Origin of the sequence: Marinovum sp. (genome assembly GCF_034669705.1) — a bacterium.
GTDB lineage: Bacteria > Pseudomonadota > Alphaproteobacteria > Rhodobacterales > Rhodobacteraceae > Marinovum.
On sequence record NZ_JAXMOR010000027.1, the window covers coordinates 1 to 53552 of the forward strand.

The window sequence follows — 53552 nt, forward strand, 5'->3', positions numbered from 1 at the left end:
GGATTGCTTCAAGCGCAACCTTGGCCTTGAACTCGGCCGAATAGCGTTTCCGCTTCGTCATCTTGGGTCGTTCCTTCGTCAGTCGCTACAGCTTAGCAACTGGTCCGAAATCCTGCGACCACCTCTCTCGCCAAGGCCTTCCGCTACGGACTCAGCCGTTGGCAATCCTTTGAGCTGTTCCTCCAAGACGGCCGCGTCGGCATCGACAACAACCCGGCCGAGCGCGCCATGCGCCCGATCGGCATCGGTCGGAAGAACTGGCTCTTCGCGGGATCCGATAGCGGTGGCGAGACGCTGGCCAGAGCGATGACCCTCATCGAAACGGCCAAGATGAATGGCCTCGATCCACAAGCCTGGCTGGCCGATATCCTCGACCGTATCCATGATCACAAGATCAACCGGATCAACGAGCTGCTTCCGTGGCAACGGACGCCGTCGCACTGATCCGCGGTGACAATCGGGCGGTTACGGTGCATACGAGGCAAGCGACACGCAGCTGAGCGAGGAATACGCCAAGCGAGAGACCCGCCAGATCGGTGTGACGCTGCGCACCGCCAAACTCCTGCGAAGTCTGTCCCTCGTAATCCGGATGACGGCGCGCTTTCCGTCGGGTGCACTGCCCCTCAAACAGCAAAAGGCCCGGAAGGTTCCGGGCCTTTTGTCGTCCGACAGGGGCTGAGACGGGTCTCAGAGTTCGGCGTAAATCGGGAACCGCTTGCACAGCGCCTCGACCTCGGCGCGCACCTTGTTCTCGACCGCGGCATTGCCGTCCTCACCGTTGTCGGCCAGCCCGTCGACCACCTCGATGATCCAGTCGGCGATCTGGCGGAACTCGTCCTCGCCAAAGCCGCGGGTGGTGCCGGCGGGCGAACCGAGGCGGATGCCGGAGGTCACGGTGGGCTTTTCCGGATCGAACGGCACGCCGTTCTTGTTGCAGGTGATATGCGCCCGGCCCAGAGCGTTTTCGGTGGCGTTGCCCTTGACGTTCTTGGGCCGCAGGTCGACCAGAACCACATGGGTGTCGGTGCCATGGGTCACGGTGTCCAGACCGCCCTTGATCAGCTGGTCAGACAGCGCCTGCGCATTGCGGATCACCTGTTGCGCATAGGTCTTGAACGAAGGATCCAGCGCCTCGCCGAAGGCCACGGCCTTGGCGGCGATCACATGCATCAGCGGGCCGCCCTGGATGCCGGGGAAGATCGCCGAGTTGACCTTCTTGGCGATCGCCTCGTCGTTGGTCAGGATCATGCCGCCGCGGGGGCCACGCAGGGTCTTGTGGGTGGTGGTGGTGGCCACATGCGCGTGCGGGAAGGGCGAGGGGTGCTCGCCCGCCGCCACCAGACCGGCGAAATGCGCCATGTCGACATGCAGCAGCGCGCCCACCATGTCGGCGATCTCGCGCATCCGCTTGAAGTCGATCTGGCGCGGGATGGCCGAGCCGCCGGCAATGATCAGCTTGGGCTGGTGTTCCTTGGCCAGGGCTTCGACCTGGTCGTAATCGAGCTGGTTGTCCTGCTTGCGGACACCGTATTGCACCGCGTTGAACCACTTTCCCGACTGATTGGGCCGCGCACCGTGCGTCAGGTGGCCGCCGGCGTCGAGGCTCATGCCGAGAATGGTGTCGCCGGGCTGGATCAGCGCCTGAAACACGCCCTGGTTGGCCTGGCTACCGGAGTTCGGCTGGACGTTGGCAAACTCGCAGCCAAAGAGCTGTTTCGCGCGGTCAATGGCGAGGTTCTCGGCCACATCGACCCAGTCGCAGCCGCCGTAATAGCGCCGGCCCGGGTAGCCTTCGGCGTATTTGTTGGTCAGGACCGAGCCCTGCGCCTCCATCACCGCGCGCGAGACGATGTTCTCGCTGGCAATCAGCTCGATCTCGTCACGCTGGCGGCCCAGCTCGCCGGTGATCGCGCCGAACAGCTCGGGGTCGCGGTCGGCGAGGGGTTGGGTGAAGAATCCTTGGTCTTTGACGGTGGCGTCCATGGGCTGGCTCCTTGGGCAAGCTAACACTTGGCGCGCTTCCTACTGCAAAGCGATGGCGACGAAAAGCCGCGAAAGCGACGCAGAGGCGCGGCCGCGCGCCACCGCTGGCCTTGTCGGGGAACTTGTGGTTGTTTCGGAAACGGTGAGGCCGGCAAGGAAACCCGTCATGACGCTCAGAATCGCCTTTTGCGCCTCGAACGCGCCGATCGCGCAATCGGCCTTGGCCTCGCTCAGCGCGCGCTACGGCGATCATGCCGAACAGGGCGCCGACGTGATCGTGGCGCTCGGCGGCGACGGCTTCATGCTGCAGACCCTGCACCGCACCGAGGCCAACCCGGCGCCGGTCTATGGCATGAACCGCGGCACCGTCGGCTTTCTGATGAATGCCTACAGCGAGCAGGGGCTGATCGAGCGCCTGCGCGCCGCGGCCCAAGAGGTGATCAACCCGCTGTCAATGCACGCCACCTGTCTCGACGGCACGCTGCACACGGCGTTGGCGATCAACGAGGTCTCTTTGTTGCGCGCCGGGCCACAGGCGGCGCGGCTGCGGATCTCGGTCGATGGCCGGGTAAGGATGCCGGAACTGGTCTGCGACGGGGCGCTGCTGGCAACGCCGGCGGGCTCGACGGCCTATAATTTCTCGGCCCATGGGCCGATCCTGCCGATCGGCGCCGATGTGCTGGCGCTGACCGCGATGGCGGCCTTTCGGCCCCGGCGCTGGCGCGGCGCACTGCTGCCCAAGACGGCCGAGGTCAGCTTCGAGGTGCTCGACCCGGCGAAACGCCCGGTGATGGCCGAGGCCGATGCCCGCGCGGTGCAGGATGTGGTCAAGGTCGAGATCCGCTCGCAGCCCGCCGTTGCCCACCGCATCCTGTTTGACCCGGGTCACGGCTTGGAAGAGCGGCTGATCCGCGAGCAATTCGTCTGACCCTTTCCGGGGGCGTTAGGTCTGGTGGGGAGGGAGAGGCCCCGGATCAAGTCCGGGGCGCGGGCGCGCGGTCGTTGTGCTCGGGTGGCCAAGCGGTCGGTCGCGATTGGGTTAAGCGCGCAAGCCATCCGCCTGACCCCGTCCCGGGCCTGCCCCGGACCTCTGGGTTCGCAGCGAGAGGCGCAACTCCAGCGCGGCCGCGCGCCTATTGTGCCCGCTCGGCCAACATGTCGGGCTCGATCAGGATCAGCTCGCGGCCCTCGCGGCGCAGCATGCCTTCGGTCTGCCAGGCGCGGATCTGCCGGTTGACGGTTTCCCGCGTCAGCCCCGCCATGTCGCCAAGATCGGATTGCGACACCGGCGGCGTCAGCCGGTAACCGTCGGGCTCTTCCACCCCCCAGCGGTCGAACAGCCCGATCAGCACCTTGGCCAGACGGGTGCCACCATCGGCGGTCGACAGGTCGGCCAGCGCCTCGGTGGTGGATTGCAACTTGCGGCAAAGATCGGCGATCAGCCCCAGCGTGGTGCGCGGATGCTGGGTGAGGAACGACATCAGCACCGTGCGATGCAACATCCGCCCGGTGACGTCATTGGTGGCCACCGCATCCGCCGTCCGGTCGCCGCCCAGCAGCACCGCCATCTCGCCCACCGAATCGCCGGGGCCGAGATGCGCCACGATCGAGCGGTTGCCGGCCGCCGAGGTCAGGCTGATCTCAACCCGGCCGGTCTCGATCAACATCATCGTCTCGCCGGGGCTGTCCTTGGAAAAGATCACCTTGCCGCTGTGAAAATGGCAGGGTTTGGACATGCCCAGCAAGGTGGCCCGCTCCCGGGAGGAGAGTGCGCCGAGAATCAGGCTTTCCCTGCTGGCAATATCGCGAAATTTCAATGTCATTTGAACAAGCCAATACCTGGCCGGATCAGGCTGACCCGGGCCCCACTGCATTTTATGCCGGGAGATTGCGTCAACAAACCGCGGCAGGGAATGACTATCCCGCAAAAACTGTGATCTGGGTCACAGATTTTGCAGCGCAGAAAGTCGATCTTCTCACTGTGTTCGTCAGGGTCGGTGTCTCACTATAGATCGCAAACCCTTTTCTGCCTGAGTCTGGCGGATACGCACCCCTATCCGCCGTGGCATTTTCGCGGTCGGAGTGATCGTGTGGAGGGCGGGCGAGTGAGTGACGTCCGTCCATCCACCGGTCTACCTGCGTGACCGAGGTGCGGTACCCATACGGTGCCTGTCCTGTTGCCTGAGGTCGCGCCGATACGGTCCTGAAGTGGTCCAAGCCGTCCGGTGTTCCCCCGGGCGGCTTACTTTTTGTCTGCCCTACCTGGCGTAGCCCAAGCCCTGCAATGCCGTGCGCACCTCGTCGAGGATCGCCGGATCGTCGATGGTGGCCGGCATCTTGTAGTCCTGTCCGTCGGCGATCTTGACCATGATGGCGCGCAGGATCTTGCCCGAGCGGGTCTTGGGCAGACGGTCGACCACCAGCGCCAGCTTGAAGGCCGCCACCGGGCCGATCCTTTCGCGCACCAGTTTCACCACCTCGGCGGTGATCTCGTCATGGCCTCGGTTGCAGCCCTTGTTGAGGCAGAGGAACCCCACCGGCAGCTGGCCCTTGAGCGAGTCGCTGACGCCGATCACCGCGCATTCGGCCACGTCCGGGTGGCCGGCCAGCACCTCCTCCATGCCGCCGGTCGAGAGCCGGTGGCCGGCGACGTTGATCACGTCGTCGGTGCGGGCCATGATGTAGAGATAGCCGTTTTCGTCGATCATCCCGGCATCGCCGGTCTCGTAGAAGCCCGGAAAGGTGGTCAGGTAGCTCTTGCGATAGCGGTCTTCGGCGTTCCACAGCGTCGGCAGGGTGCCCGGCGGCAGCGGCAGCTTGACGGCGATGGCGCCCAGTTCGCCGCGCGGCATCTCGCGGCCGCCCTCATCGAGGATCTGCACATCATAGCCCGGCATCGCGACCGAGGGCGAGCCGATCTTGACCGGCAGCGGCTCGATCCCCATCGGGTTGGCGGCGATGGCAAAGCCGGTCTCGGTCTGCCACCAGTGGTCGATCACCGGCACTCCGAGCTTGTCCTGCGCCCACAGGATGGTGTCGGGATCGGCGCGCTCGCCGGCGAGGTAGACGATCTTGAGCGAGGACAGGTCGTAGTCCTTGATCAGCGCGCCCTGCGGATCCTCGCGTTTCACCGCGCGAAAGGCGGTGGGGGCGGTGAAGAAGCTCTTGACCCCGTGATCCTGGATCACCCGCCAGAAGGTGCCGGCATCGGGTGTGCCGACCGGCTTGCCCTCGAAGACCACGGTGGTGTTGCCGTGAATCAGCGGCCCGTAGCAGATGTAACTGTGCCCCACGACCCAGCCGACATCAGAAGCCGCCCAGAAGACATCGCCGGGGTCGACGTCATAGATGTTCTTCATCGTCCAGTTCAGCGCCACCAGATGGCCGCCGGTGTGGCGCACCACGCCCTTAGGCGCGCCGGTGGTGCCGGAGGTATAGAGGATATAGGCCGGGTGGTTGCCTTCGACCGGGACGCAATCGGCCGGCGTCACGCCCTCCTGGACCGCGTGCCAGTCGTGATCAAAGCCCTCGGTGAGCGGCGCGACCTGCTGCTCGCGTTGCAGGATCACCGTGAACTCCGGCTTGTGGCTGGCCTGTTCGATGGCACCGTCGAGCAGCGGCTTGTAGCTCACAACACGGCCCGGTTCGAGCCCGCAGGAGGCGGCGATGATCGCCTTGGGGGTGGCGTCGTCGATCCTGACGGCCAGCTCGTTGGCGGCAAAGCCGCCGAAGACCACCGAATGCACCGCGCCGAGCCGGGCGCAGGCCAGCATCGCCTCAAGCGCCTCCGGCACCATCGGCATGTAGATGATCACCCGGTCGCCCTTTTCGATGCCCTTGGCGCGCAGCGCGCCAGCGAGCCGCGCGACCCGGTCCTGCAACTCGGCAAAGGTGATCTTCTGCTGGCTGTCGGTGATCGGGCTGTCATGGATGATCGCCACCTGCGCGCCGCGGCCGTTCTTCACGTGGCGGTCGACCGCGTTCCAGCAGGCGTTGACCCGGCCATCGGCATACCATTCGTAAAGGTCGTCGCCGCGATCAAACAGCGCCTTCGAGGGCATCTCTTCCCAGTCGATGGCCTGCGCCGCCTCCATCCAGAACCCCTCGGGGTCGGCCTGCCAGCGCGCGTAAACATCGGTGTATGTCATGGTATCCTCCTCCGGCGACCGTTTCGGGATACGAGAGCCACCACCCCTCGGGCAAGCCGGTTGGCGCAAACAGCGTCAGATTGGCGCGATTTCTTTGCAGACTCTGGCGCGCGTGCCTGCAAACTTTTGCAAACCCTCCCGGCTTTGCGATGCTTTCTGCTGATTTCCGCCGGTTTGCAAATTCTGGTCGAAATTCGACATCACCGATGTCGAATCCAGTCGCGCAAACCGGGTGAGTCGCTGGAATAAAGGGGCCATGGCACGGCACGGTGCCGCGCCACTTCGCAAAAAAGGTCCTGTTGCCATGGGCGACAAAAAGCAAAAGCCGGCGAAACCCGGCGACAAGACAGTCAAGAAATAGATTTCAACCCAATCAAGACCGTGCCGCCCCCATGGGCGGCACGGCATTTTTGTCAGCCGTATTGCGCCACCGGGGTGCCGGCGATCGCCGCCATGTTGAGCAGGCCGCGCGCGGTGATCCCCGGCGTCACCACATGCGCCCGGTTGCCCATGCCCATCAGGATCGGCCCGACTTCCAGCCCGCCGGCCTTCATCTTGAGGATATTGCGCACGCCCGAGGCGGCATCGGCATGGCCGAAGATCAGCACGTTCGCCGCGCCGTCCAGACGGCCGCCTGGCAGCAGGCGCTCGCGCAGCTCTGGGTCGAGCGCGGCATCGACGTTCATCTCGCCCTCGTACTGGAAATCGGTGTCCATCGCGTCGAGCAGCGCAATCGCCTCGCGCAGCCGCTTGCCCGAGCCCTCGGCCTGATTGCCGAACTGCGACTGCGAGCAGAAGGCGATGCGCGGCTCGACCCCGAAGCGCCGGGCATGGCGCGCCGCCCCGACAGCCACCTCGGCCAGTTCCGCCGGCGAGGGCAGGGACCAGACATGGGTGTCGGCGAGGAACAGCGGCCCGTCCTCGAGGATCATCATGCTGAGCGCGCCATGCGGGCGATACGCCGGGCTGCCCAGCACCTGGGTCACGTAGTTCAGGTGCCAGCGAAATTCGCCGATGGTGCCGCAGATCAGGCTGTCGGCCTCGCCGCGATGCACCATGACGGCGCCGATCACGGTGGAATTGGTCCGCATCACCGCGCGGGCCACATCCGGCGTCACCCCGCGCCGCGCCATGATCTGGTGATAGGTGCCCCAGTAGTCGCGGTAGCGCGGGTCGTTCTCGGGGTTCACGATATCGAACTCGCGGCCGGGCCGGATGTTGAGCCCGTGGCGCTCGCAGCGCTGATCGATCACCTCCGGCCGGCCGATCAGGATCGGCTTTTCGGTGGTCTCTTCGAGGATCGCCTGCGCCGCGCGCAGCACCCGCTCGTCCTCGCCCTCGGCAAAGACGATGCGGCGGCTGGCGGTGCTGGCGGCATGGAAGATCGGCCGCATCAGCAGCGCCGACTTGAAGACCGAGGCATTCAGCTTGTGCCTGTAGGCCTCCATGTCCTCGATCGGGCGGGTCGCAACGCCGGTCTCCATCGCCGCCTTGGCCACCGCGCTCGACACCACCGCCGAGAGCCGCGGATCAAACGGCTTGGGGATCAGGTAGTCGGCGCCGAAGGTCAGGTCTTCGCCCTGATAGGCGGCGGCGGCCTCGGCGCTGGTCGTCTCGCGCGCCAGCGCCGCGATGCCCTCGATGCAGGCGATTTTCATCTCGTCGTTGATTTCGGTCGCGCCGACATCCAGCGCGCCGCGAAAGATGAAGGGGAAGCACAGGACGTTGTTGACCTGGTTGGGAAAATCGCTGCGACCGGTGGCGATGATCGCCTCGGGCTGCACCTCGCGGGCGAGGTCCGGCATGATCTCTGGCGTCGGGTTGGCCAGCGCAAAGATGATCGGCCGCGCCGCCATCTTGGCCGCCATCTCGGGCTTGAGAACGCCGGGGCCGGAGAGGCCGAGGAACAGGTCGGCCCCCTCGATCACCTCGTCCAGCGTCCGGGCTTCGGTCTTTTGCGCATATTCGGCCTTCTGGTCGGTCATCTCTTCGGTGCGGCCCTCGTAGACCACGCCCTTGATGTCACACAGCCAGACGTTCTCGCGCTTCACCCCCAGCTTCAGCAGCATGTTGAGACAGGCGATGCCGGCCGCGCCGCCGCCGGTCGAGACGATCTTGATGTCCTCGAATTTCTTGCCGGCGACGCGCAGCGCGTTGGTTGCCGCCGCCCCCACCACGATGGCGGTGCCGTGCTGGTCGTCGTGGAACACCGGGATGTTCATCCGCTCGCGGCAGAGCTTCTCGACGATGAAACACTCCGGCGCCTTGATGTCCTCGAGGTTGATCGCGCCAAAGGTCGGCTCGAGCGCGCAGACGATATCGGCGAGCTTTTCCGGGTCGGTCTCGTTCACCTCGATGTCGAAACAGTCGATGCCGGCGAATTTCTTGAACAGGACCGCCTTGCCCTCCATCACCGGTTTCGACGCCAGGGCACCAATGTTGCCCAGGCCCAGCACCGCGGAGCCGTTCGACACCACCGCCACTAGGTTGCCGCGGGCGGTGTAGCGGGCCGCATTGGTCGCCTCCTTGGCGATCTCGACGCAGGCCTCGGCCACGCCGGGCGAATAGGCGCGGGCCAGGTCGCGGCCATTGGCCAGCGGTTTGGTGGCGCGGACCTCGAGTTTGCCGGGCTTGGGGTACTCGTGATAGAACAGGGCCGCCTCGCGCAGTGTTTCCTGTGCCTTGCTGTCGGTCATCTCGAAGTCCCTCTGCGTGTTTTGTTTAGCGTTAAACTATCTTGGCCCGGAGTATTATCCCCGTCGCGCCGATAACAGCTTCCGCCCAATCCTGTAAATCAGCTTAGCGATAACAGGGCGGGGCTGTCGCGTGTTTCGTGGCATTTCGCCGCCGGGCCGGGCCACGTCATGCTTGCATCATCGCCCGCGCCGCCCGATCATGCCGGCCAGTTTCAACGATGGGGGTCTTGATGGATCTGGCCGAACCCGCGCGCGCGGTGCGCGACAATGCCTATGCGCCCTATTCAGGCTTCAAGGTGGGGGCCGCCCTGCGTGCCGCCGATGGCACCGTTTTTTCCGGCTGCAACGTCGAGAATGTCGCCTATCCCGAGGGTACCTGTGCCGAGGCCGGCGCCATTGCCGCCATGGTGGCCGGCGGCCAGACCCGGTTCGAGGCAGCCTATGTGGTGGCCGACAGTCCGACCCCGGTGACCCCCTGCGGCGGCTGCCGGCAGAAGCTGGCGGAATTCGCACGCGGCCCGGACGTGGTGGTGACCATGGCGACGCTCTCGGGCGAGGAAATGCAGCTCACCATTGCCGAGCTGCTGCCCGGCGCCTTCGACGCCGCCCAGATGGACAGCGCTGGCAAATGAGCGACGCGCGGGCGATCCTCGGCACGCTCAGGCGGGGTGATCAGCCGTCGGAGGCCGATCTGGCATGGTTCGCCCAAGGGCTGGCCGACGGTGAGGTGAGCGATGCCCAGGCTGGCGCCTTTGCCATGGCGGTCTGCCTGCGCGGGCTGGACGAGGGGGGGCGCGTGGCGCTGACGCGGGCGATGCGCGACAGCGGCGATTGCCTGAGCTGGGACCTGCCCGGCCCGGTGCTCGACAAGCATTCCACCGGCGGTGTCGGCGATTGCGTCAGCCTGGTGCTGGCGCCGGCGCTGGCGGCCTGCGGCGCCTATGTGCCGATGATCTCGGGCCGCGGCCTCGGCCACACCGGCGGCACGCTCGACAAGATGGAGAGCATCCCGGGCCTCTCCACCGCGCTCGACGAGGCGCGGTTTGCCGAGGTGGTGCGCGCCGCGGGCTGCGCCATCGTCTCGGCCAGCGCCGAGATCGCCCCGGCCGACAAGCGGCTTTATGCGGTGCGGGACGTGACGGCGACGGTGGAAAGCCTCGACCTGATCACCGCCTCGATCCTGTCCAAGAAACTGGCGGCAGGGCTTGAAGGGCTGGTGCTCGACGTCAAGCTCGGCTCCGGCGCCTTCATGAAACGCCGCGAGGACGCACAGGCGCTGGCCGGGGCGCTGGTGTCGACTGCCAATGCCGCCGGCTGCCCGACCCAGGCGCTGATCACCGACATGTCGCAGCCCCTGGCCCCGGCACTGGGCAATGCGCTCGAGGTCGATGCCGCGATGCGGGTGCTGACGGGGGCTGCGCAAGGCCGGCTGCATGAGATCACCTGCGCGCTGGGCGGCGCCTTGCTGGCCTCTGGCGGCTTGGCGCAGGACGCCGAGGCTGGCGCGGCGGCGATTGCCGAGGCGGTCGCCTCCGGCCGCGCGGCCGAGCATTTCGGCCGCATGGTGCAGGCGATGGGCGGGCCGGTGCATTTCACAGACGACTGGCAGCGCTTTCTGCCGGAGGCCCCGGTGATCCGCGAGATCGCGGCCCCGGCGGCGGGCGTGGTGTCCGAGATGGACGGCGAGGCGCTGGGCCTCGCGGTGGTGCATCTGGGCGGCGGCCGGCGGGTCGAGAGCGATGTGGTCGACCCGGCCGTCGGGCTGTCTGACGTGGTGTCGCTGGGCGACCGGGTGGACCGGGGCCAGCCGCTGGCGCGCATCCACGCGGCGCGCGAAAGCCAGGCCGAGGCGGCGGAACGGGCGGTGCGGGCGGCAATCCGGATCGGCGAGGCCGCACCGGAGACCCCCTTGATCGTGGAAAGGATCGGCTGATGGCGCGCGCATTTCTCGTGGTGATGGATTCCGTGGGCATCGGCGGCGCGCCCGATGCCGGCAATTTCTTCAACGGCAAGACACCGGACACCGGCGCCAACACACTGGCCCATATCGCCCGGGCCTGCGCGGCGGGAGAGGCGGAAGAGGGCCGCACCGGCCCGCTCAAGATGCCGCATCTCGACGCTCTGGGCCTTGGCGCCGCCTGTCAGCTCGCCTCAGGTGCCGAGGTGTCGGGGCTGGGCACCGAGCCGAAGGGGCTCTGGGGGGCCGCAACCGAACAGTCGCGCGGCAAGGACACCCCCTCTGGCCACTGGGAACTGGCCGGGCTGCCGGTGCCTTGGGACTGGACGGTCTTTCCCGACACTGTGCCGGCTTTCCCCAAGGAAATCAGCCGGATGGCGGCCGAACTTGCAGGAACCGACGGGATCCTCGGCAATTGCCACGCCTCCGGCACCGAGATCCTCAAGGCGCTGGGCGAGGAGCACCTGCGCACCGGCTGGCCGATCTGCTACACCTCGGCCGACAGCGTGTTCCAGATCGCTGCGCATGAAGAGCACTTCGGGCTCGAGCGCCTGCTCAAGCTCTGCGCAGATCTCGCGCCGCATCTGCACGAGATGCGCGTCGGCCGGGTGATCGCGCGACCCTTTGTCGGCGAACCGGGCGCCTTTCAGCGCACAGGAAACCGCCGCGACTATGCCCTGACGCCGCCGGGCAAGGTGCTGACCAACTGGGTGCAGGACGCCGGTCTGCCGGTGCGGGCGATTGGCAAGATTGGCGATATCTTCTCGATGCAGGGGATCGACACGGTCACCAAGGGCAGCGATGCCGCGCTGATGGAGGCGCTGGGCCAGCAGGTGGACGAGGCCCCCGACGGCGGTCTGGTGTTTGCGAATTTCGTCGAGTTCGACAGCCTCTGGGGGCATCGCCGCGACGTGTCTGGCTATGCCCGGGCGCTGGAGTGGTTCGATGCCGAGATCGGCCCGGTGCTCGCCCGGCTGCGCCCCGGCGACCTGATGATCCTGACCGCCGACCACGGCAATGACCCGACATGGACCGGCACCGATCACACCCGCGAGCGGGTGCCGGTTCTGGGCGCCGGTCTGGGCGAAAAGGCCCTCGGTCTGGTCGATTTCACTTCGGTCGCGGCTGCCATTTCCGAACACCTTGGGGTCATATACCCCTCAGAATTGCGGAGTTTTCTGTGAGTTTTCGAACATTTCCCAAGGTGGAGCTGCATCTCCATATCGAGGGCGCCGCGCCGCCCAAGCTGATTGCCGGGCTGGCGCAGGAAAAATCCGTGGACATCACCGGCGTCTTCGACGCGCGGGGCAATTACGCCTATCGTGATTTCCTGCATTTTCTCAAGGTCTACGAGGCCGCAACTCAGGTGCTTCAAACCCCCGAGGACTTCCGCCGGCTGACGCTGGCGGTGCTGGAGGAAAGCGCCTCGCACGGGGTGGTCTATACCGAGGCCTTTCTCAGCCCCGATTTCTGCGGCGGCGGCGATCTGGCGGCGTGGCGCGAATACCTTCACGCGATCCGCGAAGCCGCCGACCAGGCCGAGCGCGAGATGGGCATCACCCTGCGCGGCATCGTCACCTGCGTGCGCCATTTCGGGCCGGATCAGGCCAGGAGGACCGCGCGCTGTGCCGCCGAGACCGCCGATGACTGGCTCTGCGGCTTCGGCATGGGCGGCGACGAGAACGCCGGCGAGCAGGGCGATTTCGCCTATGCCTTTGACATGGCGCGCGAAGCCGGGCTGCGGCTGACCACCCATGCCGGCGAATGGCGCGGGCCGGAGGAGGTGCGCGCCGCCGTCCGCGACCTCAAGGTCGAGCGCATCGGCCACGGGGTGCGGGCGATCGAGGACCCTGCGCTCTGCGAGGAGCTGGCCGAACAGGGCGTGGTGCTCGAGGTCTGCCCCGGCTCCAACGTGGTGCTCGGCGTCTACCCGAGGCTCGCGGCGCATCCGATTGAAAAGCTGCGCGAACGCGGCCTCAAGGTCACGGTCTCGACCGATGATCCGCCGTTCTTCCACACCGACATGACCCGGGAATACGAAGCCCTTGCGCGTGTCTTCGAATGGAACGAAGACGACTTCAAGGCCCTCAACCAGACCGCCCTTGCGGCGGCCTTCTGCGATGAAGCGACCCGCGCGCGGATCGCCAAGACACTGGAAACCACATGACCGAGCATCTGACCGTCGTCGAACACCCCCTCGTGCAGCACAAGCTGAGCCTGATGCGCGACAAGGAAACCTCGACCGCCGAGTTCCGCCGCCTGTTGCGCGAGATCAGCCAGCTGCTGGCCTACGAGATCACCCGCGAACTGCCGATGACCACGCAGCGCGTCGAGACGCCGATGGAGGTGATGGACGCGCCGGTCCTTGACGGCAAGAAACTGGCGCTGATCTCGATCCTGCGGGCCGGCAACGGGCTGCTTGACGGGGTGCTTGAACTGGTCCCCTCGGCGCGGGTCGGTTTCGTCGGGCTCTACCGCGATGAAGAGACGCTGATGCCGGTGCAATACTACTTCAAGGTGCCCGACGGGCTGGATGACCGGCTGGTGATCGCGGTCGATCCGATGCTGGCCACCGGCAATTCCTCGGCCGCCGCCATCGACCTGCTGAAACAGGCCGGGGCGACCAATATCCGCTTTCTCTGTCTGCTGGCGGCACCGGAAGGGGTGGCCCGGATGAAAGAAGCGCACCCCGACGTGCCGATCATCACCGCCTCTCTCGACCGGCAGTTGAACGACCAAGGTTATATTGTCCCGGGGCTAGGTGATGCGGGTGACCGGATGTTCGGCACAAAATAGGCCTGAGAGCGCTTTACTAAATAGAAACCTTTTGTCATGCTGACCCCAAACCTGTGGGGACTGGTTATGAAAAAGACGAGTATCTGTGCGGCCTTGGCCGTCGCAATTGGCTTTTCCGCAAGCGCGACCGCGACTGTGGCGCAAATCCGCGAGGACCTGGCGACGCCGGCCGAACTGCCGCCGAGTTCGTTTTCGGGACGGCAATATGTCGACAGCCGCGGCTGCATCTACATCCGTGCCGGGATCGATGGCAATGTCACCTGGGTGCCGCGGGTCGACCGTGACCGGCAGGTGATCTGCGGCCAGGAGGCGGCGCCCGCCGCTGCTCCGGCGCGGGTTGTCGAGGCACCGGCCCCGGTGGTCGAACCCGCCCCTGCGCCCGCCGCCAGTCCGGCCCCCGCCGCCCGTCCGGCACCTGCGGCGACCCCGGCGCCGGTCGCGGCCCGTCCCGCACCTGCGGCGCCCCCGCGCAGGGTCGTGCAATCGGCCGCCAAGCCTCAGCCCCGCGTGGTCCGCCGCACGCCCGAACCGGCCCGCCTGCCGCGGATGGTGCGCCCGGCCGAGCCTGTGGTGCAGACCGCCCCGGCCCGCCAAGTGATCGTGCGCCGTGCCGGTCAGCTGCCGCCCAACACCGTGTTGCGCACTGCCGACGGGCTCAAGAAAGGCCCGACGATCGTGGTGCGCGGCACCGGCCAGACGGTACAAGTCGCCGAGGCCGGGGTGAAAGTCTTTGTCGGCACCAGCGGCACCACCCATGTGACCGGCCAGACGGTAATCGCGCCCAAGCGCGCCTATGAGCGCGGCGCCTCGGTCAAGGTGCCGGTGCCGCAGGGCTATGAGCGCGCCTTCGACGACGGCCGGCTGAGCACGACCCGCGCACATCAGACGCTGGACGGCCGCCGCAAGATGCTGCTGGTCTGGACCAACACGGTGCCGCGTCGGCTGATCGATCAGTACACCGGGCAGGAGGTCAGCCACTACTATCCCGAGCTGCGCTATCCCTATCGCTCGATGCGGGAACAGCAGGCGGCGGGCTTCGTCAGCTCGCGCGGCGAGGTGCCCAAGGCCGCGCCGAAGACCGTGCGCCGCAGCGTGCCGCAGGTGGTCCGCAAGGCGGCCCCGCAGACGGCCAAGGCCATGCCCACCGTGGTCCGAAAGGCCAGCCATCGCTATGTCGAGGTCGGCATCTTCACCACGCCGGCCAAGGCGCAGGCCGCCATCCGCCGGCTGCAGGGCGCAGGGCTGCCGGTGCGAACCAGCACGGTCCAGCGCTCCGGCATGCGGTATCAGACGGTGCTGGTCGGGCCGTTCTCGCGTCAGGACCGGCTCAGGGAGGCGCTTGACACGGTGCAGATGCGGGTCGGTTATCGCTCTGCCTCGCTGCGCAAATAAGGCCGGCGACGTGACATGACGGGGCGGGCCTTGCGGTCCGCCTTTTTTCGTTTCAGAGGCCGGGGTTGGAGCCAAACGGGATGACGGGGAGTGCTGGCGACCAGCTGGCATGGCGATCTGGCCACGTCCCGCGTTGCGGTCTGAAAGTCTCCGGGTTTTGCTTGGGTAACCTGCGATACGGCGCTTTCGGGTCGTCGCCACGCGGCCGGACGATGCGCGTCACTCGCCGCAGATCGTCTGCAGCCGCAGCCAGTCGTTGTCGGACATCACCGGCGCGGCGTCGGCACCGCCAAGCGGATCCGACTCGATCAGCGCCAGCGTCCGTTCGCCCGTGAAATCAACCGCATAGGCATAGGGCGAGGTGTGCAGCCTGGCCTCGCGAAAGGCTTCGATCACCGTCTGGTCGGGCAAGGGCTCTGGCGTTCCGGCCATCAGCGAGACGGCAAAGCGCTCGAGCGCCTCTTCGGGCAGTTGGCCGGTGGTCAGCAGCCGCGCGGTGGCCATCACCCCGGCTTGGCGCAACAGTGCCTCGAGCGGATCGTCGGCGCGCCACCGCAGGTCCTCGACCAGCACGAAGCCGGCGGCGGCCTCGGGGTCCTCGGTGTCTTCGAGCACGCGCCGGTCGATCAGGATGAACCCGCCCGGCAGATGCGCCGTCGCCCGCGACGAGGCGCGCAGGACCACCAGATCGCCGGCCCGCTCGGCCCCCAGCACCCGACGGGCGAGGTTGCGCAGCGGCGCGCTGGCGCTCTCGGAGCGGCAGGCGGGGCCCGAGACATGCGCGATCTCGGACAGGAGCGCCCGGCCGATGGCATCGCGTTTGACGTCTGGCACCACCCGCATGGTATGGGCCACCAGCGCATGCGGCAGCCAGAGCACCGCCACCGCCAAGAACCCCGCCAGCGCCGCGGCGCCAAGGCCCCAGCGCAGCCGGCCCTGGCGCGGCCGGCGGCGGGTGATCTCGCGGCGCAGACGTTCGATGGCGTCGATCATCGCGTCGGCGTCATCGTCGAGCTCGAGTTCCTCGCCGGGGTCGCCGTCCGGATGGTAGCGCGCCGGCTGTTCGCCGGGGTTGGCCCGCTCGACCGCGGCCAGCGACCAATGAGTCAGCGCCTGGTCGTTCATGTCGCTCAGAACCAGCGTTGCCTCACCCAGCGAGACCACCACATGTCGGCGCTGCGCGCCCTCGGTGGCCCGCCAGAGGCCCTGGGCCTCCAACCGCTGGAATTCCTTCAACGCTGTCATCTGCCGGGCCTGCTCCGCCTCATCGGCGCGGACCCTAGCATGATCCGCGGGGCGGCGTCCATGAGGCCCGGTCAGGGTTTCGGGCGGTCGTCCCACCGGTCGGTGAGGATGCGGCGGGCGTTGCCTTCGGGGTCGTCATACTGCCGCGCGCGCAGGGTAAAGACAAAGCCTGCAAGGCCGATGCCACCGAGGAACAGCGCGATCGGAATGAGATAGAGCAGGACGGTCATGGCTGCCTCAGACGCAGGGCATTGAGCGACACGGTGATCGAGGAGGTCGACATCGCCAGCGCCGCGATCAGCGGCGTCGCCAGACCGGCCGCGGCCAGCGGCACGGCGAGGATGTTGTAGAGCGTGGCGATGCGGAAGTTCTCGCGGATCCGCCGGCGGGCGGCGCGGGCGGTGGCCAGCGCCTCTGGCAGCGGCGAGAGGTCGCGGCCCAGCAGCACGATGTCGCTGGCCACCCGCGCCGCATCAAGCGCGCTGGCGGGCGAGATCGAGACATCGGCCGTGGCCAGCGCCGCGGTGTCGTTGAGCCCGTCGCCCACCATCAGAACCTGTGCGCCCGCGTCCCTCAGCGCCGCGATCCGGGCCGCCTTGTCCTCGGGGCGGGCCTCGGCCAGCCACTCGGACAGGCCCAGCCGCGCCGCCATGGCTGCGACCGGGGCAGGGGCATCGCCGGACATCAAAAGCACCCGAAGCCCCGCCGCCTGCAGTGCCGCGATGGCCGCCTCGGCCCCCGGGCGCAGCGCGTCGCGAAAGGCGAACCGGTGGCGGCTGCCGTCGGGCAGCGCCAGCCAGGCGGCGGTGTCCCGACTGCGCTCGCTCGCCCCGACCCAGGTGGCACGTCCGAGGCGGACAGGCTTGCCCGCGCAGCGCCCCTCGGTTCCGAAACCCGGCACCTCGCGGACCTCGCTCACCGGCGCCGGCTGCAGCCCGCGGTCTCGGGCGGCGCGGGAGAGCGCGTGGCTCAGCGGGTGCGACGAGCCTTCGGCCAGCGCCAACGCGAAGCGCAGCACGGCGTCGGGGTGGCTTTCCGCATCGCAGAGCAGCGGCTGACCCTCGGTCAGCGTGCCGGTCTTGTCGAACACCACGGTGTCGACCTGCGCCAGCCGCTCCAGCGCGGTCTCATGCTTGATCAACAGCCCGCGCCGGAACAGCCGGCCCGAGGCCGCGGTGGTGACGGCCGGCACCGCGAGGCCCAGCGCGCAGGGGCAGGTGATGATCAGCACCGCGGCGGCGATGTTGAGTGCCAGACGCAATTCGCCGGTCCAGAAGAACCAACCGAGAAACGCCAGCCCCGAGAGGATATGCACCCCCGGCGCATAGAGCTGCGCGGCCTTGTCGGCCAGCGGGGTATAGCGCGCGCGACCCGATTCAGCCACTGCCACCAGGTCGGCCAGCCGGTGCAGCGAACTGTCGCGGCCGACGGCGCTGGCGCGGACCTGCAGCGGGCCGGTCAGGTTCACCTCGCCGGCGCTGACAGGTTGTCCGGGGCCGGCAACGACCGGCGGCGTCTCGCCGGTGAGCAGCGAACGGTCGAGCTCCGAACGGCCCGCGACGATCTCGCCATCCACCGGCATCCGTCCGCCGGTCCGCACCAGCAGCAGGTCGCCTGCCGCAACTTCGGCCAGCGGCACATGCTCTTCCTGTCCGTCGCGCAGCCGGATGGCACGCGGAACTTCCAGCGCGGCCAGTTCCTCGGCGGCCGAGCGGGCGATGGCGCGGGTGCGGTGCTCGAGGTAGCGACCGGCCAGCAGGAAGAAGGTCAGCGCCAGGGCGGCGTCGAAATAGGCGTGATCTCCGGAGAGCCAAGTTTCCCAGAGCGAGGTCGCCAGCGCCAGCAGGATCGCCAGGGCAATCGGCACGTCCATGTTCAGCCGTCGGGCAGCAAGCGCGCCCCAGGCGCTGGCAAAGAACGGCTGCGCGGCAAAGGCAATCGCGGGCAGGGTGATCAGCGCCGAGATCCAGTGGAACATGTCGCGCGTCGCGCCCTCGGCCCCGGACCAGACAGCAACCGACAGCAGCATCACGTTCATCGCCGCAAAGCCTGCCACCGCGAGGCGCATCAGCAGGTCCCGTCCGGCGGTGTTGGTCGCGGTGGCGGCGAGCTGACCGGCGTCGAGCTCATGCGCTTCGAAACCCGCGGCCGCGAGCACCTGCGCCAGCGCCGCGGCGCTGACCTCGGGTGCGGTGGTGACGGTGACCCGCTTCAATGTCAGGTTGACCCGCGCGTCGCGCACCCCCGGCACGGCGGTCAGCACCCGTTCGACCGAGGCGATACAGGCGCCGCAATGGATGGCCGGCAGCGACAGGACCCGCCGGTCGGGCGCGTCGGTCAGGGCGACGGCCGCGGCCAGCGGGACGGCGGCGCAGGCCGGGCAGGCCGAGGGCGCGGCGGAGAGCGCGGCACTCATGGCCGCGCCACCCGCAGCACCACGCGCTGGGAAAACGCCGTGCCATCCGGCGCGCTGGCGGTGATCCGCAGGTTCCAGTTGCCGGGCCCGATCTCTGCATCGGCCACATAGGCGCTGCCGTCGAAGCGGAAGGCCGGCGTGCGGTCATCCTGTACATGGGTGGCACGGCCGAGCACGGCCTGCAGCCGGGCGACCTTCACCGGGTGGCCCGCGGTGTCGGTGATCGCAAGGCGCAGCCGTCCGTCGCGGGCCGAAGCGGCGACCTGCCAGCCCAGCGCCTGTTGCGCGTCGCGCCGCGCGTCGAAGCTCTGGCTCGCGATATAGGAGTTGCTGACCTCGAGCCCCGGAAAGGTCCTGACCGCGTTGAAGGCCAGCGCGAGGTTGACGCCGATGATGACGCCGAAGGCGGCAATGAAGATCGCCAGAACGTGCCGTCCGGTGAGGGGGCGGGTCGATGTCATCTCAGGACTCCTTGCCGTTGAACACGGTGTCTTCAAAACTGCGCTCGCCGCTCTCGGTGTCCTCGACCCAGAGCCGGATCGCGGTGCGGGCCTGACCGGCGGCCGCACTGCCGGCCGGGGCGATCACGTAGATCTTGTGCAAGCGGGTGGCGTCGGCGGGCACGGTGACGGTGGGGCCGGCCGCGCCTTCGACCTCCAGCAATAGGGTCGGATCACCCGCCACCGAAAGCCGGAACGGCTGGGCGCTGCCGTGCTTGTTGCGCAGGCGGACCTCGTAGGTGTTGCGGATCGCGCCGTCGGACAGGGTGACAAAGGTGGGGTTGCGCACCGGGGCGACCGTCATGTCGATCTCGGGGCGGATGAAGAGAGCAACGAGCAACGCCAGCCCGACGCCGGCCCAGAGCGCGGTGTAAAGCACGGTGCGGGGGCGGAACACTTGCTGCCAGATCGGCTTGGGCGGCTCACCCGCGCGTTCGGCCGCCTCGTCGGTCAGCGCCATGTAGTCGATGAGCCCGCGCGGCTTGCCGATCCTTGCCATCACGTCGTCACAGGCGTCGATGCAGAGCGCGCAGGTGATGCATTCCATCTGCTGGCCGTTGCGGATGTCGATGCCCATCGGACAGACGTTGACGCAGGCCATGCAGTCGATGCAGTCGCCGGGCGGCCGGTCCTTGGCGGGCGTCGCGGCGCGGGGCGGCGCATGGGGCATCGGCGTCGAGGGGTAGGCGGGGGCGGCGCGCCCGGTGACGGCCTCTTCCGCCGCGATCTCGAGTGACAGCACCTTGTTGCGGGGCTTGCGCCGCGCGTTGCCCTTGCCACGCGGCTCGCCGCGCCAGAAACGATAGCCGACGGTCAGGGTGTCTTCGTCCATCATCGCCGCCTGGATGCGCGGCCAAGGGCAGGCATAGATGCAGATCTGCTCGCGGGCAAAGCCGCCAAAGACAAAGGTCGTCAGCGTCAGGATCGCCACGGTGACATAGGCCACGGGATGCGCCTCGCCTGTCACGAGGGCGCGCAGCAGCGTCGGCGCATCGGCGAAATAGAACACCCAGGCGCCCCCGGTGACGAGCCCGATCAGCAGCCAGAGCGCCCACTTTGTGAGCCGCAGCCGCGCCTTGCGCAGGTCCATCTTCTGCCGGTGCAGGCGCAGCTGCGCGTTGCGGTCGCCCTCGATCCGGCGTTCGACCAGCAGGAAGAGATCGGTCCAGACCGTCTGCGGACAGGCATAGCCGCACCAGACCCGGCCCAGCGCCGAGGTGAAGAGGAAGAGCCCGAGCCCGGCCATGATCAGCAGGCCGGCGACGAAATAGAACTCATGCGGCCAGATCTCGATCCAGAAGAAATAGAACCGCCGGCCCGCCAGATCGATCAGCACCGCCTGATCCGGCAGGCTCGGCCCCCGGTCCCAGCGGATCCAGGGCACCAGGTAATAGATGCCCAGCGTGACGATCATGATCGCCCACTTGAGGCTGCGGAACCGCCCCGAGACGCGCTTGGGAAAGATCGGTTCGCGCGCCTTGTAGAGGCTCTGCTCTGTGGTGTCGGTCACGTGCGGGCTCCGGCTGAGGGGTCAGGCCCTTGTGACCGCTGTGCGCCGCCCCGGCCTTGACCTGTGTCAAATAGCGGGGCGCGGTGGCGGTTTTCTTCAGCCGGCGGTCATCGGCGGCGCCTTGCCCTGCTGGCGCAGCCAGGTGACGAAGCGGCGCAGCGGCGGGCGCTGCACCCCGGGGCGGGTGACGATGAAATAGCCCTTCTTGCGCACATCCTCGAACAGCACCCGCAGCCGGCCGGCAGCGACATCCTCCTCGATGAAGATCCGCGCGGTGATGGCGATGCCCTGGCCCTGCCGCGCCGCCTCGATCATCAGGTTGCCGGGCAGCGACGAGATGCCCATGGCGCGATTGCGGCCGACCCCCAGCCGGGCAAACCATTCGGTGGCCTCGTTGGTGCCTAGCTCCTGCAGCCAGTGAAAGGCGCGCAGATCATTGAGGTCGTCGAACTCGCGGCTGCCCACCAGCGAGGTCGCGGCGACCACGGCGATCGGCGAGGTCACCAGCAGTTCGGCGTCGAGCCCCGGCCAGTCGCCAGAGCCATAGCGCAGCGCCACGTCGATGCCGCCGGGCTCGACCGGCTTCACATCCGCTGTCGGGTCGATCATCAGGCTGACGGCGGGATTGGCGGCGCGGAAATCGGCCAGCCGCGGCATCAGCCACGAGGAGGCAAAGCTCGGCGTCGCCGAGACCATCAGCGGCCGGTCGGCATCGCGCCCGGTCAGCTCGTCGCAGGCCCGCGCCACGCCGCCCAAGCCCTCGAGCAGCGCATCGGCCAGCCGCTGGCCCTCGGGCGTCAGCACCATGGCGCGGCCCGAACGGTCGAGCAGGGTGAGGCCTATATGGGTCTCGAGATTGCGGATTTGCTGGCTGATCGCGGCGTGGCTGACGTTGAGCGCATCGCCAGCGGGCTGCACCGCGCCCTTGTCGGCAAAGGCGGCAAAGGCCCGCAGAGCGGCCAGAGGGGGCAAGGCGGTCCAGTCCATCATGTAATCCTGTCTTACACGTATGAAATATTCCAGACTCGCCCGTCAGCCGTCAATAGCGCATGTTGAGAGCACATCAACAAGGTCCCCAGGAGGCTGACATGTTCGGAATTTTTGCAGACGTCTTCAAGCGCGCAACCTATCTCGACGACCCCCACGCAGGCTATCGCCGGGAGGAACCGCCGCAGCGCGACATCCATCAGCGCGCGCCGTTCCACTGGTCTTACGAGACCCGCCGCCGGCTGGGGCGCGAGGACAATGGCTGAGCGTCAGAGGCCACGCCGCTGGCCCTGGGGCCGCGGACGCTGGCGGCGGCAGGAGCTGCCCTTCGGCCGACGCTACCTGTGACACCAAAGGCCGCCCGCGCAGGCGGCCTTTGCCGTTTCGAACACCGGAGCCCCGCGAGACGCAAATCACGATCGGGGCCCCGGTGCCGACCCGGAGACGGAAGGGCTGTCCCCGGTGTTCGCTAGTCGGTCGCAGTTGCCTCGCCGCCGCCAAGCCCGTGGACATAAGCAGCCACCGCCCGGATCTCGGCCTCGCTCAACCGCCCCTGCCAGGCCGGCATGACGCCGTAGCGGGCGTTGTGCACGGTCTCGACCAGCCGCTCGTAATCGCCGCCATAGAGCCAGATCGCGTCGGTCAGATCCGGCGCGCCCTGGGTCCGGTCGCCGGTGGCGTCCTCGGCATGGCAGGCGGAACATTGCTCGGCAAAGACCGCGGCCCCGGCCGTAACTTCACCGGGGTCCTGAGGCTCGCCCGAGAGCGACATCACGTAGTTCACCACCTGGCTGATCTCCTCATCCTCGAGCAGGTCGTCGCGGCCAAAGGCGGGCATCATCGAGAACCGTGTGTCGGGGTGTTCTTCGATGCGAATGCCATAGGAGATCGTCTCATGGATCGCGGTGATGTCGCCGCCCCAGAGCCAGTCATCGTCGAGCAGGTTGGGATAGCCGCTGGCCTGGGCACCAGCTGCGCCAGAGCCGTGACATTGCGCGCACCAGGTGCGGAACACGGCGGCCCCTGCGTTGCCGGCATAGCTTACAAGCGCGGGGTCATTGTCAATCGCCGTCAGCTCCGTTGTCTCGAGCCGCGCGTTGATCTCGGCATTGGCGGCATCGACCGCGGCGATCTCTGCCGCCACCTCGGCGCGGGTGGAATAGCCCAGCACACCGGCGGTCGCCCGCGAGATCCCCGGCCAGGCGGGATAGGCGATGGTACAGCCGATCCCCCAGACGATGGTGGCGTAGAAAGCCCAGAGCCACCAGCGCGGCAGCGGGTTGTTGAACTCTTCGATCCCGTCCCAGCTGTGGCCGGTGGTTTCGGGATCGCCCTTTTGCTTCGGGGGTGTCCGGCTCATTTCACCACCTCTCGGCCAGGCGCTGCCGGCCGGTCGTCATGGCGCAGCGGGATGGCGGCGCAGTCGCGATGGGCGGCGCGGCTGCTGGGGCGCAGGACCCAGGCCACCATGCCGACAAAGAAGGTGAACAGCACCAGAAGGCCCCAGCTGTCGGCCAGTTCGCGCAGGATGGAGTAGTTTTCCATGACAATGCCTCCTTATCGGCTCGCGTCGGGGGTGAAGGTCGAGAAATCGACCAGCGTGCCCATCATCTGAAGATAGGCGATCAGCGCATCGGCCTCCGAGACGCCCGGCGTGCCATCGAAATTGCGCACGTTGACGGCTTCGCCATAGCGCTCGAACAGCCCGTCGTAATCGCTGTCGGGGTCGGCCTGGGCGCGGAAATCGGCCTCGGCGCTCGCCACCATCTCTTCGCTGTAGGGCACACCGACGATGCGGTGGGTGGCCAGCAGGTCATCGACATGGCGGCCGTCGATCAGCGTCCGTTCGAGCTGGTCGTATTTCGGCATCACCGATTCCGGCACCACCGACTGCGGATCGCGGAAGTGATCGACGTGCCAGTCGTCCGAATACCGCCCGCCGACACGGGCGAGGTCCGGCCCGGTGCGCTTGGAGCCCCATTGAAACGGGTGGTCATACATCGATTCCGCGGCCAGCGAGTAATGGCCATAGCGTTCGACCTCGTCGCGCATCGGCCGGATCATCTGGCTGTGGCAGGTGTAGCAGCCCTCGCGCACATAGATGTCGCGCCCGGTCAGCTCCAGCGGGGTGTAGGGGCGCATGCCAGCGACCTTTTCGATGGTGTTGTCGAGGTAGAACAGCGGCACGATCTGCACCAGGCCGCCGATCGTCACGACGAGAAAGCTGAAGATCAGCAGGAGCGTCGCGTTCTTCTCGAGGATCTTGTGCCGGTCGAGGATCGAGCGGCGGCGCGGCCGCGCGCCCAGGCCAGTGGCGGTTGCGGGCATCGGGGGTTTGTCAGTTGCCATCTCCGGTCTCCTTATTCAGCCGGCGTGGCATGGGCTGCGGCGGCAGGGGCCTCGACGGCCGGGCTGCGTCTCACAGTCATCCACAGGTTGAAACACATGATCAGCGCGCCGGCGAGGAACATCACGCCCCCGAGGCCCCGGACCACATACATCGGCAATTTCGCGGCAACGGTGTCGGCGAAGGAATTCACCAGGAAGCCATTGGCATCCACCTCGCGCCACATCAGCCCTTCCATGATGCCGGTGACCCACATCGAGGCGGCGTAGAGCACGATGCCGATGGTCGCGAGCCAGAAGTGCCAGCTGACGAGGCTCAGGGAATAGAGCCGCTCGCGGTTCCACAGGCGGGGCACCAGGAAATAGAGCGCGCCGAAGGTGATCATGCCGTTCCAGCCCAGCGCGCCGGAATGCACGTGGCCGATGGTCCAGTCGGTGTAATGGCTCAGCGAGTTCACCGCGCGGATCGACATCATCGGGCCCTCGAAGGTCGACATGCCATAAAAGCCGATCGAGATCACCATCATGCGGATCACCGGATCAGTGCGCAGCTTGTCCCAGGCGCCAGACAGCGTCATCAGCCCGTTGATCATGCCGCCCCAGGAGGGCATCCAGAGGATGATCGAGAACACCATGCCCAGAGTCGAGGCCCAGTCGGGCAGGGCGGTGTAATGCAGGTGGTGCGGCCCGGCCCAGATATAGAGGAAGATCAGTGCCCAGAAGTGGATGATCGACAGCTTGTAGCTGAAGATCGGGCGTTCGGCCTGTTTCGGGACGAAGTAGTACATCATGCCGAGAAAGCCCGCGGTGAGGAAGAAGCCCACGGCGTTGTGGCCGTACCACCATTGCACCATGGCATCCTGCACGCCGGAAAACACCTGCACCGATTTCGAGCCCCAGATCGACACCGGGATCGAGAGGTTGTTGACCACATGCAGCATCGCCACGGTGACAATGAAGGCCAGGTAGAACCAGTTGGCGACATAGATATGCGGCTCGCGGCGGCGGATGATCGTGCCGAGAAAGACCGCGAGATAGACCAGCCAGACCAGTGTCAGCCAGAGGTCGATGTACCACTCGGGCTCGGCGTATTCCTTGGACTGGGTCGATCCGAGCAGATAGCCCGTGGCGGCCAGCACGATAAAGAGCTGGTAGCCCCAGAACACGAACCAGGCGGCATTGCCGCCCCAGAGCCGCGCGGCGCTGGTGCGCTGGACCATGTAGAAGGAGGTGGCGATCAGCGCGTTGCCGCCAAAGGCGAAGATCACCGCCGAGGTGTGCAGCGGCCGCAGCCGGCCGAAATTGGCATAGCCTTCGGACCAGTCGAAATTTAGCGCCGGAAAGGCCAGCTGGAAGGCGATGAAGGTGCCGACCAGAAAGCCCACCACCCCCCAAAGCGCGGTGGCGATCACCCCGTAACGGACGACACCGTCCATGTAGGCGGTCTCGTCGACCGGCGCGGGCGGATCTTCGTCGGTGTTGCGCAGCACCCAGAGGAACAGGCCGCCGGCGATCACGAGAATCAGCACGGCATGCACCTGATAGGCCAGGTCGCGCGCGAAATTGGCCGCCAGCGCCGAAAACAGCACCAGCAGACCGAGCGCGGCCAGATTGATATAGTTCAACATGGTTCGTCCCTTCGTCTGGCCCCGCAGGATTCGTTGACCGCCGGGCAAATACGGATGCGGCGTTTCTGCGCCGGCGGGGCGCGGGCCGCCTTGATCTGGGTCAAGCGATCGGTCGCCCGGGTTTGATCTGGCTCAAGGCGCGGCGGGTGCGGCGGGCCCAGGGTGAGGGGACACAATGAGGGAGATGCCTCGATGACCTACCAATCCATAGTTACCGTTCTCACCGACAGCGCGCTCGACACCTCGGTGCTACCGCAGGCCGCCGATCTGGCCAGCCAGATGCAGGCCCATCTCGAGGTGCTCTGCCTCGGCGTCGACAGCAGCCAGAGCGGATACTACTTTGCCGGCGCCAACGCGGTGATCCTGCAGGAGGCGCTGACCCGCGCCTCGGCCGAGGCGCAGGCGCTCGATGCGGCCGCGCGGGTCTGGCTGGGCCGGGCCGACCTGCGCTGGAGCACCGATGTCGCCATGGCACAGGCCAGCGATCTGGGCCGCCTGGTGGCGGGGCACGCGCGGTTTGCCGACCTTGTGGTGCTGTCGAAACCCTATGGCGCAGGCTGCGGCATCGATCAGGAGGCGGTGATCGAGGGCGCGCTCTTTGGTGCGCAGGTGCCGGTGCTGGTGATGCCGGAGGGGCTGATGCCCCGGGCCGCACCGCGCCGCGTGGTCATCGGCTGGAACGAAAGCGCCGAGGCATTGCGGGCGGTGCGCGCCGCATTGCCCCTGCTCAAGACCGCCGACCGGGTGGCGGTGACCGTGATCGATCCGCCGGTGCACGGGCCGACCCGCTCGGACCCGGGCGGCCCGCTGTCGCAATATCTCGCGCGGCATGGCGTCAAGGTCGAGATCGACATCCTGTCACGGTCGCTGCCGCGGGTGTCAGAGGTGCTGGCACGCTATTGCACGGACGCCGACGCCGATATGCTGGTGATGGGCGCCTATGGGCATTCGCGGTTCCGCGAGGCGATCCTGGGCGGCGCGACACGCGACCTGCTCGAACACGCGCGGCTGCCGGTGTTCATGGCGCATTGAGGGGCGCGCGCTCAGGCCTGCTGGGTGATCCAGACCCCAAGGCCCATCACCCCGATGCCCAGCGCACGGGTCAGGGTGAGCGGCGAGACCTGAGCGGTGAAGAGGCCGAAATGGTCGATCGCCGCGGCGCTGACCAGCTGGCCCAGCAGGACAAAGAACACCGCGTTGCCGACGCCGAACTTCGGCGCGATCCAGGTGACTGTGAGCACGTAGAAGGCGACAAAGAGCCCGGCGAGGAACAGATGCCGCGGCGCGCCTGCCGCCCGCGCCAGCGCGGTCGGGCCAGTGATCAGCAGGACGGTGAGCGTGGCCAGAAGTGCGACGCAGAACAGGATGGTCGCCGCCGCCGCCGGAGAGCCCATGCGCTGGCCCAGCGCCGCGTTCAGCGCGGCGAGCAGCGGAATGCCGAACCCGGCGGCAAGCATGGTCAGGGCGTAACTCGGCATCGGCCGTCTCCTTTGGCAGGTCGGGCACACTATGGCGCGAAATTCCCTGGGCGCCAGCCTCTTTGCCATTGCGGCAGGGAGGCGGGGATTTATAGGTCACATCACGCGAGCAACAGGACATGACATCATGAAACTCACCCGCCCCCAGGCCTTGGGCCTTGCCGCACTGACGGCCGTTACGGCCCTGGCGGCCTGCAAGCCCAATGAAATGCCGCAGGCCGAGGACGGGCGCAGGCTGTTTGTCGAGAATTGCGCGCTGTGCCATGGCCACGGTGGCGCAGGCGACGGGCCGCTGGCCGATGGGCTGAAGCCCGCGCCGGCCGATCTGACGCGGATCAGTGCCCGCAATGCCGGCAGTTTCCCGCGCGCCGAGGTGCTCTCGACCCTCGATGGCTATACCAGGGTCGACCTGCCCGGCACCGGGATGCCGGAATTCGGCGCGCTGCTGAGGGGCGATCTGGTGCCGGTCGATGTGGGCGACGGGCGGCTGACGCCGACCCCGCGCAGGCTGGTGGCGCTGATGGAATACCTCGAAAGCATCCAGGACTAGTAGATATAGCGGATCTGGTCGGTCCAGTAGCGCTCGACCCGGCGCAGCGAGCCGGTGATCTCGGTGATCCCCTCGGGGCCGAGCACGCCGCGCGCCTGCAGCCCCTCGGCGTGGCGGGCAAAGAGCTGCGCCACCACATCGCGGATGTCACGCCCCTTGGGCGTCAGCCGCACGCGGACCGATCTTCGGTCGATCTCGCAGCGCTGGTGGTGCATGTATCCTGCTTCGACAAGTTTCTTGAGATTGTAACTGACGTTGGAGCCCTGGTAGTAGCCACGGCTCTTGAGTTCGCCGGCCGTCACCTCGTTGTCGCCGATGTTGAACAGCAACAGCGCCTGGACGGCGTTGATTTCCAGCACGCCGACGCGTTCGAACTCATCCTTGATGACGTCCAGCAGCAACCGGTGCAATCGTTCGACGAGGGCCAGCGCCTCGAGATAATTGGCCATGAAGCCCGCATTTCCGGGCGCGGGCAGGGAGGAATGCAAGCTCATCAGGGTCTCCGCCATTCGTCTCTTTGACGGCAGGTTGACGGAGAAACCCGAAAAAAGCGTTAAAACCCGGCAGGAATTGCGCGCCTCAGCCGGTTTGGCCGACGCCGCCGGTGACCGAGAGCGCCACGGCGCGGATATCGGCGATCATCCCGGCGTGCTCGGCCGGTGCTGCCACCTGGCCCGACACCCATTGATAGAGGTCCTGATCGTTCTCGGCCAGAAGCGCCTCATAGCGCGCCAGCTCCGCCGCTTTCATGGTCTCGAGCCGGGCCTCGGCATAGGCCATCAGGATCAGGTCCATCTCCTTGATGCCGCGCCGCATCGACCGCATTCGCAGCCGCTTGACCTGCGCCTCCCGCGCCGCGCTCATGCGCCGGTCTCCGACAGCCGCTGGCGCAGCTTCTTTTCCAGCCGGCCGAGCTTTTCGGCGTTGGACTTCATCACCGCCTTCATCTCGCGCAGCTCGATCAGCAGTTCGTTGACATCCGGGGTCAGCAGGTCGACGTCGTCGGGGTCCGAGACACCCTCGCCCTCGCCGTTGAGCAGCCACATCAGCGAGACATTGAGGATGCCGGCCATGATCGAGAGCCGGTTGGCGCGCGGCTCGAGCAGGTCGTCTTCCCATTTCTTCAGGGTGCTCAGCTTGACGCCGAGCCGCTTGGCCAGCACCGCCTGGCTCATCCCCGCCTGTTCGCGTGCGGCGGCCAGCCGGTCGCCGAACGTGGCCGCATCGGGGCCATACCAATCGGTGGTGTCGTCGTGCATCTGGTGCTCCTCGTGGGCCTTCCCGCTTGAACGGCCTTCCAGCGCAATCTAAGACGGATGGCAGTGATATACAAACCACAGGCCCGACCCGATGTCCCTGCTTTCCGACACGCTCGCCCGTGTCAAACCCTCGCCCACCATCGCCGTCACCACCAAGGCCGCGGAACTGCGCGCCGCCGGCCGTGACATCATTGCGCTGGGCGCCGGCGAGCCGGATTTCGACACGCCGGACCACATCAAGCGCGCCGGGATCGCCGCGATCGAGGCCGGCAAGACGAAATACACCGCCCCCGACGGCATCCCCGAGCTGAAGGCGGCGATCTGCGAGAAATTCGCCCGCGAGAACGGGCTGAGCTACACCCCCGAGCAGGTCAGCGTCGCCTCTGGCGGCAAGCAGATCCTCTACAACGCGCTGATGGCGACGCTGAACCCCGGCGACGAGGTGGTGATCCCGGCGCCCTACTGGGTGAGCTATCCCGACATGGTGCTGCTGGCCGGCGGCGAACCGGTGGTGGTGGAATGCCCGCTCGAGACCGGCTTCAAGCTGACGCCCGAGCGGCTCGAGGCGGCAATCACGCCCCGCACCAAGTGGCTGATCTTCAACTCGCCGTCGAACCCCACCGGCGCGGGCTATGCGCGGGCCGAGCTGAAGGCGCTGACCGATGTGCTGATGCGGCACCCGCATGTGCATGTGATGACCGACGACATGTACGAGCATCTCGCCTATGACGATTTCAAATTCTGCACCCCGGCCGAGGTCGAGCCCGGGCTCTACGACCGCACGCTGACCTGCAACGGCGTCTCCAAGGCCTATGCGATGACCGGCTGGCGGATTGGCTATGCGGCGGGGCCCAAGGCGCTGATCGCGGCAATGCGCAAGATCCAGTCGCAATCGACCTCGAACCCCTGCACCATTTCGCAATGGGCCGCGGTCGAGGCGCTGACCGGGCCGCAGGATTTCCTCGCCGACAACGTCACGCTGTTCGCCGGCCGCCGCGACCTTGTGGTGCGGATGCTGAACGCGGCCCGTGGCGTGACCTGCCCCAACCCCGAGGGCGCTTTCTATGTCTATCCCTCGATTGCCGGGCTGATCGGCAAGACCAGCGCCGGCGGCACCTTGATCGACACCGACGAGGCCTTTGCCACGGCGCTTCTGGAAGAGACCGGCGTGGCGGTGGTCTTCGGCGCGGCCTTCGGGCTCAGTCCGAACTTCCGGGTCAGCTATGCCACCTCAGAGGCGCAGCTCGAGGAGGCCTGCCGGCGGATCCAGAGCTTCTGCGACGGGGTGTCCTGAGCCGATGACCGGAGACCTTCCAGAGTACTACTTCCGCATCCGCGACAATGGCGCGCTGGTGTTCCGTCTGGACACCGGCAACCGGCAGCGGCGGATCGAGATGGAGCAGATCGCGGCGGTCAATGTCCGCAGCGGCGAGGTCAAGCCGCAAGGGGGCCGCGCGCTGACCGAGGCCGACCGGGCCGAGATCGACCGCTGGATCGCCGACCGCAAGGCGCTGCTCGAGGCGCGCGAGGTCGACGATATCCTGCGGACGGTGGATCACATGAACCTGACCACGCAGTGGGCCCAGTCGCAGGCCAGCGCCGACGATCTGGAAATGGTAACCGACGCGCTGCTGCTGGCGATGCACGATCTGCGCACGGTTCTGGTGCGCAAGAAGGCGGACCGGCTGCTCAAGGACGCGTGAACGGGCCGGCTGCACGGTGCCGGGGCGGGGCCCTCAGCCCTGCACCAGCCGGTCGACGCGCAGCCAGAACCGCGACATCATCAGCACCCCGGCGGCGGCAAGGCCGATCACCAGACCGGCCCAGACGCCGACGCCCCCGAACCCCCAAGTGAACCCCAGCAGGTAGGCCGACGTCAGCCCGAGGCCCCAGTAGCTGATCGCGGCGATGATCATCGGCACCGTGGTGTCATGGATGCCGCGCAGCAGCCCGAGGCCCATCACCTGCATCCCGTCGGCCAGTTGGAAAAGCGCCGCCATCACCAAAAGCCCGGTGCCGAGGGTGATGATCGTCGCGCGGTCCGGGTCGGTCTTGGACAGGAAGAGCGAGATCAGCGGCTCGGGCCAGAGCAGAAAGACCGCGCAGGTGACCAGAGCGATCACCACCGAGAGCGCGATCACGCTCCGCGCCCCGCGTTTGAGCGAGAGACGGTCGCGCTGGCCATAGGCGTTGCCGGCGCGCACCGTCGCGGCATTGGACAGGCCGAGGTGGACCATGAAGGCGGCGGTGCCGATCTGCAGCACGATGCCATGGGCCGCCAGCGGCACGGTGCCGAGCCAGCCCATCATGATCGACGAGGCGGCAAACAGGCCGACTTCGGCGAAGTTGGTCAGCCCGATCGGCACGCCCATCCGCAGCACCCGGGCCATGACGTCGAAATCCGGCCGCCACAGGCGGGCAAAGAGCGCGTGTTCCGGCAGGGTGGCGCTGGCATAGATCACCACGCCCACGAGCGAGACCAGATGCACCACCAGCGAGGCGCAGGCGGCCCCGGCGACGCCCAGTTCCGGGGCGCCCCAGTTGCCGAAGATCAGCATGTAATTGGCCAGCCCGTTGGCCACCGCCGCGATCACCGTGATCCAGAACACGACCGCTGTGCGCTCGAGCGCCGCGAGGTAGCTCTTGATCACCATCACCAGAAGCGCCGGGATCAGCGCCGCGCCGGTGATCCTCAGGTAGACCTGCGCCTCCGCCGCCAGCGCCGGGTCCTGGCCCAGCGCCTCGAGCAGGGGGGCGGAGAACCAGAACATCGGCAAAAAGAGCGCGCCGTAGATCACCGAGAGCCAGAGCCCCATGCGGGTCACCCGGCGCAGCCCGATCTCGTCGCCCTCGGCCGCCGCCGAGGCCACCAGCGGCATCACCGCAAAGGCGAAACCCGAGCCCACCAGGAAGGTGACGAAGAACACCGTCGAGCCCAGCACCAGCGCCGCCAGCGCCTCGACCCCGTACCAGCCCATCATCACCGTGTCGGTCAGCCCGATCAGGAATTGCGCCAGGTGACCGCCCACCAGGGGCAGGCCGATGCGGGTGATGGCACGGATGTGCTGGGCGTGGGTCAGGGGCGTCTGCATGCGGCTGCTCTATCACTCTGGCGGCATCCGGCAAGCCCTTTCGACCCGCCACTGGCGTCAGGGACGGCCACCCAGGATCAGCTCGCGGGTCTCGCGGAACAGCTTGCGGGTCATCGCCGCCTCGAAGCCTTCGAAGCCCGCCGCCTCTTCGAGAAAGGGACCGGGGCCGCGCAGCACCTCTTGCCGGTAGTAGGGCACGACGCGAGCGTCGTCGCCGGTGACGACAAGGCCGTTGACGGTGACATTGGCGAAGGGGAAATGGCGATAGGCGAGCTGCGGCCGGAAGCCCTCGTTGGTGATGCCGTCGCCGGAGACATCGACCACCTGCCGCAGGCAGGCCGGTGCGCGCTGCAGCATCCCGGCGGCATAGCCCAGCGCATAGCCCATGGCGGTGGGAAACTCGGAATAGGAGCGGGGCAGGGCGCGCACCCGGTCCGCCACCGCCGCCAGGTCATCGGCGCCCTCCAGCAGCACCCAGTCCTGCAGCACCTGCTGCTGCTGGCGGCCGCTCCATTCAAAGATCGCCAGCGCCACCGGGCCGGAGCCATCGAGAATGGCCCCCGCCACTGCCGTGTCGGTGAGCGCGGCGGCGAGGCCCTGGCGCTGCAGCTGGTGCTCGGCCGCGTCGACCGAGGCCGAGACATCCAGCGCCAGCACCAGCGCCAGCCGGCAGTTTGCCGCCACCGGCCCGGCCCAAAGTGCCAGCAGGCAGAGCGCCAGCCAGCGCATCACCAGTGGCCGGTGTTTTCCATGCTGGCCCAGGGCTCCTGCGGCGCCAGCGCCTCGCCCTCCTGCAGCAGCTCGATCGAGATATTGTCGGGCGAGCGGACAAAGGCCATGTGGCCATCGCGGGGCGGCCGGTTGATGGTGACGCCGGCGTCCATCAGCTTTTGGCACAGGCCATAGATGTCCTCGGTGCGATAGGCGAGATGGCCGAAATGCCGGCTGTCGGAGGGCAGGCCCTCGTCGCCGTCCCAGTTGTAGGTCAGCTCGACCGGACATTCCTCCTGGCCCTCGGGGGCCATGAAGACCAGCGTGAAGCGGCCCTTCTCGCTCTCGTTGCGGCGGGTCTCTTTGAGGCCCAGAAGTTCGTAGAATTTGATCGAGGTCTCGAGGTCCTTGACCCGGACCATGGTGTGCAGATAGCGCAAGGCCATGCCTGTCTCCTTTGATTGCTGTGGCGGAGCCTAGGCGCGGCGGCGCGGATGTCCAGTGCCTGCGCGCTCAGAACGCCGAGCGCAGACCGAGCGAGACCGAGAGCTCCTCGGTCTCGAAGCGGCTGACGTTCGACAGGGTGCGCTCTGACGTGACGGTGAGCGTCGGGGTGAACCCCATGTAGCCCAGACCGTCGAAGCCGAAGCTGACCTCGGCGCTGCTGCGGGTGTCCTCGCGGCCGCCCGGCACGGTCCAGAACAGGATGCGGTAATCGTGATAGGTGGTCTCGGTGACGCTTAGCGAGGCCGAGAGCGAGACCGGCCCGATCGGTTTCGCCCGCTGATACGACAGCCGCGCCGAGCGCGCGGTTGACCGCGCCTGGCCGTTGTCGGACTGCGCCCAGGTGGTGCCCACGGTCAGCGCCAGCCGGTCCTGGCTGGCCAGGGTGTGGATCGCCCCAAGGCTGACGCCGGTGGTCTCCACGTCCGGCAGGCCGGCGGCGTCCTCATGGCGGACCTGATAGTTGGCCCCGGCGGTCAGCCGCAGCTCCGGCCCAAGGTCGAAGCCGTAGGACAACCCGCCGCTGGCCACATCATAAGACCGCTCGCCGCCGTTCCAGACCTGGCCGAAGCTGATCGTCGCGGTGGCGAGGCCGCGGCCCGGGCCCAAGGCACGGCGGTGCGACAGACCGAGCGCGCCATAGGTCGAGCCGTAATCGGCGTCTTCGGCCAGTGGCGCCTTTCTCCGCGCCTCATCGCTCAGCGCCACCCGGCGGACCTGGCCGGTGCCGGTGAGCCGGGTCTCGAAACCCTCGCCTTCGTGCAACCGGTAGCTGAAGCTGCCGCCGACCTCGGCGATGGTGCCCGACAGCGCCTGTGTCGTGGCGGGCAGGATGCCCACGACCGGGATGCCGTCGATCACGTTGATCCGGTCGGCCGCACCGTTGTTGACGTTCGACGAGGGCACGATCTGGCCCGAGAGCTGGAACCTGAGCCGGGCGGCACTGCGCAGGGCGCGGTATTCGTGGATCGCGCGGTCGCGGGTGCTGGCCGACGGGGCGGCCTGCAAGGCGCGGCGCATCCACAGCTGGCCCATGACAAAGCGCGCGTCACGCGCCTCGGTGGCGGCCACCACGCGGGCGGCCTCATGGCGCTGTCGCGGGCTGTCGGCATGGCGATAGGCGAGCTTGGCGGCGCGGCGCGCCTCGTCGAGGTTGCCGGCCTGCATCAGCACGGTCGACATCACCATATGGGCAAAGGCGTTCTGCGGGTCGCGGCGCAAAAGCTCCAGCGCCAGGCCGCCGGCCAGGTCCTGCCGTCCGGCGTCAAGCGCGCGCAGGATCAGCGCGCGGACCTCTGTCTGAGACAGTGCGATCGGGTCCGAAGGCCCGGACTGTGTCTGGGCTGTCGCCGTGGCATCGGGCCAGGCCGGCCCGGTCAGGCCCAGGCACAGCCCGAGGATGGCAACCCGGGCCCGCATGGGATCAGTTCGGCGCGACGTTATCGCAGATCGCGGCATCGCCATCGAGACCGCATTGGGTCAGGACGAACACACCGTACTCATGCTCGTTGTCGATACCGTCGATATGGCCGGAAATCGAGACCAGACCGGCCACGCTCGAGGCATCCTCGCCGCCGAAGATGCCGCCGTAATTGCCGACACCGGCGCCGGCATTGTCCGGATCGCCGTCGTCGATCTCGACCTCGCCGAAGAACTCGCCGTTCGCGTCGATCTCGCTGACCAGCAGCGCCAGGTCATCGAGCGGCAACAGCGACCCGTCGGCCGAGCTGATCAGCACCCGGTCGTAGATCGCACCGTTGACCGCGTTGTCGGCAAAGTTGGCGTTCAGGAAAATCGTCCCGGCCACCCGGCTCGGCTCGCCCGGCAAGAGCGTCGGATCGGTGCCCGGCGGCACCGGCAACAGGTTGGACCCGGCGCTCGAGGTGAGGTTGGTCAGACCGGCGTAGTTGCCGGCATAGGAAACCTGTCCTTCGCCCGGACTGTTGCCCAGCGCGGGCGGGTCGAAGCTGCCGTCGCGGTCGTAATAGCCGCCGCCCTGAAAGGTGTTGAACTGGCCGCCGTCGGTGGCCACGCCGGCGATCACGCTGCCATCCAGGCTGGCCGCCGCCAGCACCACGAAGAGCCGGTCGAGCGGATCTTCCTGGGTGGTATAGGCGAGATAGCCGTTGGTATCGAGCGCCGTGTTGCGGGTGAAGCTGGTGCTCAGCGGGGTGCCGTCAAGCGCCGTGATCTCGACGGTGATCGTGTCGCCACCGGGGGCGCTGACACGGCCCAGGTTGGAGGCCAGCGCCTCGTTGATCGCCGCCGCCGCCGGCTCTTCGGTGTCTTCGGGATCCTCCTCGAAAGGATTGTCCTTGCCTGTGCTGCCCGTGCACGCACCCAGCGCCGTCGCCGCGATGAGCGACACAACAAAACGATTCATGAAACTGCCCCGGTCTTTGCCCGTTTATTTTGTCCACAGGCTGAGTCGCGCCGGGCGATAAGTCAACGTTGAAAACCGGATAGCGTGCAGAGTTCACCTGACTGCGGCAAATCGGGCATACCAAGTCTCCGTTTCTTTCCAAGGCCCGACACCATATATGGTGGGGTCCTGATTCATCTTGTAGAAAGGATTCGCCCCATGTCCGTCACGCCCGAACAGGCCGCCGAGATCGAAGCACTCCGGGCCGAGACGACACCCACCCGCCGGGCCACCGCGCCGGGGATGGAGGCGCATCTCTATACCGTCTACCCGGTGCTCGATCACGGCTTTGTCCGCGTGGTCGATTACATGGGCGACGATGCCGCGATCTGTCAGGCGGCGCGGGTGAGCTATGGCCGCGGCACCAAGTCGGTGACCAACGACGAGGGGCTGATCCGCTACCTGATGCGTCACTGGCACTCGACGCCCTTCGAGATGTGCGAGATCAAGCTGCACGTGAAGCTGCCGGTCTTCGTCGCCCGCCAGTGGATCCGCCACCGCACCGCCAACGTCAACGAATACTCCGCCCGCTACTCGATCCTCGACCGCGAGTTCTACATCCCCGAGCGCGACGCGCTGGCGGCGCAATCCTCGGTCAACAACCAGGGCCGCGGCGAGGCTTTGTCGGGCGCAGAGGCCGACCGCGTACTGCGCTATCTGCGTGATGATGCGATGCGGGCCTATGACCATTACGAAGAGATGATCTCGGATGACGGCCAGCAGGGCCTCGCGCGGGAATTGGCGCGGATGAACCTGCCGGCGAACATCTATACGCAATGGTATTGGAAGGTGGATCTGCACAACCTGCTGCATTTCCTGCGGCTGCGCGCCGACGCTCATGCGCAATACGAAATCCGCGTCTATGCCGACGAGATCTGCAAGCTGGTCGCCGACTGGGTGCCTTTCGCATTCCGGGCGTTCGAGGATTACCGGATGGGCGGGGCGACCTTGTCGTCGACGGCGCTTGAGTGTGTGCGGCGGATGTTGAAAGGTGAGGAGGTCACGCAGGAAACCTCTGGCATGAGCAAGGGGGAATGGCGGGAGTTTTTGGGGGTTTTGAATGCTTGACAGATTGGCCCTTCTGACGTTGCCTAACGTGTAATTTAGAGGGGCGTAGGTGATGAGTGGAATAGAAATTGCGGTTCAAGCGCTTGCGGAGCGAGTGAAGGAACATTCCGAGACAATCCAGACAGAGGAAGCTGTCAAGACCTCCGTTGTCCTGCCGTTCTTGCAGGCGCTTGGCTACGATATCTTTAACCCGGGGGAAGTTGTCCCTGAATTCACTGCGGACGTCATCGGCAAGAAGGGCGAGAAGGTCGATTACGCTATTCTTCGGGATGGCGAAGTCTCCATCTTGATTGAGTGCAAGGGTCTCAGTACACAGTTGAATGACAAGCACTTGGGGCAGCTTTACCGATACTTCACTGTAACAAATTCTCGTTTTGCAATTTTGACAAATGGAAGGGAGTACCGTTTCTTTTCAGACCTCGAGGAAATTAATAGACTCGATAGAAGGCCATTTTTTACCTTCGACTTATTGGAATACTCGAACTCAGCAATAACTGAGTTGTCCAAATTTTCTAGATCTAGTTTTGACGTTGAGAACATTTTGGCTCAAGCCGAGCGGCTCAAATACGTGTCGGCCATCAAAGCATTCTTGGCCAATTGGATGGAAAATCCACCTGAGCCGTTGACGAAGATGGTTGCATCTGAAGTGTTTGATGGTCGTTTGACGGTTCAGGCACGCGAAATGTTAAGTGTTGCCACAGTCTCAGCCTTTAAGGAAATAGTCAGAGACAACGTTAGAACAAGGCTTTCTTCGGCTCTGGATGAGCCACCGACAAGCAGTGCAGTGTCGGAGGTTGCCGACGCCGTTCCTGACGATGGGTTGGATACTACACAGGAAGAAATTGAAGGCTGGCTTCTGATAAAAAGCATTCTCAGAGGTACGGTCGATTCAAAGCGTATATTCATGCGTGATGCGAAAAGTTATTGCGCTATCCTTCTTGATAACAATAATCGGAAGCCTGTTGTACGACTGCATTTCAATAGGTCTCAGAAATATGTTGGCCTCTTCGACGCTGAAGGAGAGGAAAGGATCCCGGTGGATGGGTTGGACGATATTCTTCAATATGCCGACCGGATCGCGAAGACTGCAGAGAAGTACGATTGTTGGAACTACCTTGGCGATAGGCGTAGGGTGGGTTTCTAACCTACCGTCCCGAAAAGGTGGGTTAGAAATCCACCCTACATCTCATGCCACCGACTCGATCACTTACACCCCGGGGCTCCGCCCGTTCGGACCTGAAACGATCCCCCGGATCGTTTCCGGGACGGTCCTCACCCCAATATCCCCGGCCAGTTGGCCTCGCCCTTGGCAATGTTGCCCGGCACGTCCTGCAGCCACAGTTCCCGCGCCCGCAGGTTGGCGTTGAGATAGAGCCGGCCCTCGTGGACCGTCCAGGCCTCAGGCACCGTCGGCGCGAGATAGCCGCGAGAGGCGGCAAAGGCACAGTAGCCGCCAAAGCGCGGCGCGTAGCGTGCAAGATCGCCGACAAAGGCATCGCGGTTGGCGGCGCTGGCGAAATGCCAGGTGGCGCCGGTCCACTCGGCGGCAATCGCGCCACCGGCCAGCACCGGGGCGCCGGTGGTGACATAGGCCACCGGATCGGCGCCGTTGATCGCCACGCCGCCGGTCTGAAACACCCGCGGTTCGGCGGCAAGCCCCGGACGCGGCAGCAGCGGCGCGGCCGCGAGGGCGGTGAGCAGGGTACGGCGGGTCAGCATGGCATGTCTCCGGTGGTGCAGGGGCAAGGATGCCCCGGACTGGGCGCGCGCAACAGGCCCCTCGCCGAGGCGTGATCCCCCGTGAACACCGTCGCCTCCGGAGAGGGGGCACCCCACCGCCCGCGACCGGGCGCCGCAGCCTCTTGGAGCCGGCTCGAAAACCGCGTAACCCCGTGCCCATGCGCCTGACCCTTCGTCCCCTTGCCGGCCTGCTGCTGGCCCTGCTGCTGAGCCTCACCGGCCAGAGCATGGCCGTGGCCCGCGGTGCCGCGCCGCCGGTGGGGGTGATGGTGCTCTGCACCGGCGCCGGCCCGCTGACCGTGCTGGTGGACGAGACCGGCGCGCCCACCGGCCCGCGCCACCTCTGCCCGGAGTGCGCCCTGTCGCTGTTCGACGCCGCGCCGGGCTCGGCTGCCGCGCTGCTGAGCCGTGCCTTTGTCCGCGAGGCCCCCGCGACCCCGGTGCATACCACCGCAGCCGGGCAAACGCTGGCAGCCCCTCGGGCGCGCGGTCCGCCAGTCTCTGTGTGACCCCCGTTGTTCAGACCAAACAGACCAACCCACACAGACCGGAGTTTCAGATGACCCTGACCCGCCTTACCGCGGCGCTTGCCGCCACGTGCCTTGCCACCATCGCCCTGGCCGAAGACATCCTGATCGAGGACGCCTATGCCCGCGCCTCGAACCCCCGCGCCGGCGCCGCCTTCATGGTGATCCACAACCACGGTTCGGAAGACGACCGGCTGATCGACGTCCGCTCTGACGCCGCCGCGCGGGTCGAGTTGCACACCCATCAGGACATGGGCGACGGCGTGATGAAGATGATCCACGTCGAAGAGGGCATCGCCCTGCCGGCCGGTGGCAGCCATGCGCTTGCCCGGGGCGGCGACCACGTGATGTTCATGGGTCTGACTGCGCCTTTCGAACAGGGCGCGACGGTGGCCGTCACCCTGACCTTCGAACGCGCCGGAGAGATCGATCTGGCGATCCCGGTCGACCTCGAGCGTCAACCGCAGGCGCATGGCGTGACGGACCATGGCGCTCACGACCACGGCGCAACGGACCATGATGCCCACGACCACGGCGCAACGGACCATGACGGCCACGGGCACTCCGGCCACTAGTCCAGCAACGACGCCACCCAGCGGGGCACGGTCTCTGTCGCCGGCCCGGTGAGGCAGCTGTCGAACAGATGCGAGACGGCGGTGGGCTCGAGGCTCATCTCCACCGTCTCGGCCCCGGCGGCGCGGGCGTCCTCGACGAAGGCCGCCGCCGGGTAGACCTGGCCGGAGGTGCCGATCGCGGCGAAGAGATGCGCCTCGGCCAGCAGCCCGGCGATCTCCTCCATGAAATGCGGGTACTCGCCGAACCAGACCACGTCGGGCCGGGCGGCGGCGCGGTGACAGTCGGGGCAGGGGGTCTCTTCGTCCATCTCGAGCGGCGCCGCCCAGCGATGGCCGCAAATGTCGCAGAGCGCGCCCGTCAGCTGCCCATGCATCTGCAACACGTGGTGCGAGCCCGCCCGGCGGTGCAGGTCGTCGACGTTCTGGGTGACGAGGGTCACCGCGTCGCTGCTCTCGGCCTCGAGCCGGGCCAGGGCGGCGTGGGCGGCATTGGGCCGGGCCTCGGCGGCCTGCCGGCGGCGCGCGTTGTAGAAGGCATGGACCAGCGCCGGATCGCGGGCAAAGCCCTCCGGCGTCGCGACATCCTCGATCCGGTGCCGCGCCCAAAGCCCGTCGGCGTCGCGAAAGGTGCCGAGCCCGCTCTCGGCCGAGATGCCGGCGCCGGTGAGAATGACGATCCTGCCCATGGGCTCCTCCTGTGCGCGGGGACGCCCGACACCGGGGCCCCGATTGCCCCCGCCGCACCCGCAAGCTACACCGGGGCGATCCCGCGGCAATATTGGCAAAGGTGCACGCTCATGACCACCCGCATCCTCTTCGTCTGTCTCGGCAACATCTGCCGCTCGCCCGCCGCCGAGGGGGTGGTCCGCGAGCTGGCTGGCGATCTGGCCAGCGATCCGGGCCTGCAGCTCGACAGCGCCGGCACCGGCGACTGGCACATCGGCCACCCGCCGCATCCGCCGATGCAGGCGGCGGCCCGGCGGCGCGGCTATGACCTGAGCCGGCAGCGGGCGCGGCAGCTTGCGGCGGCGGACTTCGACGCTTTCGACCTGATCGTGGCGATGGATGCCGAGAACCTGCGCAACATCGAGGCCCTGCGCGGCGGCTCTGACACCCCGGTGCGGCTCTTCACCGATTATGCCGAGGGCCCCGAGGATCACGTGCCAGACCCGTATTTCACCGGGGATTACGACGGCGCCCTGGCGCTGATCGAACGCTGCGCCAGAGGGCTGTTGCGCGACATCGCGCCCTGAGCCGGAGGCGGCACTTTTCACCATGAGCCGGAGGCGGCACTTTTCACCATGAGCCGGAGGTGGCACTTTTCAACCCCGGCCGGTCAGGCTAAGGCCGGGGCGACAAGACCTGCAGGAGGCCGGAGCATGTGGAAATTTTGGATCGCCGGAGTGGCGCTGGTGGCAGTGGCGGGCTGCGAGACGGTGCGCGGCGCCTCACGCGACCTGCAATCGGCAGGCCGCGTGGTGGAACGCGCGATCCCCTAGCTGTCGTCGCCGTCGCGTTCGAGCCGGAAGCCGAGCTTCACGCCGACCTGGAAATGCGCGACCTCGCCGTCCTTGACGTGGCCGCGGATGTCGGTGACCTCGAACCATTCGACATGGCGCAGACTCCTGGAGGCGGTGCGGACCGCCTGTTTCACGGCGTCGTCGATGCTGTCGGTGGACGAGCCGTAGACTTCGGTGACGGGATAGACATGTGACATGTTCGGGTCCTCCGGTTGCTGTCTGTGCCCCGGATCCTAGTGCGCATCGCCCGCCTGTCGAAGTTTCTCAGAGCCCGAGCAGCGCCTTGGCCTGGGCCAGCGCCTTGACCGAGGCGGCATGGCTGCCGGCCTTGTGCAGCGCCTCGCCCTCGGCGCGGAGTTGTTTGACTTTTGCCAGATCGGCGGCTGATAGGCTGGCGGTCTGCAGCGCGGCGTCGACGGCGGCCATGTCGGCCGGGCACTGGTGCGCGGCGGCCGGGCTGGCGAGCAGCGCCAGTAGGGCGGCGGTGGTGAGGTGTTTCATGGTGGGTCTCCCCCGAGGTTGCGTGTGGGGGAGGGTAGCATGGAGGGGGAGGGAGTGGGGGTCACGTTTGGGTGGGCGCTGTTAAAGGTTGCAATTTAAATTCTGGGATTTACTGTGTTGCAGTGTCGTTAGGCGGTAATGCGATGTCCGAAAAGCGAATAGAGCCAATTTTAGGACGCACCTGCCGAAGCAGTTTATTTATGACTTGGGTCTTTATTTGCAAACGTGCGCACATATTGAGTTGGCAGTCTGCAGCTTGGTTATGAATATTGAGGCGAAATCCAACAATCTCCAAATATTAACTAAACTATTCTATGAGCTTCGGAAGCTACCAATTAAAGACCTTCTTGTACGGTTGCGAAGGGCTGCAAGGTTAATTCAGGGAGATTGGGGGCGGAGTCTGGAAGACCTCACCGCATGGCTAGCGACCTATCAAGGCAATAGGAATATAGCTGCGCACGGAGCCTTTTTTCCTAGTGAAAACAATAGGCATCTGCGAGTTTTATATATCCATAAACGCCGGGATCACGGGAAGCTTGTTTACTATCCAGAAGAACAGAATGTCTCGCGAGAACTCGCGCTTGAACTTATTGCCGACGCAGACAGAATTTTACGGACCGTAACTGCTCTTGACGAGGCAGTCCGGCTTGGAAACGTGCAAATCGGGCCGCCAACTCCCTAATGGCTCTAGGAGAAGATGGACGGTGACCCGTCCATCTTTCGAGCGTTGAGAAAGCCTCTCGACAAATTGGGCGGATCGGTGGGGTGAAACCCCACCCTACGGCTCACCCATCCATCTTCAACGCCGAAATAAACGCCTCCTGCGGGATGTCCACCTTGCCGAACTGGCGCATCTTCTTCTTGCCGGCCTTCTGCTTCTCGAGCAGCTTCTTCTTCCGCGTCGCGTCTCCGCCATAGCATTTCGCCGTCACGTCCTTGCGCAGCGCCGAGAGGGTCTCCCGCGCGATCACCTTGCCACCGATGGCCGCCTGGATCGGGATCTTGAACATGTGGCGCGGGATCAGCTCCTTCAGCTTCTCGCACATCGCCCGGCCGCGCATCTCGGCGCGGTCGCGGTGCACCATGGTCGAGAGCGCGTCGACCGGCTCGTCATTCACCAGCACCTGCATCTTGACGAGGTTGTCCTCGCGGTACTCGGTCATTTGGTAGTCGAAGGAGGCATAGCCCTTGGTGACCGATTTCAGCCGGTCGTAGAAGTCAAAGACCACCTCGTTGAGCGGCAGGTCATAGACCACCATCGCCCGCGCACCGGCATAGGTCAGGTCCATCTGGATGCCGCGGCGGTCCTGGCAGAGCTTGAGCACGTCGCCGAGGAATTCGTCGGGCACCAGGATCGTCGCCTTGATCCGCGGTTCCTCGAGGTGGTCGATGGTCGAGGGGTCGGGCATATCGGCGGGGTTGTGCAACTCGATGAAAGAGCCGTCCTTCATGTAGATGTGATAGATCACCGAGGGCGCGGTGGTGATCAGCTCGATGTCATACTCGCGCTCGATCCGGTCGCGGATCACCTCGAGGTGCAAAAGCCCGAGAAAGCCGCAGCGGAAGCCGAAGCCCAGCGCCGCCGAGGTCTCCATCTCGTAGCTGAAGGAGGCGTCGTTCAGCGCCAGCTTCTCGATCGCGTCGCGCAGGTCCTCGAATTCGGAGCTGTCGACCGGGAAGAGCCCGCAGAACACCACCGGCTGCGACGGCGCGAAGCCGGGCAGAGGCTTTTCGGCGCCCTTCTTCTCGTGGGTGATGGTGTCGCCCACTTTGGTATCGCGGACCTGCTTGATCGAGGCGGTGATGAAGCCGATCTCGCCCGGGCCAAGCTCGTCGATCACGGTCATCGCCGGGCGGAAGACGCCGATCCGGTCGACGCCGTATTTCGCGCCGGTCTGCATCATCCTGATGTTGTCGCCCTTCTTGAGCACACCGTCCATGATCCGCACCAGCACGACGACGCCGAGATAGGGGTCATACCAGCTGTCCACCAGCATCGCCTTCAACGGCGCTTCGCGGTCGCCCTTGGGGGCGGGCAGGCGGTGGACGATAGCCTCGAGCGTCTCGGCGATGCCGATGCCGGTCTTGGCCGAGACCTGCACCGCCTCGGAGGCGTCGATGCCGATCACGTCCTCGATCTGCTCGGCCACGCGGTCGCAATCGGCGGCGGGCAGGTCGATCTTGTTGAGCACCGGCACGATCTCGTGGTCGGCGTCGATGGCGTGATAGACATTGGCCAGGGTCTGCGCCTCGACGCCTTGGGTCGAATCGACCACCAGCAGCGAGCCTTCCACGGCGCGCATCGAGCGCGAGACCTCATAGGCGAAATCGACGTGGCCGGGGGTGTCGATCAGGTTGAGCACGTAATGCTCGCCATTCTTGGCCACATAGTCGATCCGGACGGTTTGCGCCTTGATGGTGATGCCGCGTTCGCGCTCGATATCCATGCTGTCGAGCAGCTGTTCCTTCATGTCCCGCAGGGCCACCGTATTGGTGGATTGGATCAGCCGGTCGGCGAGGGTGGATTTCCCGTGGTCGATATGCGCGACGATCGAGAAATTACGGATATGGGCGAGGTCTGTCATGCTTGGGGATATGATGTGAAACGGGCGGATCGTCAATCGGGCTTGCGCGTCGCGGCGGCTGCCATCGGTTTTGTCGCGGCGGATTTCATGTCACAGTCGGGGCCATGCGCCACGACAGCACTGAGGAGGACAGCCGATGGCAGACAAGATCGCGAGACGGGCGCGGGTGATGGGCCGGGTGCAGGGCGTGGCCTTCCGCGCCTGGACCCAGGGACAGGCGGAAAACCTCGGTGTGCAGGGCTGGGTCTGCAACAACCCCGACGGCTCGGTCTCGGCGCTGGTGGTGGGGCCGCCGGACAAGGTGGAGGCGATGCTCGACAGCATGTGGGCCGGCCCCGGCGCGGCGGCGGTCCGCGATGTCTCGGTCGAGGCGGTCACCCCGGTGCCGGAGGTCACAGGCTTCGAGATCACCGGCTAGAGGGCGACTTGCCACCGTCGCGGGGGTCTGGCTGGTTGTTCAGAGAGGTCCTAGCGCGCGGGCATGGAGGTTGGCCATCCTCGGGGATGTGCATCGCCGGTGGCGCAAACTTTGAGCGCAGTCCGCGACAGCTGGGGTCTCATCTGACGTTCACTGCACCCGCCGTCCCGGCCTAGAGCCGGGGCCTCATCGCCTGCCGCCGAAGGTCCCGGCGCGGAGGCCGGGACGCGGGTGGCTTGTTGCCGGTGCGCATTGCGCCAGATCGCCCTGCGTTTTGTACTCCCCGAGAGCAGCCCCCCGCTCACGTCGGCTATCCCCACCGCCGTCCCGGCCTTGAGCCGGGACCTCACCGTCTGCCGCCGGTGGTCCCGGCGCGGGGGGCAGGACGCGGGTACATCAAAATTGCCCACTCATCGAACCGGGGCGCGAGGCAACGCTCATCGCGCGCGCTCCTCAATCCTTCCCACCGCCGTCCCGGCCTTGAGCAGGGACCTCACTGTCTCCCGCCCGGAGGTCTCGGCGCGGGGGGCGGGACGGGGAAGTGTTGGTCGCAGGCATCCCGCCGAACCCCGGACCTCGCCGTCTTTCCCACCCGAGAGCAAGCACCCCACGACCTTCACATCGGCAGCACATCCCGCCGGATCATCGTCCTCAGGGCAAAGCTCGAGCGCATGTTGCGGATCCCCGGCACCTGCATCAGCCCGTCCTCCAGAAACCGGTCAAAGCCTGTCAGATCGCGGGCCACCACCCGGATCAGCACATCCCGTGTGCCGGTCATCAGGTAGCATTCCATCACCTCGTCGAACCGCCGCAGCGCGGTCTCGAACCGGTCGAGCGCCTCGCGGCTCTGCTGTTCGAGCTCGACGAAGATGAAGGCGTTGAGCGGCAGGCCCAGCTTCTCCTGATCGACCCGGGCGGAATAGCCGGTGATGACGCCCTGCGCTTCCAGCCGGGCGATGCGGCGGGCGAGCGGCGTGGCCGAGAGGCCGATGGCCTCCGACAGATCGGCCAGCCGCTGGCGGCCGTCGCGCTGCAGGGCCTGCACGATCCGGGCATCTGTTGCGTCCATTCCCCAAGATCTCCCTCTGTTTTGGAGATTTTCACCAATCCGTCCGCCCGGGGCAATGGTCTTTGGTGAGTTTTCGCGCCCGCGCGCCGCTAGGATCGGAACAAATAGGAGGAGAGCGCCATGTTGACACGGATCGAGTGCAGCACCCACGAAGAGGTCTACCGCGTGAGCGACCGCGACAGCGGGCTCGAGGGGCTGATCGCGATACATTCCACCCAGGCCGGACCGGCCGCCGGCGGGCTGCGGATGCGGGTCTACGATGGCTTTGACGCGGCGCTGGCCGATGTGCTCGCCCTGTCGCGCGGCATGACCTACAAGAACGCCGCCGCCGGCCTGCCGCTGGGCGGTGGCAAGGCGGTGATCCTCGGCGATCCCGCCACCGAGAAAACCGACGCCAAGCTGCGGGCCATGGGCCGCGCGGTGGCCGCTCTCGACGGCCGCTACTGGACCGCCGAGGACATGGGCATGAGCCCCGACGACATGAAGGTTCTGGCCGGCGAGGCCGACTTCGTCGCCGGGCTGGCCGACGGGCCCTTTGCCAGCGGCGATCCCTCGCCGATCACCGCGCAGGGCGTGTTCAACGCGCTGAAGATCGGCGCAGCGCGACAATTCGGCAGCGCTGATCTGGCGGCCAAGCGGGTGGCGGTGCAGGGGCTTGGCCATGTCGGCTGGTATCTCTGCGAGCGTCTCGCGGCTGCGGGGGCGGAGCTGATCGTGGCCGACACCGTGGCGGCGCGGGTGACCGAGGCGCAGGCGCGGTTCGGCGCCGAGGTCGCGGCGCCCGAGGCGATCCACCGGGCCGAGGCGGATGTCTTTGCCCCCTGCGCCATCGGCGGCATCCTCAATTCCGCCAGCGTGCCCGAGCTGCGCGCGGCGATGGTCTGCGGCGCGGCCAACAACCAGCTGGCCGATGATGCGGCGGCGGATGCGCTGCACGCGCGCGGCATCCTTTACCTGCCGGATTATGTCGCCAACGGCGGTGGCATCATCAACGCGGCAAGCGAGATCCTGCGGATCGGCAACCGCGCCGATTTCGTCACCGAGCGGCTGGCCCAGCTCGAGCACACCATGCGCGGCATCCTCGACGCTGCTGCCCGCCGGGATACCAGCCCGGCGCATGTGGCCGATGCCACGGTCGAGCAGGGCATGGCGCTGCGCCGCGCCGGTTGAGGCCGCGCCTGCAGGTCGAAATCAGACCCGGGAGCGCCGCGTTTCGCGCGGCGTTCGCGCGATCCCCCGCCTAATGCTATAGTCATGCGGCAAGGAGGGGTGTCATGCAGCTTTATCCGACCATCGAACTTCAGAACGGCCAGCCGGTCAGCCTCTATCGCGGGCGGCTCGAGGAGCCACAGATCTGGCACCTTGATCCCTGCGACTGCGTGCGTGGCTTTGCCCATGCCGGGGCCGAGTGGATCCACGTCACCGATTTCGACGCCGTCGCCGGCCAGCCGCCGCAGGATGCGTTGCTGCAGGATCTGATCCGCGCCGCCGAGGCGCCGCTGCAGATCGGCGGCGGCGTGCGCTCGCGCGAGCGGATCGAGCATCTGCTCGACATGGGCGCGGGCCGGGTGGTGATCGGCACCGCCGCGCTGAACCAGCCCGACCTGGTGAAATCGGCCGCCAAGTACCACCCCGACCAGATTGTCCTCGCGGTCGATGTCTACCGGGGCCGGGTGATGACCCACGGCTGGCGCGAGACCTCGGCCTATGCGCCGGGCGATTTCATCGCGCATTTCGCCGAAGACCCGCTGGCGGCGATCATGGTCACCGACATCGACAGCGACATCAGCGACGCCGAGGCCTCGCTGGCGCTGGTCACCGACCTGGCCGCCCACTCGCGCCACCCGGTGATCGCCAGCGGGCTGGTGCGCACGCTCGATGACCTGGCGCGGCTGAAATACGTTCGCAACGTCGCCGGCGCGGTGGTGGGCCGGGCGCTGTTCAACAAGAGCGTCGATCTCGGCGCGGCGCTGGCCCTCGCGCGGGCTCCGGTGGAGGAGGTGGCGGGGTTCATTTGAGGGCAGCGGTTGGAGGGGAAGGCTTGAGGTCATGCGGTGGGTTACAAACCCACCCTACGGCACGGGAGGAGCAAACCCACCACGGTGCGGTGGGTTGCAAACCCACCCTACGGTCGGTGTCGGGCGGGTTTGTACGCCACCGGCGGCACCGCAAGGCCACCCCGTAGGGTGGGTTTGCAACCCACCGTCGTCCGGAAAGACCATTTCCGTAGGGTGGGTTTTCAACCCACCGTTCCGGACCGAACACCGCGCCCTTGCACCACCCGACTGCTCAAAGCTCGATGGCGGTGAGCACCTCCGGCTCGATCACGGTGACGCCGGGCAGCGCGTCCTTCAACGCCTGCGCCGATTGCTCGAGGATCGGGAAGGTCCGGTAGTGGCACGGGATCACCGTCTCGAAATTGAAATAGCGTTTCGCGGCATAGCCCGCGGCCTTCATGTCCATGGTGAAATGCCCACCGGCCGAGAGGATGCCGATCTGCGGCTTGTGGTAGTCGCCCATCCAGTCCATGTCGGCCATGATCGTGGTGTCGCCCGAGAGGTAGATCACCTTGTCCTCGGCCGCGATCATGTAGCCCACCTCGCTGCCCGCCGCCTGCGGCCCGCTGTCAGACCCGAAGGACGAGGAATGCGACGCCGGCACCATGGTCAGCCGCACCCCTGCGGCCTCGACAGTGCCGCCCTTGTTGAACCCGATGGTTTCGACGTTCTCATGCTCGCCCCAGTGTTTCATCACGTCGAACTGCCCGATCACCGGGATCTCGAGCTTGCGCGCCAGCGGCAGCACGTCGACCACATGGTCGAAATGGCAATGCGTCAGCAGGATATGGGTGGCGCCCTCGGTGGCCGCATCGTGCTGGCTTTCCTCGAGCATCGGGTTGCCGGTGAGCCAGGGGTCGATCAGGATGCGGGCTGCGCCGCTGTCGAGGCGGAAAGAGCCGTGGCCGAGCCAGGTAAGCTGCATGTGGGGTCTCCCTTTGGTGATGCTTCGGAGCCTAGCAGGATGGCGCCAGCCGTCCAGATCGCGGCACACCGAAAAGGCACCGGGGCGGATCCTCGCGCTTTCGGGCCGGCAGATGGTTGCGGGCGGCGGGGCGGGGCGGTAAAGCCCATGCCAGACCTGAATGATTGGAGTGGGCCCGATGTCGATCGATCAAGGCACCGCCGCCAAGGTGGCGAAACTGGCACGCATTCGCGTGGCCGAATCTGACCTGCCGGCGCTGGCGCAGGAGTTCAACACCATCCTCGGCTTCATCGAGCAGCTGGGCGAAGTGGATGTCGAGGGCGTCGAACCGATGGTCTCGGTCACGCCGATGCGGCTGAAGCGCCGACAGGACGGCGTCACCGACGGCGGCCAGCAGGACAAGGTGCTGGCGAACGCGCCGGATGCGCGGGAAGGCTTCTTTGCAGTGCCGAAGGTGGTGGAATAATGGCTGAGCTGAACGGGATGAAGATCGCCGAGGCGCGCGATGCGCTGCGCAAGGGCGATGTGACCAGTGTCGAGCTGACCGAGGCCTGCCTCTCGGCGATCGAGGGTGCCGGGGCGCTCAACGCCGTGGTGCACAAGACGCCCGAGATCGCGCTGGAGCAGGCGCGTGCCGCCGACGCCCGCATCAAGGCAGGCGAAGCGCCCGACATGTGCGGCATTCCGCTGGGCATCAAGGATCTGTTCTGCACCAAGGGCGTGGCCAGCCAGGCGGCGTCCAATATCCTCGATGGCTTCAAGCCCGAGTACGAGAGCACCGTCACCCGCCAGCTGTTCGAGAGCGGCGCGGTCATGCTGGGCAAACTCAACATGGACGAGTTCGCCATGGGCAGCTCGAACGAGACCTCGACCTATGGCAATGCCGTCAACCCGTGGAAACGCGGCAGTGACGACGCGGCACTGACCCCCGGCGGCTCCTCCGGCGGTTCGGCCTCTGCCGTTGCGGCCGACCTCTGCCTCGCGGCCACCGGCACCGACACCGGCGGCTCGATCCGCCAGCCGGCCGCCTTCACCGGCATCACCGGCATCAAGCCCACCTACGGGCGCTGCTCGCGCTGGGGCATCGTGGCCTTTGCCTCCTCGCTCGACCAGGCCGGTCCGATGACCAAGGACGTGCGCGACGCCGCCATCATGCTGGAAGCCATGTGCGGCCATGACCCGATGGACAGCACCTCGGCCGATCTGGCGGTGCCGGATTTCGAGGCGATGCTGACCGGTGACATCCGCGGCAAGAAGATCGGCATTCCGCGCGAATACCACATGGACGGCATGCCCGAAGAGATCGAGGCGCTCTGGGCCGAGGGCCGCAAGATGCTGGCCGACGCCGGCGCCGAGATCGTCGATATCTCGCTGCCGCATACCAAATACGCGCTGCCGACCTATTACGTGATCGCCCCGGCCGAGGCCTCGTCGAACCTCGCCCGCTACGACGGCGTGCGCTATGGCCGCCGGGCGCAGCTGGCCCAGGGCGACGGCATCACCGAGATGTACGAGAAGACCCGCGCCGAGGGCTTTGGCCATGAGGTGCAGCGCCGGATCATGGTTGGCACCTACGTGCTCTCGGCCGGGTTCTACGACGCCTATTACAACCGTGCGCGCAAGGTGCGGACGCTGATCAAGCGCGACTTCGAGGAGGTCTTCGCCCAGGGGGTCGACGCCATCCTGACACCGGCGACGCCGTCCGCGGCCTTTGGCCTCGGCGAGATGAAAGAGGCCGACCCGGTGCAGATGTACCTCAACGACGTCTTCACGGTTACCGTCAACCTTGCCGGCCTGCCGGGCATCTCGGTGCCGGCGGGCATCGACCGGCAGGGGCTGCCGCTGGGGCTGCAGCTGATCGGCCGGCCGTGGGAAGAAGGCGACCTGCTGAATTGCGCCTATGCGCTCGAGCAGGCGGCCGGATTCGTTTCCAAGCCGGCGAAATGGTGGTAAGTGACCGCAACTGGCGGCTGTGAGGGTGCGATGCGTTTTTTCCTGATGAGTGTGGCGCTAGGTGCGCTTGCGGCCTGCACGACCTCGGTGCCCGACAGTGGCGCCGGCGTCGGCTTCGACCGCGTTGACCAGGACCGCACCGCGCGGCTGGAGCGGGACCTCAGGCTCGAGGGCGCGGCGCCGGTCACCACCATGACGCTCGATGGCGAACCGGTGGACGACGCCTCCCGCCAGGCGGCCGCCGGCAATTCCGGCGCGGCGCCGCTGCAGGCCAGCCCGAACAACCCGGCGCCGCAGGCGGTGACCGATGCCTCGGGCATCAGCCGCGAACAGGACTTCCAGGCGGTCTCCGGCGAGCGTGACATCCAGGACGATGCCGAGCGGCTGCGCCAGGCGCAATCGCAGTACCAGGTGGCGGCGGTGACCGGCCTGCCCAGCCGAGAGGGCAGCGACCGGCCGAATATCGTGGCCTATGCGCTGCAGACCAACAACCCGGTCGGCACCGCGCTCTACAAGCGCTCTTCGCTGAACTCGCAATCAAAGCACCTGCGCAATTGCGCCGGCTTTGCCAGCCCCGATCTGGCGCAGGAGGATTTCCTCGTCAATGGCGGGCCGGAGAAGGACCGCAAGGCGCTCGATCCCGATGGCGACGGCTTTGCCTGCTCTTGGGACCCGACGCCGTTCCGCCGGGTGCGGGGCGGCTGACCCTTGCGCGACGGCGAGGCGCTCTGGCACCCGTCGCCCAATTGCGGCGCGCGGCGTGGCGGCGTGCGCCCCGACATGGTGGTGCTGCATTACACCGCCATGACTGACACCGCCGCCGCGTGTGACTGGCTCTGCACTCCCGAGGCCGAGGTCTCGGCACATTATCTGATCTCGCCCAGCGGCGCGCTGATCCAGTTGGTGACCGAGGACCAGCGTGCCTGGCACGCGGGGGCAGGGCGGTGGGGCGCGGTCACCGACGTCAATTCCCGCTCCATCGGCATCGAGATCACCAACTCCGGCGCGACGCCTTTCTCCGAGCCGCAGATGGCCTGTCTCGAGGCGCTGCTGCCACGGATCATGGCGCGCTGGCAGATCGCGCCTGCGCGGGTGATCGGCCATTCCGACATGGCCCCGGGGCGCAAGCAGGACCCAGGCCGTCGGTTCGACTGGCGCCGCCTTGCGCGTCGCGGCCTTGCCATCTGGCCCGAGCCCGCGCCGGAGGCCCCCGCGTCGGCCGCCTTCCGCGCGCTTGCGGCCAAGGCCGGCTACACCGCCGAGGCGCGCGACGAGGTGCTGCTTGAGGCCCTTCGTGCCCGCTTCCGCCCCTGGGCCACCGGGCCGCTTGCCGCCGGGGACATGGCGCTCCTGGCCGGGCTCGCGGAACGCTTTCCCGTTGACCGCACCGCCGCCAGCGCCTAGAGGCTTGCACGCGCGGAAGGCTGGATGGCCGCGGGGCCGCAAGGCTCCGAGGAAAGTCCGGACTCCCTGAAGCAACGGTGCCGGGTAACGCCCGGGCGGGGCAACCCGACGGATCAGCGCCACAGAGAACAGACAGCCCTGCACGTCAGGGTCATGGTGAAACGGTGGGGTAAGAGCCCACCGGGGGGCTGGCAACAGCGCCCGCATGGCAAGCCCCACCGGGAGCAATGCCAAATAGGGGCCTCGCGCGCGACTGATCGCCTTCGGGGGATATCGGCGCAGGGATGCTTCAGCCCGAGAGGCCCGGGTTGGCAGCTAGAGGTGCAGGGGCAACCCTGTGCCAAGAGGAATGGTCATCACCGGTCGCAAGACCGGAACAGAATCCGGCTTACAGGTCTTCCGCGCACATCTCTCCTCGCAGAGCGGCCCCCTGCGCTTCTTCTGGCCGCAAGTATCTCGGGGGAGGCCGGAGGCAGAGCCCCCCGAAAGCGCCCGATGCGCCCGGTTCCGCTCTTTGCGGGCCAACGCGCAACAAAACCGCTTGACTCGCAGGCGCAGCCCGGTAGAAGGCGAGCTTCATAGAGATTTTCGAGTGCGCGATGGCCACGGCCCGCGCCACGCAGGAGACGAGACATGGCGAAGCCGACCACCATCAAGATCCGCCTGAATTCGACCGCGGGCACCGGCCACTTCTACGTGACCAAGAAGAACGCGCGGACGATGACCGAGAAAATGGTTCAGCGCAAATACGACCCCGTTGCCCGCAAGCACGTGGATTACAAGGAAGGCAAGATCAAGTAAGCGATCTGCCCGACGGTACAAAGACGCCGCGCCGCCCCCTCGGGCCGCGCGGCGTTTTTCGTTTCGGCCGCGCTCTTTCGCCCTCGCGGGCGTCCTCGCCTCAGGTGGCCTACGCTTCCCACGGCATCGTTGCAGGGCAGCCGCTGGACACTCCGCCTACGCAAGCAAAAGGGCCGGTCAATCGACCGGCCCTCTGTCACTCTGGCATGGGATGCCTGCTTATTCGCGATTGCCCATCAGCTGCAGCAGGAACATGAACATGTTGATGAAGTCGAGGTAGAGGTTCAGCGCGCCCATGATTGCCGCCTTGCCCATCCACTCGCTGTCGCCGTTGTGGGCATGGGCGAGATAGGTGTTCTTGATGTTCTGGGTGTCATAGGCGGTGAGGCCCGCGAAGATCAGCACACCGAGGATCGAGATCGCGAACATGATCGCCGGCGAGCCGAGGAAGATGTTGATGATCGAGGCCACCAGCAGGCCGATCACGCCCATGATCAGGAACGACCCCCAGCCCGAGATGTCCTTCTTGGTGGTGTAGCCGAACAGGCTGAGACCGGCGAAGGCGATCGAGGTCACCAGGAAGACCTGGGCGATCGAGAAGCCGGTGAAGGCCACGAAGATCCAGCTCAGCGACAGGCCCATCACCGCCGCGAAGGCAAAGAAGAACAGTTGCGCGCCGGCGGCGGAGAGCTTGTTGATCGCCGCGCCGAAGGCGAAGACCATGATCAGCGGCGCGAACATGAGCACCCAGCCGAGGATATTCGGCTGCAGGGTCGCGGGGTCACGGAA

Annotated in this window: 57 protein-coding genes, 1 other RNA gene and 1 pseudogene (1 of these 59 running past the window's edge); 28 read left to right on the top strand and 31 right to left on the bottom strand. The window is 66.8% G+C overall.

The window, feature by feature from the left end:
• Positions 1–96: 96 nt before the first annotated feature.
• Positions 97–444 (top strand): annotated as a pseudogene (locus VOI27_RS16890) (IS66 family transposase); the annotation flags it as partial.
• Positions 445–687: 243 nt separating this feature from the next.
• Here VOI27_RS16890 and glyA read toward each other — a convergent pair.
• A complete protein-coding gene (gene glyA / locus VOI27_RS16895; protein ID WP_323766651.1) occupies positions 688–1983 on the bottom strand; it encodes a serine hydroxymethyltransferase in 1296 nt (431 codons plus the stop codon).
• Between the two features lie 166 nt (positions 1984–2149).
• Here glyA and VOI27_RS16900 point away from each other — a divergent pair, with 166 nt between their 5' ends.
• Positions 2150–2911 carry an NAD kinase gene (locus tag VOI27_RS16900; RefSeq protein WP_323766653.1) on the top strand — a complete coding sequence of 254 codons (762 nt, stop codon included), beginning with the start codon at positions 2150–2152 and terminating at the stop codon, positions 2909–2911.
• A 205-nt stretch (positions 2912–3116) separates the two neighbouring features.
• Here the strand turns inward: VOI27_RS16900 and VOI27_RS16905 are convergent, their stop codons facing one another.
• The 3 genes from VOI27_RS16905 to VOI27_RS16915 form a co-directional block, all read right to left on the bottom strand.
• Entirely contained in the window at positions 3117–3719 is a 603-nt protein-coding gene (locus tag VOI27_RS16905) for a Crp/Fnr family transcriptional regulator (RefSeq protein ID WP_323766782.1), read from the bottom strand.
• 522 nt (positions 3720–4241) lie between these two features.
• Positions 4242–6131 (bottom strand): propionate-CoA ligase PrpE, encoded by a 1890-nt coding sequence (gene prpE, locus VOI27_RS16910; protein ID WP_323766655.1) that lies wholly within the window; start codon positions 6129–6131, stop codon positions 4242–4244.
• A 413-nt stretch (positions 6132–6544) separates the two neighbouring features.
• A complete protein-coding gene (locus tag VOI27_RS16915) occupies positions 6545–8827 on the bottom strand; it encodes an NADP-dependent malic enzyme (protein ID WP_323766657.1) in 2283 nt (760 codons plus the stop codon).
• 230 nt (positions 8828–9057) lie between these two features.
• Between VOI27_RS16915 and VOI27_RS16920 the strand changes: the two genes are divergently transcribed.
• The 6 genes from VOI27_RS16920 (at position 9058) to VOI27_RS16945 (ending at position 14972) form a co-directional block, all read left to right on the top strand.
• Positions 9058–9459, top strand: a complete 402-nt coding sequence (locus VOI27_RS16920) for a cytidine deaminase (protein WP_323766659.1) — start codon at positions 9058–9060, stop codon at positions 9457–9459.
• Entirely contained in the window at positions 9456–10760 is a 1305-nt protein-coding gene (locus tag VOI27_RS16925; RefSeq protein WP_323766662.1) for a thymidine phosphorylase, read from the top strand. The genes VOI27_RS16920 and VOI27_RS16925 overlap by 4 nt, the downstream gene beginning before the upstream one ends.
• Positions 10760–11968, top strand: coding sequence for a phosphopentomutase (locus VOI27_RS16930; RefSeq protein ID WP_323766664.1), 1209 nt, complete (start codon positions 10760–10762; stop codon positions 11966–11968). The genes VOI27_RS16925 and VOI27_RS16930 overlap by 1 nt, the downstream gene beginning before the upstream one ends.
• Positions 11965–12951 carry an adenosine deaminase gene (locus VOI27_RS16935; protein ID WP_323766666.1) on the top strand — a complete coding sequence of 329 codons (987 nt, stop codon included), beginning with the start codon at positions 11965–11967 and terminating at the stop codon, positions 12949–12951. The genes VOI27_RS16930 and VOI27_RS16935 overlap by 4 nt, the downstream gene beginning before the upstream one ends.
• Positions 12948–13580, top strand: a complete 633-nt coding sequence (upp, locus tag VOI27_RS16940; RefSeq protein ID WP_323766668.1) for a uracil phosphoribosyltransferase — start codon at positions 12948–12950, stop codon at positions 13578–13580. Before VOI27_RS16935 ends, upp begins: the two co-directional genes overlap by 4 nt.
• A gap of 66 nt (positions 13581–13646) precedes the next feature.
• A complete protein-coding gene (locus VOI27_RS16945; protein ID WP_323766670.1) occupies positions 13647–14972 on the top strand; it encodes an SPOR domain-containing protein in 1326 nt (441 codons plus the stop codon).
• Between the two features lie 219 nt (positions 14973–15191).
• Here VOI27_RS16945 and VOI27_RS16950 read toward each other — a convergent pair whose 3' ends face one another.
• The 6 genes from VOI27_RS16950 to VOI27_RS16975 all read right to left on the bottom strand — a co-directional run bounded on the left by VOI27_RS16950 (position 15192) and on the right by VOI27_RS16975 (position 21630).
• A complete protein-coding gene (locus VOI27_RS16950; RefSeq protein ID WP_323766672.1) occupies positions 15192–16217 on the bottom strand; it encodes a hypothetical protein in 1026 nt (341 codons plus the stop codon).
• A 71-nt stretch (positions 16218–16288) separates the two neighbouring features.
• The gene (gene ccoS / locus VOI27_RS16955; RefSeq protein WP_323766674.1) at positions 16289–16447 is read right to left on the bottom strand and encodes a cbb3-type cytochrome oxidase assembly protein CcoS; all 159 of its coding nucleotides are present in this window, start codon (positions 16445–16447) and stop codon (positions 16289–16291) included.
• Complete coding sequence (locus VOI27_RS16960; protein ID WP_323766676.1) at positions 16444–18633, bottom strand: heavy metal translocating P-type ATPase; 2190 nt, start codon at positions 18631–18633, stop codon at positions 16444–16446. The genes ccoS and VOI27_RS16960 overlap by 4 nt, the downstream gene beginning before the upstream one ends.
• Positions 18630–19094, bottom strand: a complete 465-nt coding sequence (locus tag VOI27_RS16965) for a FixH family protein (protein WP_323766678.1) — start codon at positions 19092–19094, stop codon at positions 18630–18632. Before VOI27_RS16965 ends, VOI27_RS16960 begins: the two co-directional genes overlap by 4 nt.
• Before the next feature lies 1 nt (position 19095).
• On the bottom strand, positions 19096–20643 hold the full coding sequence (locus VOI27_RS16970; RefSeq protein WP_323766680.1) for a cytochrome c oxidase accessory protein CcoG: 1548 nt from the start codon (positions 20641–20643) through the stop codon (positions 19096–19098).
• Between the two features lie 96 nt (positions 20644–20739).
• The gene (locus tag VOI27_RS16975) at positions 20740–21630 is read right to left on the bottom strand and encodes a LysR family transcriptional regulator (RefSeq protein WP_323766784.1); all 891 of its coding nucleotides are present in this window, start codon (positions 21628–21630) and stop codon (positions 20740–20742) included.
• 101 nt (positions 21631–21731) lie between these two features.
• On the opposite strand from VOI27_RS16975, the gene VOI27_RS16980 reads away from it, so the two are divergent.
• A complete protein-coding gene (locus tag VOI27_RS16980) occupies positions 21732–21896 on the top strand; it encodes a hypothetical protein (RefSeq protein ID WP_323766682.1) in 165 nt (54 codons plus the stop codon).
• 203 nt (positions 21897–22099) lie between these two features.
• On the opposite strand, the gene ccoP is transcribed toward VOI27_RS16980, so the two are convergent.
• Genes ccoP through ccoN form a run of 4 tightly spaced genes read right to left on the bottom strand, consistent with a single transcriptional unit; the run spans position 22100 to position 25604 of the window.
• The gene (gene ccoP / locus VOI27_RS16985; protein WP_323766684.1) at positions 22100–22990 is read right to left on the bottom strand and encodes a cytochrome-c oxidase, cbb3-type subunit III; all 891 of its coding nucleotides are present in this window, start codon (positions 22988–22990) and stop codon (positions 22100–22102) included.
• Positions 22987–23175: a cbb3-type cytochrome c oxidase subunit 3 gene (locus tag VOI27_RS16990; protein WP_323766686.1), complete on the bottom strand. Its 189-nt coding sequence runs from the start codon at positions 23173–23175 to the stop codon at positions 22987–22989. The genes ccoP and VOI27_RS16990 overlap by 4 nt, the downstream gene beginning before the upstream one ends.
• Positions 23176–23187: 12 nt before the next feature.
• A complete protein-coding gene (gene ccoO / locus VOI27_RS16995) occupies positions 23188–23958 on the bottom strand; it encodes a cytochrome-c oxidase, cbb3-type subunit II (RefSeq protein ID WP_323766786.1) in 771 nt (256 codons plus the stop codon).
• A gap of 32 nt (positions 23959–23990) precedes the next feature.
• Positions 23991–25604 carry a cytochrome-c oxidase, cbb3-type subunit I gene (ccoN, locus tag VOI27_RS17000; protein WP_323766688.1) on the bottom strand — a complete coding sequence of 538 codons (1614 nt, stop codon included), beginning with the start codon at positions 25602–25604 and terminating at the stop codon, positions 23991–23993.
• A 192-nt stretch (positions 25605–25796) separates the two neighbouring features.
• Here ccoN and VOI27_RS17005 point away from each other — a divergent pair, with 192 nt between their 5' ends.
• On the top strand, positions 25797–26636 hold the full coding sequence (locus tag VOI27_RS17005; RefSeq protein WP_323766690.1) for a universal stress protein: 840 nt from the start codon (positions 25797–25799) through the stop codon (positions 26634–26636).
• Between the two features lie 11 nt (positions 26637–26647).
• Here the strand turns inward: VOI27_RS17005 and VOI27_RS17010 are convergent, their stop codons facing one another.
• Positions 26648–27082 carry a DMT family transporter gene (locus tag VOI27_RS17010; protein ID WP_323766692.1) on the bottom strand — a complete coding sequence of 145 codons (435 nt, stop codon included), beginning with the start codon at positions 27080–27082 and terminating at the stop codon, positions 26648–26650.
• A gap of 127 nt (positions 27083–27209) precedes the next feature.
• On the opposite strand from VOI27_RS17010, the gene VOI27_RS17015 reads away from it, so the two are divergent.
• Positions 27210–27632: a cytochrome c gene (locus tag VOI27_RS17015; protein WP_323766694.1), complete on the top strand. Its 423-nt coding sequence runs from the start codon at positions 27210–27212 to the stop codon at positions 27630–27632.
• On the opposite strand, the gene VOI27_RS17020 is transcribed toward VOI27_RS17015, so the two are convergent.
• The 3 genes from VOI27_RS17020 to VOI27_RS17030 all read right to left on the bottom strand — a co-directional run bounded on the left by VOI27_RS17020 (position 27629) and on the right by VOI27_RS17030 (position 28891).
• Positions 27629–28126, bottom strand: coding sequence for a MarR family winged helix-turn-helix transcriptional regulator (locus VOI27_RS17020; RefSeq protein ID WP_323766696.1), 498 nt, complete (start codon positions 28124–28126; stop codon positions 27629–27631). The two genes, VOI27_RS17015 and VOI27_RS17020, sit on opposite strands and share 4 nt — an antisense overlap.
• A gap of 85 nt (positions 28127–28211) precedes the next feature.
• Positions 28212–28496, bottom strand: a complete 285-nt coding sequence (locus VOI27_RS17025; protein ID WP_323766698.1) for a succinate dehydrogenase assembly factor 2 — start codon at positions 28494–28496, stop codon at positions 28212–28214.
• Positions 28493–28891 carry a helix-turn-helix domain-containing protein gene (locus tag VOI27_RS17030; protein WP_323766700.1) on the bottom strand — a complete coding sequence of 133 codons (399 nt, stop codon included), beginning with the start codon at positions 28889–28891 and terminating at the stop codon, positions 28493–28495. The genes VOI27_RS17025 and VOI27_RS17030 overlap by 4 nt, the downstream gene beginning before the upstream one ends.
• 91 nt (positions 28892–28982) lie before the next feature.
• Here VOI27_RS17030 and VOI27_RS17035 point away from each other — a divergent pair, with 91 nt between their 5' ends.
• Both VOI27_RS17035 and VOI27_RS17040 read left to right on the top strand, forming a co-directional pair.
• A complete protein-coding gene (locus VOI27_RS17035) occupies positions 28983–30185 on the top strand; it encodes a pyridoxal phosphate-dependent aminotransferase (RefSeq protein ID WP_323766702.1) in 1203 nt (400 codons plus the stop codon).
• Between the two features lie 4 nt (positions 30186–30189).
• Positions 30190–30594, top strand: coding sequence for a hypothetical protein (locus tag VOI27_RS17040; RefSeq protein WP_323766704.1), 405 nt, complete (start codon positions 30190–30192; stop codon positions 30592–30594).
• 33 nt (positions 30595–30627) lie between these two features.
• Here VOI27_RS17040 and VOI27_RS17045 read toward each other — a convergent pair whose 3' ends face one another.
• The 5 genes from VOI27_RS17045 to VOI27_RS17065 form a co-directional block, all read right to left on the bottom strand.
• Entirely contained in the window at positions 30628–31983 is a 1356-nt protein-coding gene (locus VOI27_RS17045) for an MATE family efflux transporter (protein ID WP_323766706.1), read from the bottom strand.
• 57 nt (positions 31984–32040) lie between these two features.
• Positions 32041–32712, bottom strand: a complete 672-nt coding sequence (locus VOI27_RS17050) for a DUF1194 domain-containing protein (protein ID WP_323766788.1) — start codon at positions 32710–32712, stop codon at positions 32041–32043.
• Complete coding sequence (locus tag VOI27_RS17055; protein ID WP_323766708.1) at positions 32712–33140, bottom strand: VOC family protein; 429 nt, start codon at positions 33138–33140, stop codon at positions 32712–32714. The genes VOI27_RS17050 and VOI27_RS17055 overlap by 1 nt, the downstream gene beginning before the upstream one ends.
• Positions 33141–33207: 67 nt before the next feature.
• The gene (locus tag VOI27_RS17060; protein WP_323766710.1) at positions 33208–34617 is read right to left on the bottom strand and encodes a hypothetical protein; all 1410 of its coding nucleotides are present in this window, start codon (positions 34615–34617) and stop codon (positions 33208–33210) included.
• Positions 34618–34621: 4 nt separating this feature from the next.
• Positions 34622–35581, bottom strand: coding sequence for a thymidylate synthase (locus tag VOI27_RS17065; protein ID WP_323766712.1), 960 nt, complete (start codon positions 35579–35581; stop codon positions 34622–34624).
• A gap of 198 nt (positions 35582–35779) precedes the next feature.
• Between VOI27_RS17065 and thyX the strand changes: the two genes are divergently transcribed.
• Both thyX and VOI27_RS17075 read left to right on the top strand, forming a co-directional pair.
• Positions 35780–36688: an FAD-dependent thymidylate synthase gene (thyX, locus tag VOI27_RS17070; RefSeq protein ID WP_323766714.1), complete on the top strand. Its 909-nt coding sequence runs from the start codon at positions 35780–35782 to the stop codon at positions 36686–36688.
• A 52-nt stretch (positions 36689–36740) separates the two neighbouring features.
• Complete coding sequence (locus tag VOI27_RS17075; protein WP_323766716.1) at positions 36741–37832, top strand: type I restriction endonuclease; 1092 nt, start codon at positions 36741–36743, stop codon at positions 37830–37832.
• A gap of 128 nt (positions 37833–37960) precedes the next feature.
• Here the strand turns inward: VOI27_RS17075 and VOI27_RS17080 are convergent, their stop codons facing one another.
• A complete protein-coding gene (locus VOI27_RS17080; RefSeq protein ID WP_323766719.1) occupies positions 37961–38407 on the bottom strand; it encodes a YHS domain-containing (seleno)protein in 447 nt (148 codons plus the stop codon).
• Between the two features lie 179 nt (positions 38408–38586).
• Here VOI27_RS17080 and VOI27_RS17085 point away from each other — a divergent pair, with 179 nt between their 5' ends.
• Together VOI27_RS17085 and VOI27_RS17090 are read left to right on the top strand one after the other, a co-directional pair.
• Positions 38587–38937 carry a hypothetical protein gene (locus VOI27_RS17085; protein ID WP_323766721.1) on the top strand — a complete coding sequence of 117 codons (351 nt, stop codon included), beginning with the start codon at positions 38587–38589 and terminating at the stop codon, positions 38935–38937.
• Between the two features lie 50 nt (positions 38938–38987).
• Positions 38988–39530 carry a copper chaperone PCu(A)C gene (locus tag VOI27_RS17090; RefSeq protein WP_323766723.1) on the top strand — a complete coding sequence of 181 codons (543 nt, stop codon included), beginning with the start codon at positions 38988–38990 and terminating at the stop codon, positions 39528–39530.
• On the opposite strand, the gene VOI27_RS17095 is transcribed toward VOI27_RS17090, so the two are convergent.
• Positions 39527–40216, bottom strand: a complete 690-nt coding sequence (locus VOI27_RS17095) for an NAD-dependent deacylase (RefSeq protein WP_323766725.1) — start codon at positions 40214–40216, stop codon at positions 39527–39529. The two genes, VOI27_RS17090 and VOI27_RS17095, sit on opposite strands and share 4 nt — an antisense overlap.
• 111 nt (positions 40217–40327) lie before the next feature.
• Here VOI27_RS17095 and VOI27_RS17100 point away from each other — a divergent pair, with 111 nt between their 5' ends.
• Positions 40328–40783 carry a low molecular weight protein-tyrosine-phosphatase gene (locus VOI27_RS17100; RefSeq protein ID WP_323766727.1) on the top strand — a complete coding sequence of 152 codons (456 nt, stop codon included), beginning with the start codon at positions 40328–40330 and terminating at the stop codon, positions 40781–40783.
• A 126-nt stretch (positions 40784–40909) separates the two neighbouring features.
• Positions 40910–41029: an entericidin EcnAB gene (locus tag VOI27_RS23165; protein WP_416374687.1), complete on the top strand. Its 120-nt coding sequence runs from the start codon at positions 40910–40912 to the stop codon at positions 41027–41029.
• Here VOI27_RS23165 and VOI27_RS17105 read toward each other — a convergent pair.
• The 3 genes from VOI27_RS17105 to lepA form a co-directional block, all read right to left on the bottom strand.
• A complete protein-coding gene (locus VOI27_RS17105; protein ID WP_323766729.1) occupies positions 41026–41247 on the bottom strand; it encodes a dodecin in 222 nt (73 codons plus the stop codon). The two genes, VOI27_RS23165 and VOI27_RS17105, sit on opposite strands and share 4 nt — an antisense overlap.
• 67 nt (positions 41248–41314) lie before the next feature.
• Positions 41315–41551: a hypothetical protein gene (locus VOI27_RS17110; RefSeq protein WP_323766731.1), complete on the bottom strand. Its 237-nt coding sequence runs from the start codon at positions 41549–41551 to the stop codon at positions 41315–41317.
• 785 nt (positions 41552–42336) lie between these two features.
• Positions 42337–44136, bottom strand: coding sequence for a translation elongation factor 4 (gene lepA, locus VOI27_RS17115; RefSeq protein WP_323766733.1), 1800 nt, complete (start codon positions 44134–44136; stop codon positions 42337–42339).
• A 136-nt stretch (positions 44137–44272) separates the two neighbouring features.
• Between lepA and VOI27_RS17120 the strand changes: the two genes are divergently transcribed.
• Positions 44273–44554: an acylphosphatase gene (locus tag VOI27_RS17120; protein WP_323766735.1), complete on the top strand. Its 282-nt coding sequence runs from the start codon at positions 44273–44275 to the stop codon at positions 44552–44554.
• A gap of 616 nt (positions 44555–45170) precedes the next feature.
• Here the strand turns inward: VOI27_RS17120 and VOI27_RS17125 are convergent.
• Positions 45171–45623: an Lrp/AsnC family transcriptional regulator gene (locus VOI27_RS17125; RefSeq protein WP_323766737.1), complete on the bottom strand. Its 453-nt coding sequence runs from the start codon at positions 45621–45623 to the stop codon at positions 45171–45173.
• 120 nt (positions 45624–45743) lie between these two features.
• Here VOI27_RS17125 and VOI27_RS17130 point away from each other — a divergent pair, with 120 nt between their 5' ends.
• Positions 45744–46793 carry a Glu/Leu/Phe/Val family dehydrogenase gene (locus VOI27_RS17130; RefSeq protein ID WP_323766739.1) on the top strand — a complete coding sequence of 350 codons (1050 nt, stop codon included), beginning with the start codon at positions 45744–45746 and terminating at the stop codon, positions 46791–46793.
• A gap of 104 nt (positions 46794–46897) precedes the next feature.
• Positions 46898–47641 (top strand): 1-(5-phosphoribosyl)-5-[(5-phosphoribosylamino)methylideneamino] imidazole-4-carboxamide isomerase, encoded by a 744-nt coding sequence (locus tag VOI27_RS17135; RefSeq protein WP_323766741.1) that lies wholly within the window; start codon positions 46898–46900, stop codon positions 47639–47641.
• A 271-nt stretch (positions 47642–47912) separates the two neighbouring features.
• Here the strand turns inward: VOI27_RS17135 and VOI27_RS17140 are convergent, their stop codons facing one another.
• On the bottom strand, positions 47913–48605 hold the full coding sequence (locus VOI27_RS17140; protein WP_323766743.1) for a metal-dependent hydrolase: 693 nt from the start codon (positions 48603–48605) through the stop codon (positions 47913–47915).
• A gap of 178 nt (positions 48606–48783) precedes the next feature.
• On the opposite strand from VOI27_RS17140, the gene gatC reads away from it, so the two are divergent.
• The 6 genes from gatC (at position 48784) to rpmG (ending at position 52763) form a co-directional block, all read left to right on the top strand.
• Entirely contained in the window at positions 48784–49071 is a 288-nt protein-coding gene (gene gatC / locus VOI27_RS17145) for an Asp-tRNA(Asn)/Glu-tRNA(Gln) amidotransferase subunit GatC (protein ID WP_323766745.1), read from the top strand.
• Positions 49071–50558 (top strand): Asp-tRNA(Asn)/Glu-tRNA(Gln) amidotransferase subunit GatA, encoded by a 1488-nt coding sequence (gatA, locus tag VOI27_RS17150; protein WP_323766747.1) that lies wholly within the window; start codon positions 49071–49073, stop codon positions 50556–50558. Before gatC ends, gatA begins: the two co-directional genes overlap by 1 nt.
• Before the next feature lie 30 nt (positions 50559–50588).
• A complete protein-coding gene (locus tag VOI27_RS17155; protein ID WP_323766749.1) occupies positions 50589–51263 on the top strand; it encodes a hypothetical protein in 675 nt (224 codons plus the stop codon).
• 75 nt (positions 51264–51338) lie between these two features.
• Positions 51339–51962, top strand: a complete 624-nt coding sequence (locus VOI27_RS17160; protein WP_323766790.1) for an N-acetylmuramoyl-L-alanine amidase — start codon at positions 51339–51341, stop codon at positions 51960–51962.
• A gap of 12 nt (positions 51963–51974) precedes the next feature.
• Positions 51975–52369, top strand: an RNA gene (gene rnpB / locus VOI27_RS17165) — RNase P RNA component class A.
• Positions 52370–52595: 226 nt separating this feature from the next.
• A complete protein-coding gene (gene rpmG / locus VOI27_RS17170) occupies positions 52596–52763 on the top strand; it encodes a 50S ribosomal protein L33 (protein ID WP_323766751.1) in 168 nt (55 codons plus the stop codon).
• A 219-nt stretch (positions 52764–52982) separates the two neighbouring features.
• On the opposite strand, the gene VOI27_RS17175 is transcribed toward rpmG, so the two are convergent.
• Positions 52983–53552, bottom strand: partial view of a Bax inhibitor-1/YccA family protein gene (locus VOI27_RS17175; RefSeq protein ID WP_323766753.1) — the 3' portion only. The gene runs 171 nt beyond the window's last position; only the last 570 of its 741 coding nucleotides appear in the window; its start codon lies off the right edge, out of view; it ends in the stop codon at positions 52983–52985.

Bases quoted from the DNA above. Each gene is read 5' to 3' on its own strand.
- VOI27_RS16920 (WP_323766659.1), top strand. From the start codon at position 9,058: ATGGATCTGGCCGAACCCGCGCGCGCGGTGCGCGACAATGCCTATGCG.
- VOI27_RS17160 (WP_323766790.1), top strand. From the start codon at position 51,339: ATGGTGGTGCTGCATTACACCGCCATGACTGACACCGCCGCCGCGTGT.
- VOI27_RS16930 (WP_323766664.1), top strand. From the start codon at position 10,760: ATGGCGCGCGCATTTCTCGTGGTGATGGATTCCGTGGGCATCGGCGGC.
- VOI27_RS17030 (WP_323766700.1), bottom strand. From the start codon at position 28,891: ATGCACGACGACACCACCGATTGGTATGGCCCCGATGCGGCCACGTTC.
- VOI27_RS17055 (WP_323766708.1), bottom strand. From the start codon at position 33,140: ATGGCCTTGCGCTATCTGCACACCATGGTCCGGGTCAAGGACCTCGAG.
- VOI27_RS17025 (WP_323766698.1), bottom strand. From the start codon at position 28,496: ATGAGCGCGGCGCGGGAGGCGCAGGTCAAGCGGCTGCGAATGCGGTCG.
- VOI27_RS17060 (WP_323766710.1), bottom strand. From the start codon at position 34,617: ATGCGGGCCCGGGTTGCCATCCTCGGGCTGTGCCTGGGCCTGACCGGG.
- ccoS (WP_323766674.1), bottom strand. From the start codon at position 16,447: ATGACCGTCCTGCTCTATCTCATTCCGATCGCGCTGTTCCTCGGTGGC.
- VOI27_RS16990 (WP_323766686.1), bottom strand. From the start codon at position 23,175: ATGGAAAACTACTCCATCCTGCGCGAACTGGCCGACAGCTGGGGCCTT.
- upp (WP_323766668.1), top strand. From the start codon at position 12,948: ATGACCGAGCATCTGACCGTCGTCGAACACCCCCTCGTGCAGCACAAG.
- VOI27_RS17015 (WP_323766694.1), top strand. From the start codon at position 27,210: ATGAAACTCACCCGCCCCCAGGCCTTGGGCCTTGCCGCACTGACGGCC.
- lepA (WP_323766733.1), bottom strand. From the start codon at position 44,136: ATGACAGACCTCGCCCATATCCGTAATTTCTCGATCGTCGCGCATATC.
- VOI27_RS16945 (WP_323766670.1), top strand. From the start codon at position 13,647: ATGAAAAAGACGAGTATCTGTGCGGCCTTGGCCGTCGCAATTGGCTTT.
- VOI27_RS16960 (WP_323766676.1), bottom strand. From the start codon at position 18,633: ATGAGTGCCGCGCTCTCCGCCGCGCCCTCGGCCTGCCCGGCCTGCGCC.
- VOI27_RS17125 (WP_323766737.1), bottom strand. From the start codon at position 45,623: ATGGACGCAACAGATGCCCGGATCGTGCAGGCCCTGCAGCGCGACGGC.
- VOI27_RS16980 (WP_323766682.1), top strand. From the start codon at position 21,732: ATGTTCGGAATTTTTGCAGACGTCTTCAAGCGCGCAACCTATCTCGAC.
- VOI27_RS17020 (WP_323766696.1), bottom strand. From the start codon at position 28,126: ATGAGCTTGCATTCCTCCCTGCCCGCGCCCGGAAATGCGGGCTTCATG.
- VOI27_RS16965 (WP_323766678.1), bottom strand. From the start codon at position 19,094: ATGACATCGACCCGCCCCCTCACCGGACGGCACGTTCTGGCGATCTTC.
- VOI27_RS17010 (WP_323766692.1), bottom strand. From the start codon at position 27,082: ATGCCGAGTTACGCCCTGACCATGCTTGCCGCCGGGTTCGGCATTCCG.
- VOI27_RS17105 (WP_323766729.1), bottom strand. From the start codon at position 41,247: ATGTCACATGTCTATCCCGTCACCGAAGTCTACGGCTCGTCCACCGAC.
- VOI27_RS17065 (WP_323766712.1), bottom strand. From the start codon at position 35,581: ATGAATCGTTTTGTTGTGTCGCTCATCGCGGCGACGGCGCTGGGTGCG.
- VOI27_RS16900 (WP_323766653.1), top strand. From the start codon at position 2,150: ATGACGCTCAGAATCGCCTTTTGCGCCTCGAACGCGCCGATCGCGCAA.
- VOI27_RS17075 (WP_323766716.1), top strand. From the start codon at position 36,741: ATGAGTGGAATAGAAATTGCGGTTCAAGCGCTTGCGGAGCGAGTGAAG.
- VOI27_RS17090 (WP_323766723.1), top strand. From the start codon at position 38,988: ATGACCCTGACCCGCCTTACCGCGGCGCTTGCCGCCACGTGCCTTGCC.
- VOI27_RS23165 (WP_416374687.1), top strand. From the start codon at position 40,910: ATGTGGAAATTTTGGATCGCCGGAGTGGCGCTGGTGGCAGTGGCGGGC.
- VOI27_RS16915 (WP_323766657.1), bottom strand. From the start codon at position 8,827: ATGACCGACAGCAAGGCACAGGAAACACTGCGCGAGGCGGCCCTGTTC.
- ccoO (WP_323766786.1), bottom strand. From the start codon at position 23,958: ATGCCCGCAACCGCCACTGGCCTGGGCGCGCGGCCGCGCCGCCGCTCG.
- ccoN (WP_323766688.1), bottom strand. From the start codon at position 25,604: ATGTTGAACTATATCAATCTGGCCGCGCTCGGTCTGCTGGTGCTGTTT.
- gatA (WP_323766747.1), top strand. From the start codon at position 49,071: ATGGCTGAGCTGAACGGGATGAAGATCGCCGAGGCGCGCGATGCGCTG.
- VOI27_RS17040 (WP_323766704.1), top strand. From the start codon at position 30,190: ATGACCGGAGACCTTCCAGAGTACTACTTCCGCATCCGCGACAATGGC.
- VOI27_RS17135 (WP_323766741.1), top strand. From the start codon at position 46,898: ATGCAGCTTTATCCGACCATCGAACTTCAGAACGGCCAGCCGGTCAGC.
- VOI27_RS17005 (WP_323766690.1), top strand. From the start codon at position 25,797: ATGACCTACCAATCCATAGTTACCGTTCTCACCGACAGCGCGCTCGAC.
- VOI27_RS17155 (WP_323766749.1), top strand. From the start codon at position 50,589: ATGCGTTTTTTCCTGATGAGTGTGGCGCTAGGTGCGCTTGCGGCCTGC.
- ccoP (WP_323766684.1), bottom strand. From the start codon at position 22,990: ATGAGCCGGACACCCCCGAAGCAAAAGGGCGATCCCGAAACCACCGGC.
- VOI27_RS17120 (WP_323766735.1), top strand. From the start codon at position 44,273: ATGGCAGACAAGATCGCGAGACGGGCGCGGGTGATGGGCCGGGTGCAG.
- VOI27_RS16950 (WP_323766672.1), bottom strand. From the start codon at position 16,217: ATGACAGCGTTGAAGGAATTCCAGCGGTTGGAGGCCCAGGGCCTCTGG.
- VOI27_RS16975 (WP_323766784.1), bottom strand. From the start codon at position 21,630: ATGGACTGGACCGCCTTGCCCCCTCTGGCCGCTCTGCGGGCCTTTGCC.
- VOI27_RS16925 (WP_323766662.1), top strand. From the start codon at position 9,456: ATGAGCGACGCGCGGGCGATCCTCGGCACGCTCAGGCGGGGTGATCAG.
- VOI27_RS17110 (WP_323766731.1), bottom strand. From the start codon at position 41,551: ATGAAACACCTCACCACCGCCGCCCTACTGGCGCTGCTCGCCAGCCCG.
- VOI27_RS17130 (WP_323766739.1), top strand. From the start codon at position 45,744: ATGTTGACACGGATCGAGTGCAGCACCCACGAAGAGGTCTACCGCGTG.
- gatC (WP_323766745.1), top strand. From the start codon at position 48,784: ATGTCGATCGATCAAGGCACCGCCGCCAAGGTGGCGAAACTGGCACGC.
- thyX (WP_323766714.1), top strand. From the start codon at position 35,780: ATGTCCGTCACGCCCGAACAGGCCGCCGAGATCGAAGCACTCCGGGCC.
- glyA (WP_323766651.1), bottom strand. From the start codon at position 1,983: ATGGACGCCACCGTCAAAGACCAAGGATTCTTCACCCAACCCCTCGCC.
- VOI27_RS17085 (WP_323766721.1), top strand. From the start codon at position 38,587: ATGCGCCTGACCCTTCGTCCCCTTGCCGGCCTGCTGCTGGCCCTGCTG.
- VOI27_RS16905 (WP_323766782.1), bottom strand. From the start codon at position 3,719: ATGTCCAAACCCTGCCATTTTCACAGCGGCAAGGTGATCTTTTCCAAG.
- VOI27_RS17140 (WP_323766743.1), bottom strand. From the start codon at position 48,605: ATGCAGCTTACCTGGCTCGGCCACGGCTCTTTCCGCCTCGACAGCGGC.
- VOI27_RS17080 (WP_323766719.1), bottom strand. From the start codon at position 38,407: ATGCTGACCCGCCGTACCCTGCTCACCGCCCTCGCGGCCGCGCCGCTG.
- rpmG (WP_323766751.1), top strand. From the start codon at position 52,596: ATGGCGAAGCCGACCACCATCAAGATCCGCCTGAATTCGACCGCGGGC.
- VOI27_RS17100 (WP_323766727.1), top strand. From the start codon at position 40,328: ATGACCACCCGCATCCTCTTCGTCTGTCTCGGCAACATCTGCCGCTCG.
- prpE (WP_323766655.1), bottom strand. From the start codon at position 6,131: ATGACATACACCGATGTTTACGCGCGCTGGCAGGCCGACCCCGAGGGG.
- VOI27_RS17035 (WP_323766702.1), top strand. From the start codon at position 28,983: ATGTCCCTGCTTTCCGACACGCTCGCCCGTGTCAAACCCTCGCCCACC.
- VOI27_RS17045 (WP_323766706.1), bottom strand. From the start codon at position 31,983: ATGCAGACGCCCCTGACCCACGCCCAGCACATCCGTGCCATCACCCGC.
- VOI27_RS17050 (WP_323766788.1), bottom strand. From the start codon at position 32,712: ATGCGCTGGCTGGCGCTCTGCCTGCTGGCACTTTGGGCCGGGCCGGTG.
- VOI27_RS17095 (WP_323766725.1), bottom strand. From the start codon at position 40,216: ATGGGCAGGATCGTCATTCTCACCGGCGCCGGCATCTCGGCCGAGAGC.